Consider the following 54482-nt stretch of genomic DNA (forward strand, 5'->3'; position numbering starts at 1 on the left):
GCACGGTCCGGAAGGCTTCGCCGCCATGCGCCGCGCCGGACGGCTGGCGGCGGAAGCGCTCGACCTGGTGCACGAGATGGTGCGCCCCGGCGTGACCACGGAAGCCATCGACGATCTCGTCTTCGAGTTCGCGATGGATCACGGCGCGCTGCCGGCGACGCTGATGTATCGCGGCTACCGCAAGTCCACCTGCACCTCGATCAACCACGTCGTCTGCCACGGCATCCCGAACGACAAGCCGCTGCGCGAGGGCGACATCGTCAATGTCGACGTCACGCTGATCTATGACGGCTGGTACGGCGATTCGAGCCGCATGTTCCCGGTCGGCGCCATTCCGCGCCGGGCCGAGCGGCTGCTCGACGTTACCTATGAATCGATGATGCGCGGCATCGGCGTGATCAGGCCGGGCGCGCATGTCGGCGACATCGGGGCGGCGATCCAGGAATATGTCGAACCGTTCCACATGAGCGTGGTGCGCGACTTCTGCGGCCATGGGGTCGGCCAGCTATTCCACGACGAGCCGAACGTCGTGCATGTCGGCACGCGCGGCCAGGGGCCGGAGCTGCTGCCGGGCATGATCTTCACCGTCGAGCCGATGATCAATCTCGGCCGGCCGCATGTGAAGGTGCTCTCCGACGGCTGGACGGCGGTGACGCGCGACCGCTCGCTCTCCGCCCAGTTCGAGCATTCGGTCGGCGTGACCGAGACCGGCGTCGAGATCTTCACGCTGTCGCCGAAGGGCTACCACAAGCCGGTCTTCGCCTCTTCATGAGCCGCGACCCGGCGCCAGCGGGGGAGGGCGCGGCGCCCGCCGCCGCGGCGCCGGAGGATGCTCCCTCCGGCCTTGCTGAGGCCGCGCCGCATTTCGTCGGGCACCGCGAACGGCTGCGCGAGCGCTTCCGCAAGGCGGGCGGCGACGCGCTGCCCGACTACGAACTGCTGGAGCTGGTGCTGTTCCGCGCGGTGTCGCGGGCCGACGTGAAGCCGCTCGCCAAGCAGCTCGTCCAGCATTTCGGCTCCTTCGCCGAGGTCGTCGCGGCGCCGCCGGCGCGGCTGCGCGAGGTGAAGGGGGTGGGCGAGGCGATCGTCACCGAGCTGAAGCTGATCGGCGCGGCGGTCGAGCGGGTGACGCGCGGCAAGGTGAGCGCGCGCCCCGTGCTCTCCTCCTGGAAGGTGGTGATCGAGCATTGCCGCGCCGCCATGGCGTTCGCCGATCACGAGCAGTTCCGCGTGCTGTTCCTCGACAAGCGCAACCAACTCATTGCCGACGAGGTGCAGCAGCGCGGCACGGTCGACCACACGCCGGTCTATCCGCGCGAGGTGGTGAAGCGGGCGCTGGAGCTCTCGGCGAGCGCGGTTGTGCTCGTCCACAACCACCCGAGCGGCGACCCGACGCCGTCCAATGCCGACATCCAGATGACCAAGACCATCATAGATGTGGCCAAGCCGCTCGGCATCGAGGTGCATGACCACATCATCGTCGGCAAGCAGGGCCATGCCAGCCTCAAGGGCCTGCGGCTGATCTGAGCGGGCGGAACACGCCATTTGCGGGATGAAGCAAGGCCGCTTCGGAGCGCGGGAGCGTTCTGGCGTGAAATAGCGCGCACATAGGCGGGGTCGCTTCGCGCCCGCAATTGTCAGATTGCGCCGGGAGCCGGAGGTAGCTGAAAGCCCGAAAGCAGGCGGTCGACGCAATCAGATGCTTCTCGCTTCGACGACGGTGGTTTGCCCGAGGAAACGCTGAACGACTCTAAGTTCTTATTTTATCGCGTTTTCTTCCTGCGAACCGGTTTCCACTTCGCTCGAAAACGCTCTATTTGTCCGCCAGCATCATGTCAGCCGCCTTTTCGCCGATCATGACCGTCGCCGCATGGGTGTTGCCGCGCACCACGCGCGGCATGATCGAGGCGTCGGCGACGCGCAGCCCGGTAACCCCGTTTACCCTGAGCCGAGGGTCGACGACGGCAGTGCCGTCCGCTCCCATCCGGCAGGTTCCGGCGGCATGGATGTCCGAGCCGGCCTTTTCGCGGATGAAGTCGATCAGTTCGGCGTCGCTGCGGACCTCGCATCCGGGCTGCAACTCGCCCGCAATATAGGGCTGGATCGCCGGCTGTTCGGTGATGCGCCGCACGAGGCGGATGCCGAACAGCATGGCGCCGATGTCGTAGTCGGTCTGGAAGAAATTGAACCGGATGGAGGGCGGCGCCGCCGGATCGGCCGAACGCAGGCGGACCGTGCCGCGCGCATCCGGATTGACGTGTTCCGGGCTGAAGCTGAAGCCGGAGAAGGGATGCGGACGCGCGCCCTCGATGCTGCGCTCCGCCACCGTCCAGGCCGCCATCGCCATCTGCACGTCGGGGCGGTCGAGCGCCGGATCGCTGCGGGCGAAGCCGCCGACATAGATGCCGGTCTCGGCAAGGTAGCCCGAGCGCAGGACCAGATACTGAAGGCCCGCCGCCATCTTGCGGGCAAAGCTGTTGGCGAGATCATTGACCGTGATCGGCCGCGTGCAGCGGAACATGAGCTGGATGCAGGTGTGATCCTGCAGATTGGCCCCGACCTCCCGCCGGTCGGCGACGCAGTCGATCCCGTGCGCCGCAAGCTGGTCGGCCGGGCCGATCCCTGAGAGCATGAGCAGTTGTGGCGAGGCGATGGTGCCGGCGCAGACCACCGTCTCGCGCGCCAGCGCCTCATAGACCTTGCCGCGCTGGAGGTAGCGGACGCCCCGCACCTCCCGGCCCGAGACGATGAGGCGCTCGGCGAGCGCATCCGTCACGATGCGCAGATTGGGCCGCCGCCGCGCCGGGGCGAGATAGCCCCGCGCCGCGCTCCAGCGCCGGCCCTTGTGGATGTTCATCTGATAGTAGCCGAAGCCGTCCTGCTCCCCGCCATTGAAGTCGGGATTGTCGGCCAGCCCCGCCTGCCGCGCGGCCGCGCACAGCGCGTTCGGCAGCTCGCGGGCGAAGGACTGGTCGGAGACCTTCAGGGGGCCGCCCACGCCATGATAGGCATCGGCGCCGCGCGACTGGTCCTCGGCCTTCCTGAAGTAGGGCAGGATTTCGCTGTACGACCATCCGGTGCAGCCGGCCTTGGCCCAGTCGTCGAAATCGCGCCGGTTGCCGCGCACATACATCATGCCGTTGATCGACGAGGAGCCGCCGAGCGTCCTGCCGCGTGGCTGATAGCTGGTGCGCCCGTTGAGCCCCGGCTCCGGCTCGCTCTCATACATCCAGTTGTAGCGGCGGTCGGCGTAGAGCTTCGAATAGCCCATCGGCAGGTGGATCCACGGATTGCGGTCCGCCGGCCCCGCCTCGAGGAGCAGCACGCGGTGCCGGCCGTTCTCGCTCAGCCGGGCGGCGAGCACGCAACCCGCCGAGCCGGCGCCCACCACGATGAAGTCGTAGGAACCGCCGTCGAGCGGCCGGGCTCCGTCACTGCTGTCCATTGTCGTCCTCGAGACGCAAGGGTCGCGATCGGGCGGCTCACGCGCTCCGTCGCCGCCGTTCGCCGCGCAGAAGCGCGACGACGGCTCCGACAGCGACGGCGATGAGCATGGTGGAGATCGCCGCCACGGTCGGGTCGATGTGGTCGCGCAGGGCGCTGAACATCACTTTCGGCAAGGTGGCGTTGGACCCGCTGGTGATGAACATCGCCACCACCACCTCGTCGAGCGAGGTGACGAAGGCGAGCAGTCCGGCCGCGAACAACGCCCCCTTGATGTTGGGGATGATGACGGTGCGCCAGATCGTCCAGCGCGAAGCCCCCAGGCTCTGCGCGGCGCGTTCGAGGTTGCGGTCGAAATCGGCGAAGGCGGCGGTCATGATCACATAGACCACCGGCATGGCGAGCGCGGCGTGGCCGAGGACGACCCCGGCATAGGTGCCGATCAGATCGAGCTTCGCCAGCAGGAAGAACAGGCCGATGGCGACCAGGATCGAAGGGATGATGGCCGGCATCAGCAGCACCGCGCCCACCGCGACCTGCGCGCGCGGCGGCAGATCGCGCGTGCCATAGGCGGCAAGCGTGCCGAGCGGCAGCGCGAGCGCGACGGTGAGCGCGCCGATCAGCAGCGAGGCCCGCGCCGCCTGCAGCCATGTCACGGATTCCCAGAAGCTCGCATACCAGCGCAACGAGAACTCGCGCGGCGGGAACTCCAGGAAGTCCGACGCCGAGAACGACATCGGCACGACGATGAGCGAAGGCGCGACGAGGAACGCCATCATCGCCAGCGCGAAGGCCCAGCCGAAGGCGGCGAGCAGCCGGTTCTGTCCGAATCCGTCCAGCATCGAGGTCTCCTCAGCGTCGCAGCAGCAGCTTGCGAAGCGTGAGGCTCACGCCCAGCATCGCGAAGGTCGCGATCAGCAGCACCACGCCGATGGCGGCGGCCGCGCCGAAGTTGGAATAGGTCGACAGGCTGCGCGCGATGCGCATCGAGATCACCTGCACATTGCCGCCCCCCAGGATCGCCGGCGTCACGTAGAAGCCGAGGCTCATCACGAACACCAGCGTCGCGCCGGCGAGGATTCCCGGCAGCGCCAGCGGCAGGAACACGGTGCGGTAGGCATGGGCGCGCGAGGCGCCCATGCTCGCGGCGGCACGCATCAAGCCACGGTCGATGCCGCTCATGGCGCCGATCACCGGCAGCAGGAAGACGGGCAGCATGATGTGCGTCATGCCGAGCACGGTGGCGAAGGCGTTGAAGGCGAGCGGCAGCGGCTCGTCGATGAGACCGGCCTGCAGGAGCCAGCTATTGATCAGCCCGTTGCGCTGCAGGATCACCAGCCACGCATAGGCCCTGACCAGGAGCGAGGTCCAGAGCGGGAACAGGATGAAGGCGACGAACAGCGCCCGGGTGCGCTCCGGCAGGGAGACGATGAAGGTCGCGAGCGGCACGCCGAGCACGAGGCAGCACAGCACCGTCTGCAGGCTGACCGAGAAGGTGGTGACGAAGATGCGCCGATAGCTCACCTGTTCGGCGATGCGCTGGTAGTTCTCGCCGCTGATCTGGCCGGTATCGTTGAACAGCGACAGCCAGACCAGCCACAGGCACGGCAGCAGCACGAAGGCGAACACGATGGCGAGGCCGGGCGCCACGGGAAGGGCCGTCTCGAGCCAGCGGCGCAGGCGAAGCTTCGGCTCGCCTCCGGGGGCGGGAGCCGCGGTCATCGCGCCGGCCATGTCGGAACCTTGCGCGATCATGCATCCGCCCTGACGTGATGAATGTCGGCGGCGCGCACGAAGAGGTCGATCTCGTCGCCCGACGCCAGGCTCGCCATGCGGGCCGCGGACGCCCGCTGCGCGCGCGCGCAGAAGCGCTCGCCCTCGGCCGTGTCGAGCTGCACCAGCCAGCTATCGCCCTGGAAGACGATGGCGTGGACCCGCGCACGCAGCGACAGGCACGCCTCGCCCGGTGCCGGGTCCAGCCGCAGATCCTCGCTGCGCAGCATGACGAGGTCGCGGCCCGGGCTTTCGGCGAGCGCGCCGCCCGTCAGCAGCCGTCCGGCCGCGGCGCGGGCGAACAGCACCGCCTCGCCGAGGAAGCGGGCGACGAACTCGCTGGACGGCTCGCGATAGATGCGCTCGGGCGTGTCCACCTGCACGATCTCCCCGCGGCTCATCACCGCGATGCGGTCCGCCATGGTCAGGGCTTCGCGCTGGTCGTGGGTGACATAGAGCGTGGTGATGTTCAGCTTGTCGTGCAGTTCGCGAATCTCGATCTGCATCTCCTCGCGCAGCGACTTGTCGAGCGCGGAGAGCGGCTCGTCCATGAGCAGCACGGCCGGCTCGTAGACGATGGCCCGCGCGAGCGCGACGCGCTGGCGCTGGCCGCCGGAGAGCGCATCGATCCGCCGATCCTCGAAGCCGGCCAGCTTCACGGTGGCCAGCGCCTCCGCAGCACGGGCGCGCGCCTCCCGGCGCGGCACGCCGCGCAGGTTGAGCGGATACATTACGTTGTCGATGACGCTCATGTGCGGGAACAGCGCGTAGTTCTGGAACACGACGCCGAAGCCGCGGGCGTTGGCCGGGACGGGTGCGATGTCCCGTCCCTGAAGGATGATCGCCCCCTCGTCGATCTGGACGAAGCCGGCAAGCGCCATGAGCAGCGTGCTCTTGCCCGAGCCCGACGAGCCGAGGATGGCGACGAACTCGCCCGGCTCCACGCTGAGGCTGACCCGCCGCAGCGCGGTCTGATCGCCATATCGCTTGGTGATGTTGCGGATTTCGATCGCCTGCGCGGATGCGCGGGCGATCTCACCGGTGGACTTCGGCGCCATAAGCCGCCCCCTACGCATCGCCGGCCTCGCCCCCTGCCTCATTCGGTCATCATGTCTTCGTAGAGCGCCTTGATGCGATCATTGTTCTTCGCCCACCAGCCGATGTCCTGGATGATCAGCCTGTCGCGATAATCCGGATGGGTGGGCAGCAGCCGGGCGGTCTCCGGCGGGATGATGCCGACCTCGAAGGCCTCGGGGATGACCGGCCCGTAGGTGATGAATTTGGTAAGTTCGGCCTGCGACTTCGCGTTGGACATCGCGCCGATCATCTTCATCGCCAGTTCCTTGTTCGGCGCGCCTTTCGGCACGGCGAAGCAGTCAGTGGCGAGGATGCCTTGGTTGAAGGTGTAGTCGGTCTTGCCGCCCGCCTTCTTCGCGCTCTGGAACCGCCCGTTCCAGCCGGTCGACATGTCGACTTCGCCGTCCTGCATCAGTTGGGCATGCTGGGCGCCGGACGACCACCACACCGCGATGTTCGGCTTGAGGGTGCGGATTCTGTCGAGCGCGCGCTTGATGCCCTCGTCGGTGGACATGACCTTGTAGAGGTCGGCCGGCGCGACGCCGTCGCCGAGCAGGGCGACCTCGATCTGCGTCTCGGCGTTGCCGCGCATGGCGCGCTTGCCGGGGAAGGCCTTGGTGTCGAAGAAATCCTTCCAGCCCGCCGGCGCCTTGGCCGGATAGGTCTTGGTGTTCCACGCGAGCACGGTGGCGTAGCCATAGATGCCCACACAGAAGGGCGAGGTCGTGCCGGGCATGAATTTCGACTTGTCGACGACCGAATAGTCGATGGGCTCGAGGATGCCCTCGCGGCCGCCCAGTTCGGCCTCATAGGCGGACAGGAAGACGATGTCGGAGGTCACCCGGCCCGCGCCCGCCTGCAGGCGCACCGCGGGCAGGCCCTCATCGGTGGTTTCCTCGCGCACCGTGATGCCGAGCGTCGCGGCGGCGGGACCCCAGAGGGCGGCGCGACCGCCATCCTTCACCGAGCCGCCGGGCGTCAGCACCGTGACCGTGCCGCCGGCGAAGGCGGGCGTGGCGAGCGCGAGCGCACATACGCCCGCCGCAAGGAGAGGCTTCACCCATGTCCGCATTGCAGTTCCCTTTGTTGGCCTGGAGGTTCATTTTTTGATTTATATACAACGTTTGTTGTTTTGAACCTACGAATGGCCGGAACGGACTGTCAAGCCCGCGGCATGAAATTGGCGAGGTTCCTTTCCCGAGAACGCCTCCGAGGACAGTTTGACACAGCGACGCCACCGCGGCTATCGAAGTGCTGCATCAGCATGTTGATCATAGGTCAACGAAGAGGACGCAGTGAATGCCCAAATCGACCAAGACGATCGAGACGGGCGAGGCGCCGGCCGGCCACATCCAGAGCCTGGAGAAGGGGTTGCGGATCCTCGACGAGATCATCTCCGCGCCCGCGCCGGTGAAGCTCGCCGAGATCATCAAGCGATTCGACATGGACAAGGCGTCGGCGTTCCGCTTCCTGCAGACCCTCGAATACCGGGGCTTTCTCCGCAAGAACGCGGAAACCAAGGAGTATGAGGTCGGCGGCCGCCTCTATTACTGGGCCTCGCAGCTCAGGCAGAAGACCCGCATCATCGACGCCTATCACGGTCAGCTTGAGCGCCTGGCGAACCTGACGCAGCAGACGGCGCATCTCGGCCTGCTGGTGAACGACCGGGTACTGCTGGCCGATTTCGCCCATTCCAACTCGATCGTCTCGATCCAGCACTCGATCGGCGGCGTGGAGCCCATCCATGCCTCGGCCGCGGCGAAGGCCATCGTCGCCTTTCTGCCGAAGGATCGGCGCGAGCGCATGGTCGAGGCCAACGAATTCATCAAGTTCACCGACCGCACCATCACCACCAGGGCCGAACTGATGATGGACCTGGAGATGTGCCGCGAGCGCGGCTATGCGGTCGATGCCGGCGAATCCTATGGCGGCCTGCATTGCGTGGCGCGCCCCGTATTCGACGCGCAGGGCGAGCCGGTGGCCTCCGTCGGCATCTCCACCGTCACTGCGCTGGTGGGCTCGGATTCCGACCATTTCCGCCGCATCACCTCCGCGCTCGAACTCATCGCCGGCGAAATCTCCCGCGACCTCGCGGACTGAGCGGTAAGGGCTGCAGTCCGCTTGACAGCGCGCGTCCTCGACAAATAGAACAACAAATGTTGTCTATGACTCAACATCTGGAACAAGGGCCCGCTTGAACCGGAGTGGGGTCGGCACCGGAGAGGCGTCATGAAACGTTGCTTGATTATTTCCGGTGGCTACGAGCCCCACCGGCCGCATGAGGCCGCCCACCGCGTCGCCGACCTGCTGGTGGACGAGTTCGAGGTCACCCACTCCTCGCGCCTCGAAAGCTATGCCGAGGAGGATCTTCACGCCTACGACCTGATCGTGCCGAACTGGACGCTCGGCGAGATGAGCGTGGAGACCAGCAAGCGGCTGTGGGACGCCATCGCCTCGGGCGTCGGCCTCGGTGGCTTTCATGGCGGCATGCTCGACGGCTTCCGCGGCAATGAGCGCTTCCGCTTCATGGCCGGCGGTTCCTATGTCGCCGAGCCCGGCGGCGTGCGCGACTATCGCGTCGAAATCCTCGATCGCGACGATCCGATCACCGCGGGCATCCCGGATTTCGACTATCGCTCCGAGCAGTATTACCTGCACGTCGACCCGGCCGCTGAGGTGCTGGCGGTGACCTGCTTCTCCGCGACGCCCTATCCCTGGCTCGAGGGCGTCGCGATGCCGGTGGTCTGGAAAAAGCCGTTCGGCTCCGGCCGCGTCTTCGTCAGCGCGCTCGGCCATGTGCCGGACGAGTTCGACTGCACGGAAATGCGCACCGTGCTGGCGCGCGGGCTGCGCTGGGCGGCCCGCTGAGCAGGCCTTCCCGGCAGCGGTCTGCGCTGCCCCATCTGCCTATCCCCGACATCCGACGTCATCGCCGCCCCGGAGCGTGCCGTGCATCCTTGCGTCTATATTCTGGCCGTCACCACCTTCGCCATGGCGACCACGGAGTTCGGCATCGTCGGCATCATCCCGCGCATCGCCCTCGAATTCTCGCTGTCGCTGCCCGAGGCGGGGCGGGTGGTCAGCGTCTATGCGCTGGCGATGATCGGGGGCGCGGTCGGCATCAACCTCATCGGCCAGCGCCTACGGGTGCGCACGATTCTCGTCTACGGCATCCTGCTCTTCGCGGTGGCCAATCTGCTGTCCGCCCTCGCTCCGAGCTATCCGCTGCTCATCGCCGGGCGGGTACTCTCCGGCCTTGCGCAGGGCGCGGTCTATGGCCTCGGCACGGCGGCCGCGGCCGTGATGGTGGAGCGCGCGCGCGCCACGCAGGCGGTCTCGATCGTCTTCATCGGCCCCACGGCCGCCATGGTGCTCGGCGTGCCCCTCGCGGCGCTGGTGGGCGATGGCGAGAACTGGCGACTGGTCTTCGCCGCCATCGGCGGCGTGGCGGCGCTCGCCTTCCTCGCGCTGCACAGGATCATGCCGGATGCCGGCGACCTCGAGGTCGCCCCGGCCCGGCATCTCGTCGCGCTGCTCGGCAACCGCCGCCTTATTGCCGTCTATGCGGTCACCATTCTCGGCTTCGGCGGTTCGTCGATGGCCTTCACCTATTTTCCCGCGCTGCTGCGCCAGGACGGCGTCGGCACCGGCTCCTTCATGACGGTGTTCGGGTTCGGCACGGTCGCCGGCAACCTGATCGCCGGCCGCCTCAGCGACCGGATCGGGTTCGCAATCCCCACGCTGGCCGCGCTGGCCGGAGTGGCCGGCTGCCTGCTGGCCCTCACGCGCGTCATCGACCTCCCGGTGCTGCTGACCATCACCCTCTTCCTGTGGGGTCTCTGCGCCTTCAGCCTGCCCGCGCTGCTGCAGACGGAAGCCGTGATGGCGGCAAAGGCCAGCGGATTGTCGGCGGCTGCGTCGAGCCTCAACACCGCCGCGTTCAATGTCGGGATCGGCGCCGCCGCGTTCCTCTCCGGCGTGCTGATCGAAACGTCGGGCATCGACATCGTTCCGATCGCAGGCGCGTTACTCGCAGGATTGGCCTTCGTTCTCGCGGCAACACTCTGAGTGGCGGGACGCGCACCAGCCAAACTGTCCAAATATCGGACGAGCATGGCGCGCAGCCACCGGCCGTGAGCCAGGCGCCGACGGCGATCGCCGATGTCACTCGTTCGAGATGCTGCCACGGCGCCGCATGCGTTTGGGTGTCCCGGCGCACGTCGCCATTGTTTGCTGGATCATCCAGCCGATGGCTCGGCGCGCAGCTTCCTTGCTGCGTAACGCGCATCGCGCCGCACCTTGGCGCTGGCCTCATCCGCGGCGGCCTCCCGGGCGACGGCTTCCTGCCGAGCCTTCTCCTTCGCCGCTTCCGCGTTCTGCCGCTCGGTTTGCCGGGCTGTTCGCGCCTCGTCGATGGTCCGGCGTTCCGCAGCTCTCGCAATAACCACAGGATCATCGGTACCGGGGCGAGCCGCAAGCTTCGCGATCATGCGCGCCTTGGCAGCGACAGCGTTTTTCTGCCGGTCTTGGAAGCTATCGATGTTCTTCATCACTGCCCTGTATCGTGCGAACCTGCGTGTACCTTCGTCTCGTCGTCGATCATCGATTCGACGGCGCCGATGGCGATCTCAAGATTGGCGATTTTCTGAAGCGCCTTGTCGGACGGGCCGGTATTGACTTCAGCCGCTGCGGCAAGCAGCTCACGCTGTAGGAGCAGCAACCGGCTGTGGAGGGTCTCAAGCTTGGATATCATGGGATCCGTTTACTTCAGCAGTGAGGGGCAACAGGCGGGTGCTATCGCTTGGGACGCGTGCGTGGCGGCTTCGGCGCGCTCGTCTCGACGGCGTGCTCGACGGCCTCCTTCGCCAGCCGGGCCTCCCGCAGACGTGCGGTCTTGGCCTCGCGAAGCGCTGCTTCCTGCTTGATCAAGGATTTGGCGATCCGAGAGACGGCTTCAGCCTTGCTCTCGGTCTGGGACAGCTTCGGCTTGAAAGCCGTGTCACGCACGGGCGCCATCATGCTCAACTCCCTTCGCAAATGAAAAAGGCCGGGTCTCCCCGGCCTTCCCACGATTGCCTCAACGACCCATGCCAGTACATCCGTGGTCAAAGATCGGAGGCAACGATCACACAGCCTGGAGGCTGCCGGCCGAGTTCTTGCCGCTTCGACGGTCCGTCTCGACCTCGTAGGAGATTTTCTGCCCCTCGTTGAGGCCGAAGAGGCCGGCCCGCTCCACCGCGGAAATATGGACGAACACATCCGGCCCGCCATTGTCGGGCTGAATGAAGCCGAAGCCCTTCTGCCCGTTGAACCACTTCACAGTACCTGCCGCCATGACGATATCCTTTCAGCCGACATAGAAATTCGATCGCTCACAGCCTCATGAGCGTCACATGAATATCGATTTGAGAGGAAGTTCGCTAACGCGCAATTCTGCGCAAGACAAAGTTCAACGTAACAGATCGATACCTTACCATATAGGGATCTGGTGAATATTACAACCCACGCCTGATTTATTTTTGTTCGGCCGGTCGAGGTGCGACCTTCGCGCCAGCTCGATCGATAATCAGCTTCTTCTTCGGCGCGGCGATGAGACCATCTCTCACGGCCTGCTCTCTCGCCGGCTTTCTGGCGCGTCGGATGAGCATGCGCTCTCACCTTTCGCTGAAGGGGGCAGAAAACGCGCGCGTCCGAACTGGCGCGATGTCGGCCGACGAGCAGCGTAGCGTTGGTGGAGTTGCCCCCAACGCTACGCTGCTCGACCCGAGACAGATCAGGTCGATAAGGCCGTCGCGCAGCCTTCGACGCCCCGACGGTCAGGCGTGGTCTGGCCGGGCATGATCGCCCAGCCGCCGGCCTCGACAAACTGGCGCTTCTTGTAATTGTCGGGGATCGCCTTGAACTCGGCGAGTTTGGCAGGCGCATCCGGCGCGGCGTTGAACCGCTCGACGCAGATGGCGGACGCCAGTTCCCCGCGCGCGACATCGCCTGCGGTTGTGGCCGCTGTGCGTGATGTGCCGCCGGTCACCCAGCCGCCCCAGTTGAATCCGATGATCATCGTGGCCGCGGCCGTGGCGACGCAGGCCCATACGAGGATCATCTTGGAGGGCCGATAGTCGTCAACTCGCTGGCTGAGCGATGTCTTGGTGCTGCCCTGCATGGCCATTGGAAGTCTCCTGCCGATTGAAGGTGTAATTCCGCCGTCCGGCCATGCTTGGCCGAACGATTCAGGCACGGTGCTCAGTAGCCCATGCCGCCAGTGCCGGCCGGCGAGGCGGGTTCCTTGACGGGAATGTCGGCGATCAGCGCTTCGGCGGTGATCAGCAGCGCCGCGATCGAGCCGGCATCCTGCAGGGCGGTGCGCACCACCTTGGCGGGATCGACGATGCCGGCCTTGATCATGTCGACATAGGTTTCCGTCTGCGCGTCGAAGCCCTGATTGTGGTCCTTGCCGTCGGTGAGCCTGCCCACCACGAGCGAACCTTCCACCCCCGCGTTCTCGGCGATCTGCCGGATCGGGGCCTCCAGCGCGCGCAGCACGATCTTGATGCCGGCGCTCATGTCGGCATTGCCGCCCGGCAGCGCGCGCAGGGCGGACCTGGCGCGCAGCAGCGCGACGCCGCCGCCGGGAACGATGCCTTCCTCGACGGCGGCGCGGGTGGCGTTCAGCGCATCGTCGATGCGATCCTTCTTTTCCTTGACCTCGGTCTCTGTGGCGCCGCCGACGCGGATCACCGCGACGCCACCGGCGAGCTTGGCGAGGCGCTCCTGCAGCTTCTCCCTGTCGTAGTCCGAGGTGGTCTCCTCGATCTGCGCCTTGATCTGCGCGACGCGGGTCCCGATGGCCTCCTTGTTGCCGGCGCCGTCGATGATCGTCGTCGTTTCCTTCTCGATCAGAACGCGCTTCGCCCGGCCCAGCATGTCGATGGTGACGTTCTCGAGCTTGATGCCGAGATCTTCGGCGATCACCTGGCCGGCCGTGAGAATCGCGACGTCCTCCAGCATGGCCTTGCGGCGGTCGCCGAAGCCCGGAGCCTTCACCGCCACAACCTTAAGGCCGCCGCGCAGCTTGTTGACCACGAGCGTGGCCAGAGCCTCGCCCTCGACGTCCTCGGAGATGATCAGCAGCGGCCGGCCGGTCTGCACCACGGCTTCGAGGATCGGCAGCAGGCCCTGCAGATTGCCGAGCTTCTTCTCGTGGATGAGGATATAGGGGTCCTCCAGCTCCGCGCGCATCTTTTCGGTGTTGGTGATGAAGTACGGGGAAAGATAACCGCGGTCGAACTGCATGCCCTCGACGACGTCGAGCTCGGTTTCGGCGGTCTTGGCTTCCTCGACAGTGATGACGCCCTCGTTGCCGACCTTGTCCATCGCCCTGGCGATCATCTCGCCGACGGTGACGTCGCCATTGGCGGCAATCGTGCCGACCTGGGCTATCTCGGCCGAGGACTCCACCTTCCGGGCACGGGCCTGGATTTCCTTGACCACGGCGGCCACGCCGAGGTCGATGCCGCGCTTGAGGTCCATCGGGTTCATCCCGGCGGCGACCAGCTTGGCGCCTTCGCGCAGGATGGAGGCGGCGAGCACGGTGGCGGTGGTGGTGCCGTCGCCGGCGAGGTCATTGGTCTTCGAGGCCACTTCGCGCACCATCTGCGCGCCCATGTTCTCGAACTTGTCCTCGAGCTCGATCTCCTTGGCGACGGTGACGCCGTCCTTGGTGATGCGCGGGGCGCCGAAGCTTTTCTCTATGATGACATTGCGACCCTTCGGGCCCAGCGTCACCTTGACGGCATTGTTGAGCAGCTCGACGCCGCGCAGCATGCGGTCGCGGGCGTCGGTGGAGAATCTGATTTCCTTGGCAGACATGATGTTTGTCCAGTTTGCTCTTGCAATCGGGGATTGGAAATCGGCCGGTCAGGCGACCTGCTTCTTGTCGGCCGCGGCGGCCGTCTCGACGATGCTCAGGATGTCGGCCTCCTTCATGATCGGGAGGTCCTCGCCGTCAATCTTCACCTCGGTCCCGGACCATTTGCCGAACAGGATGAGATCGCCGGTCCGGACGTCGAGCGGAACCAGCTTGCCGGCCCCGTCGCGCAAGCCGGGGCCGAGGGCGACGACTTCGCCCTGCTGCGGCTTTTCCTTGGCGGTGTCGGGAATGATGATCCCGCCCTTGGATACGGGATTGCCCTCCGAGCGCCGGATGACGACGCGGTTGTGGAGTGGCCGGAATTTCATCGGGTTCTTTCTGCGGCTGGCGTATAGGGCGACCGCAAGATCAGCATAGCGTCTTTGGCACTCAGCCGATAGGAGTGCCAGAATTATAATTCAAGCCCATCGAAAATACTGAAGTATCCTCTCCGATATTCCATCTGAAAAACGGGCCCGTCTCGGAGAAAAATGGATGCTGACCCGATGTGATCGGCCGAGATTTTATTCTTACGTCTCAGCCGATAATTGAGAAAAATATTGACGTTATAGTGATGCGTCCTTGTCTGGAATGAAATTAAGGTGTACTCATAAATCTGTTGATTTGGCCGAGTTGGCTTTCGCGGTGTCAGAGACGTCGACCCGCCATCACTACCAAGTTTTCAATAACGGATGCGTGGCGCCGAACCGGCGTGTACGACGCCCTGTGCGAATCCGGAACACCTTCTGCCGACCACGGATGTACTGGCGGCACGGGATCGTCCCGGTCCGGATAGGAGCGGTCTTCCACATCGGCTTGCGCTGCGCGTGCGCCATTGGCTGACTGGCTGTCGACCACCATCCGACATCCGACGCAGTAGGTCGCCGCTCAATCCGGCGAGCCGCCCATCTCAGAAGGACACAAGCCGCTATGACCGCTACAAGCACCCCGCAGCGCAGTGCTCGCCCGATCCAACGCGATGCCGCGAGCCATCTCTTCGGGATCGGGCAGACCGTCCGGCTCCGAGGCGGGTACGGCATCACCTCCCGGTTCGGCGACATCTACCGCATCACCGGCATGCTGCCGCCGAGCGGGGATTCGCTGCAGTACCGCATCCGCAACGACCGCGAACTGCACGAACGGATGGCGACGGAAGACAGCCTGGAGCCGGTCCTCGCGGCAACGCCGGACGACGAGGCGCTCCGCGAGCGAACGTTCGGCATGGCTGAGCGGAAAGCGCGCCGCCGCTAGATCCAGGGGCCGAGAGTGACAGATACCTGGCGGCGAAGACGTCAGGGGAGAGTATTGATGAAGATCGTGATCGAATTCTATCGCATCCGACCGCAGGACGACGCGCATGCGGTCGTTGGTCGCGAGACGGAGGAAGCTGTCGATCTCGATGCGGCGATCGAACGGGCCTTGGCACTGGCACAGACCCTCGACATGCCGCAGCGACCGGATGCCCTGACGATCACCGATACGCAGGGGAGAAGGCTCCACTCTTGCACGCTCGACAAGGTCTCGGGCAACCGGGGGAGGTCATCGCCATGAATGGCAGCAGAGCCGAACCAAGGCGGATGGTCACCGCAACCGTGATGTGGCCGTCATGACGCTGGCTTTTCCGAATCCGAGCCGCAGCTTCGACAGGACGCGCAACGCCGTCCGGTTCACCGGCTATGACGGCATGTTCGAGGTTCCGTTCTTCGTCGAGATCGGCGCGCTGGTGAAGTCGGCCACCGAATTGCGCATGTCGGACACGCTGGAAGCGACGTCGCTTTCCGCCTTCGACGCCTTGCGTGCGTCCATCCACGCGGCCGCGTCCAAGGCCTATTCGGGCGGCCGTCGCGCCAACTATATCCTGACCGCCGCCGATCTCCGCTAGGGATGGGGCGGGCCGGTTGACGGCATATAAAACAGAGCCTGCGGTCACTGTATTATCGAGGCGTCGGTTCGGTTGTTTTCTGCAGTTGTAACTTAAAAGATCATTTGGCTTGAATTATCGGCTTGCGAAGCGCATATTGATTTCGTCGATGAACGGTTAGATTGGCTGCGGTTCGCACGTAAGAATATATGTGTCGCGCAGTTGTTTACTCCTGAAAACGCGATTTCGACGGCCCGCATCTGTGCGGGCAAGCTATAATTACAATCACGAAAGGGTTTCCCATGACCACGGGAACCGTAAATTGGTTCAATGCCCAGAAGGGCTATGGATTCATCGCGCTGGATGATGGTGGCAGCGATGCCTTCGTTCACATCAGCGCCGTTGAGCGTGCCGGCATGAGCGATCTGCGCGAAGGTCAGAAGGTGGGCTTTGAGCTCGTCGCTGACCAGCGGAGCGGCAGGCTGTCCGCCGACAAGCTCCAGTCGCTGAGCTGATTGCCCGGCATCGGCGGCACCGTGATCTGGAAGTCGCCGATGTCGCCACCGCCCGAACGGTCGACCACGGATGTACTGGCGAACCGGATGAGCGGTGTAGACCGATCTGAGGCGCCCGGCGCCTTTGAGCCCCGCGCCTCTCTTGAGGTCGCGGGGCTTTTTCGTTTTGCTGGCAACGCATTCAACGCAACCTGGGAGATGAGCATGGCCAAGGGTCAGATGCGTGGCAATCGGGAAGCCAAGAAACCGAAGAAGATAAAGGAGCCGGTGGCAGCTCCTTCCCTTGTCAAGGGCACACCGGTGTCGATCGGGCCGCCGAAGAAGAAGGGCTGAGGTCCCGCCATGAGCATCCGCACCCACGAGACCACGGTCACCTTCACGCACCCGTTCAAGCTGAGCGTGTTCGACCGTGAGCAGCCTGCCGGCACCTACCGGCTGGTGATCGACGAAGAAGCGATCCCGGACATCTCCTTCCTCGCCTATCGTCGCTCGGCAACGATGCTGCACACGCCCGCCGTCTCCGTGCTCGGCAACTCCGTGTTCCGCAGCTCCGGCCAGGTCTTCACGGTCAGTGCCGACGAACTGGCGAAGGCGCTGGAAGCCGACCTTCGAACTTGACCTCGTGCCGGACAGGGAGGCATCGCCATGGACCATCTCGGTGGATCGCGGGGGGCGGGCCTTCTCCTGTGCGGGAACGCGCCGGTCGCGCCGGCGCAGTATGATTTCGACGGCTAGCCACTCCGTGTCCGGGAGGGCGGAACCCCGGTGCCCGCCGCTCGATCCAGCCTTCTTGGGCGATGCGGTTTAGAATACGGCGGAGCCGCGTGCGCGGGATGCCGTATTGTCGCATCGCTTCGTTCTCGCTGATCGTGTCCGCGAGGCGTCCGTTCAGCCGGTCTTCCGCGATGCTTAAGTAAATGCGCTCGTCCTCGGCAGGCTCGCTCGCCAGCTGATCCGCCTCGCCTGGCAGAGTCCCGACAAAATAGCCCCGATTGGGTACGCGCTGCAGGAAACCTTCTTCCGCAAGCTGCGCCAGCGCCGCCCGGATCGGTGCCCGGGAGGTGCCGAGCGGCAGGCGCGTCCGCTTGATAGTGCAAATAATTCGCAGTTGCATCCCGTACCGAATTTTGCGTAAGTTGCTCCTGCAACTCATTCGCAAAAGGAGGCAGGCATGCGGGAATGGTCGAGGCGTGCGGTGCTGGCTGGGCTGATGATGGCCGGCTTCTTGGGCATGGTGGGCGTTTCGGGCGCCTCGGCGCAGGACGGCGCGAAGCCGAAGTTCAAGGCCGTGACGACCTTCACCGTCATCGCCGACATGGCGCGCAACGTGGCGGGCGACGCCGCGGTGGTGGAATCGATCACCAAGCCCGGCGCCGAGATCCACAATTACGCGCCCACCCCCGGCGACATACAGCGCGCGCAGGGCGCGCAGCTCATCCTGTGGAACGGGCTCAATCTCGAGCTCTGGTTCGAGAAGTTCTTCCAGAACCTGAAGGACGTCCCCGGCGTCGTGGTCTCCGCCGGCGTCGAGCCGATGGGCATCGCCGAAGGTCCCTACAGCGGCAAGCCCAACCCGCATGCCTGGATGTCGCCGCAGAACGCGCTGATCTATGTCGACAACATCCGCGACGCCTTCGCGAAATACGATCCGGCCAATGCCGCGACCTATGCCGCCAATGCGGCGGCCTACAAGGCAAAGATCGAGGCGGCGGTGGCGCCGATCAGGGCCAAGCTCGACACGATCCCGGCGGAAAAGCGCTGGCTCGTGTCGAGTGAGGGCGCTTTCTCCTATCTCGCGCGCGATTTCGGCCTGAAGGAGCTCTATCTCTGGCCGATCAACGCCGATCAGCAGGGCACGCCGCAACAGGTGCGCAAGGTGATCGACTCCGTGCGTAAGAACGACATTCCCGCCGTGTTTAGCGAAAGCACGGTATCCGACAAGCCGGCTCGGCAGGTGGCGCGCGAAACCGAGGCGCATTATGGCGGCGTGCTCTATGTCGACTCGCTCAGTGAGGCCGACGGCCCGGTGCCGACCTATATCGACCTGCTCGCCGTGACCACGGGCACGCTGGAAAAGGGCCTTGCCGAGGGATTGTCGCAATGAGCAGGCCCTCCACCGCGCACGAGGCCGGCGCGGGCCTCGCGGTCAGCAGCGTGACCGTCACCTATCGCAACGGACACACCGCGCTGCGCGATGCCAGCTTCGATATACCGACCGGCACCATCACGGCGCTGGTTGGGGTGAACGGCTCGGGCAAGTCGACGCTGTTCAAGGCGATCATGGGTTTCGTGCACCTTGCGCGCGGTCGGATCTCCATCCTCGGCCGCAGCGTCGATGAGGCGCTCAAGCGCAACCTCGTCGCCTATGTGCCGCAGGCCGAGGAAGTTGACTGGAACTTCCCGGTGCTGGTCGAGGACGTGGTGATGATGGGGCGCTACGGCCATATGGGCATGATGCGCATTCCCCGCGCCGCCGACCGGCGCGCCGTGACCGACGCGCTCGCCCGCGTCGGCATGGGCGAGTTCCGCAAGCGGCAGATCGGCGAGCTCTCCGGCGGGCAGAAGAAGCGCGTCTTCCTCGCCCGCGCGCTGGCGCAGGAGGCGAAGGTCATCCTGCTCGACGAGCCCTTCACCGGCGTCGACGTGAAGACCGAAGAGGCGATCATCGTTCTGCTGCGGTCACTCCGCGAGGAGGGCCGGGTGATGCTGGTCTCGACCCATAATCTCGGCAGCGTGCCGGAATTCTGCGACCGCACGGTGCTGATCAAGGGCACGGTGCTGGCCTATGGCCCGACCGCCGAAACCTTCACCGAGGCCAATCTGGAAAATACCTTCGGCGGCGTGCTGCGCCATTTCGTGCTCGGCGGCGCCGGGCTGCATGCCGATGACGACCGGCGCCAGATCTCGGTGCTGACCGACGACGAACGTCCGCTCGTTCTCTATGGCGAGAAGGGCGCGATGCAGCAGCAGACCGTCGAGGAGCGACCGGCAGAGGAGAACGCCTCATGATCGCGCTGCTCATGGAGCCCTTCGGCTACGAATATATGCGCAGCGCCATGTGGGTCTCCGCCCTTGTCGGCGCGGTCTGCGCCTTCCTGTCCTGCTATCTCATGCTGAAGGGCTGGTCGCTGATCGGCGACGCGCTGTCACACGCCATCGTTCCAGGCGTCGCCGGCGCCTATATGCTCGGCCTGCCCTTCGCCATCGGCGCCTTCTTCTCCGGCGGGCTCGCCGCCGCCGCCATGCTGTTCCTCAACCAGCGCACAAAGCTGAAAGAGGACGCCATCATCGGCCTGATCTTCTCCTCCTTCTTCGGACTCGGCCTGTTCATGGTCTCGCTGTCGCCGACCTCGGTGAACATCCAGACCATCGTGCTCGGCAACATCCTCGCCATCACGCCGGAGGACACGCTGCAGCTTGCCATTATCGGCGTCGTGTCGCTGGCGATCCTCCTCGTCAAATGGAGGGACCTCATGGCGGTGTTCTTCGACGAGGCGCATGCGCGCTCGATCGGGCTGCGGCCGACCGCGCTGAAGCTCATGTTCTTTACCCTGCTCTCCGCCTCGACAGTCGCGGCGCTGCAGACCGTCGGCGCCTTCCTGGTCATCTGCCTGGTGGTGACGCCTGGCGCCACCGCCTATCTGCTTGCCGACCGCTTCCCGCGCCTGCTCGTCATCGCCGTCGCCATCGGCGCGGTGACGAGCTTCGTCGGCGCCTATGCCAGCTATTTCCTCGACGGCGCCACCGGCGGCATCATCGTGGTGCTGCAGACGCTGATCTTCCTCATGGCCTTCGTCTTCGCGCCCAAGCACGGCATGCTGGCGGCGCGGCGCCGGGCGGCGCAGGCGCTTCGAGCGGGAGCCTGATCATGCTCGACACGCTGCTCTCCCCCTTCCAGTTCGCGTTCATGGTCAACGCTCTCGTCATCTCAGGGCTGGTCGCGGTGCCGATGGCGCTGCTCTCCTGCTTCCTGGTGCTGAAGGGCTGGTCGCTGATGGGCGACGCCATCTCCCACGCGGTGTTTCCCGGTGTGGTGCTGGCCTACATCGTCGGCCTGCCCTTTGCGCTCGGCGCCTTCGCCGCCGGCATGTTCTGCGCCGTGGCGACGGGATTCCTGAAGGACAACAGCCGCATCAAGCAGGACACGGTGATGGGCATCGTTTTCTCCGGCATGTTCGGCGCCGGGCTGGTGCTCTACGTCAAGATCCAGTCCGAGGTGCATCTCGACCACATATTGTTCGGCGACATGCTCGGCGTCGCTTGGCGCGACATCGCCGAGACGGCGCTGATCGCCGCCGTGGTCTCCGGCATCATCGCGGTGAAGTGGAAGGACTTCCTGCTGCACGCCTTCGATCCGGCACAGGCCAGGGCGGTCGGCTTGCGTGTCGGGCTGTTGCATTACGGCCTGCTGTGCCTCATCTCGCTGACCATCGTCGGGGCTCTGAAGGCAGTGGGGCTGATCCTCGCCATCGCCATGTTGATCGCGCCGGGCGCCAGCGCCTTCCTGCTGGCGCGCACCTTCGGCGCCATGCTGGTGCTGTCGGTCGCGATCGCCATCGGCGCCTCGCTGCTCGGCGTCTACCTGTCCTTCTTCCTCGACAGCGCGCCGGCCCCGACCATCGTGCTGCTGATGAGCCTCGTCTTCGTCGCCGCCTTCATCCGCTCCTCGCGGGCGGCCAGAAGGATCGAGACCGGCGGTTCCGCCTGACGGGGCGCCGGGCTTGATCGGTGCGCTCGACGCCGTCGGCGGCCTTGAACACGGCGCCGTCCGCACGTCCCCGCGCATCCAGCGCGCGCCCTAGAGCACGGTGCCGCCGCCGCCGTTGTACATCATCGGCTTTATGTCGGAGCGGCTGTCATCGATGAGATAATCGCCGGGGCCGCGACGGATGTTCGGGCTAGCGCTCCACGCACCGAAGGACGTCAACTCCCAGTCGTCGTGCTCGCCGCGATAGGAGGAGGGGTCCGGACGCGGTCCCTGTACAGCACGTCCACGCCGGCCTCCGCCAGTCGTCGGGCGACCACGCCTCCCGACAGCCCGGCGCCGACGATTAGCACCTCGGCCGCCCTCCGGCATGACGGGGGGAAGAACCGACCCGAACCACCCGACACATTTCCGGCCAGGCTCTGAGGTCGGTCGAGGCAGCCCGTAAAAGTTTAATCAATTTTTACCAACCTCCCTGCTACCTCCCTACCCGTTATCTATCGGGATGAAGTGCCATGGCCGGTCCTGCGCAGAAGCTTCGTATCGCCCTGCTGTTCGGCGGGCGCTCGGCCGAGCACGACGTCTCGGTGATGTCGGCGACCAATGTCGCGCGGGCGCTCGATCCCGCGCGCTACGACACGGTTCCGGTCTTCGTCACCCGCGCTGGGCGCTGGCTGCTGAGCAGCCTGGTGGACGGCGTGCTGGCGACGCCCGCGCAGGGCACGGAGCTGTGCCTGGTGCCGGGCGGGCGCGGGCGCCTGCTGGCGATCCCCGCCTCGGGCACGCCGCACGAGCTGGCGCCGATCGACGCGCTGTTCCCGGTGCTGCACGGGCCGCATGGCGAGGACGGTTCGGTGCAGGGCCTCGCCGAGGTCGCCGACGTCCCCCTCATCGGCTGCGGCATCCTCGGTTCGGCCAATGCGCTCGACAAGGACATCGCCAAGCGCCTGCTCAACGCCGCCGGCATCCCCGCCGCGCGGTCGGTTACGATCCGCCCCGACGCGGTGCCGAGCTTCGAGGAGCTGGAGCGTGCGCTCGGGCTGCCGGTCTTCATCAAGCCGGCGCGGCAGGGCTCCTCGGTCGGCGTGAGCAAGGTGGCGAACGCCGACCAGTACGAGGCGGCGCTGGCAGAAGGCTTCCGGCACGACGGCAAGCTGCTCGCCGAGGAGTTCATCCGCGGCCGCGAGATCGAGTGCGCCGTGCTGGAGGACCCGCAAGGCGGACTGTTCGTCTCGCGCCCCGGCGAGATCGCGCCGGCAGAAAGCCACGGCTTCTATACCTACGACGCCAAATATGTCGACGCTGACGGCGCGGCGATCATGGTGCCGGCGCAACTGCCGCCGGAGTTGGAGGAGCAACTGCGCGAGGCGGCGGCGCGCGCCTTCCGGGCGGTCGGTTGCGACGGCATGGCGCGTGTCGATTTCTTCGTGACGGCGGACCGGGGCTTCCTCGTCAACGAGCTGAACACGATCCCCGGCTTCACCAATATCAGCATGTATCCCAAGGCGATGGCGGCGAGCGACGTCAGCTATCCCGAGCTGATCGACCGGCTGGTCGCACATGGGCTGGCCCGCGCCGGGCGCGCCGGCTAGAGCCCTTTCTGTTCGGATGGAAACATCCGAACGACAAGAAAGTGCTCTCGATTCAATAGGCTGGAGCATTTCCTCTTCGATCAGATGGCTCCATCTGATCGGGAAATGCTCTAAGGATCACGGCGCCGGCCGGCTCAACAGCAGCGGACGGTTGCCTTCCGGCACGCGGGCCCAGCCGCCTTCCTCCTGCTTGGCGAAGCGCAGGCGGTCGCCCTTCGCGTTGAGCATCACGAGGTCGCCGCGCTCGATACGCCAGCGGTCCGGCGCGAAGCGGACGATGCCGGTGTCGCAGCCGGCGGCGAGGGTGAGCGCGAAGTCGCCGTCGCCGATCTGGCCTTCCCCGAGGGTGACGCGGCAGACCGGCGCGCCCTCGGCGCGGGCGATGTCCCAGGCGCCGAAGAGGTCGGCGGGTTGCGCCTGCTCGGCCGGGTCGGCGAGGCGCGGATTGACCAGGAAATAGACGCCGTCATTCTCGCGCAGCGCCTCCCAGGTGCCGCCGACGCCCTCGCTGAACTCGGCGACGAGGCGGCCCTGCCGGTCCTGCAGGCGGATGGTGTCGCCCGCTCCCGGCGTCCAGCCGGCGATGTCGGCGCTGAACAGGATGAGCTCGGAGCAGCTCGTCCTGTCGAACTCCACGGCAAAGCCCGCGGCGCCGGCGGCGTCCGCCTTCAGGGTGATCGGGCAGACGCGGTCGCCATCGGCATTGGTGAGCTGATAGGGCGCGGCAAGGGCGGTGACGAGCGCGACATCGGCCTTTTCCTGCGCATGCGCCATCGGGGACAGGAGAGCCCCGAGCAGGCACAGGACGGCGGCAACGCGGCGCTTAGACCTCTCGCCCGATTTCGGCATGCCCATCCGCCGTCCTTTCCACCAAGCCGGCACGCTACCACCCGTGCCGTGCCGGGTCACGCCGGGCGCGCGGGCACCGGCGTCTCGGGCACCGGGGTGAGCGGCGGGCGGCCGTCGAACCAGGCGAGCAGGTTGTCGACCACGAGCTGGCCCATGGCGCGGCGCGTTAGATGCGTCGCCGAGGCGACATGCGGCAGCAGCACCACGTTGTCGAGCGCGATGAGCGCCTCGGGCACGTGCGGCTCGTTCTCGAACACGTCGAGCCCGGCGGCGCCGAGCGTGCCGGCAGTGAGCGCGCGGATCAGCGCCGGCTCGTCGACCACGGAGCCGCGCGCCACATTGATGAGCATGCCCTGCGGGCCGAGCGCCGCCATCACCTCCTCGTTGATCATGTGCCGGGTCTCAGCCCCGCCGGGGACGATGACGATGAGTACGTCCGTCTCCCGCGCCATTTCGAGGAGGTCGGCATAGTAGCGGTAGGGCACGTCCGGTGCGGCGCGGCGGCTGTGATAGACGACCGGCCGGCCAAAGCCGACGAGACGACGGGCGATCGCCTTGCCGATGCGGCCCATGCCGACGATGCCGATGGTGCGGTCGCGCAGCGTGGCGGTGAGCGGATAGGCACCCTGCGGCCACTTGCCGGCGCGCAGATAGCGCTCGGCCTGCGGCAACTGGCGGATGGTGGCCAGGGTGAGCGCGACCGCGAGATCGGCGACGTCGTCGTCGAGCACGCCCGGCGTGTTGGTGACCACAACGCCGCGCCCGGCGGCGGCGGTGGTGTCCACGGCGTCATAGCCGACGCCGAAATTGGCGACGATCTCGACCGCCGGCAGCTTCTCCAGCAGGGCGCCGGTGACGCGGCGCGCGCCGCCGCCCGTCGAGCCGACGCCGGTCGCCACCGCCTTGATGCGCGGGCCGGCCTCAGCCAGCACCTGCTCGGCGTCCGCCGCATCCAGCCGATGGACGACGAAGCGGTTGGCGAGCTGTGCCTCGATCATCGGCATCATCGGCCCGGTCTGGAGGAGTTCGGGGCGCTCGGCCTGCCCGGTCATGTCGGTCTCCTGCGTTGAGCGGGCCGGTATCCTCGCCGAACCCGCCGCGGTTTCAAGGGGCGCTGTCGGTGATATTGGCCTCGATCGCCTGTTCCGCCTTGCCGGCGCGCTCGCGCGAGATGAGATAGAGGCCGGAGGCGATGACGATGGCGGCGCCCGCCAGCGTCCAGCCATCGGGGACCTGGCCGAACACCAGCCAGCCGAGCAGCGCCATCCAGATGATCTGCGAATAGAGGAAGGGCGCCAGCACCGAGGCGGGGGCGCGCTGATGGGCGAGCACCAGCAGCAGGTGCCCCGCCGCGCCATAGATGCCGGCGAGCGTCATGTTGAGGATGACGGCGGGTGCCGAGGGCGTGCTCCACACCCAGGGCAGGGCGAGCGAGGTCAGCACCGTGCCGATGAGCGAGGAGTACAGCATCATCGTGCCGGTGGAATCGGTCGGCGCCAGAATGCGGGTGGTTATGTTGTAGCCGGCGTAGCAGACCGAGCCGGCGAGCGCCGAAAGCGCCGCCGGGTGGATGCCTTCCGTGGTCGGGCGCACCACGAGCAGCACGCCGACGAAGCCGGTGAGGATCGCGATCCAGCGGCGCGGGCCGATCCATTCGCCGAGCAGGGGCCCGGCCAGCAGCGCGACGAAGAACGGCATCGAGAAGAAGATCGACATCGTCTGGTCGAGCCGCAGATATTGCAGGGCGAAGAAATTGCCGAGCGTCGTGCCGATCAGCAGCAGCCCGCGCAGGATATGGATGCCCGGCCGCGCGGTGCGCCAGACGCCCGGCGCGAACCAGGGATTGAGCACAGCCCAGCACAGCAGGAAATGGCCGATATAGCGCGCCCAGACGATCTCGACCGGGCTGATCGCCTGGCCGAGCCATTTCGCCGTCGCGTCGAGGATGGCGAAGAAGACGAGCGATCCCGAGGTGAGCCCGATGCCGGCAAGCCGCGCTCTGGTGTCGCCGGCTGCGGCGATGTGGGGTGCGGCACGCAGGGCCACGAGACAACTCGCAAGGGAGGAGAGGCGGGGAGGGACGCGCGAAGCGCGTCACTCCTTCCCACGGGTCCGCGCCGCAGGCAAGTGGTATGACATGCTTATAAGGCGCGGCGGTGGAATGCTGCCGCGATGACCGCGCCCTTCCGAGGCGCGACCGCAAGGGCGCGGCTGGTCGAGGCCGATCGCGCGGGTTCTCGAATCAGGCGCGCTTCATCGACCGCGTGCCGCCGGCGGCGAGAGCGCTCTATGCCGTCTCGTCGGCCGTCTCGGTCTCGTCGTCGATGTCCGCCGCGTCATTGGCGTCGGTGGCGGCGCCGAGCTGCGAGGCGAGGTTCTTCTCGACGCGGCGCAGCAGCTTGCGCAGCCGCTTGCGATCCTTGCCGTCGAGGCCGAAGCTCATCGTGTCCTCGATGCGGTCCCAGATGCCGTCGATCGCTCCCGCGCGGGTGCGGCCCTCGTCGGTGAGGTAGACCCGCACCAGCCGCCCGTCGCCGTCCGATGCGCGGCGGGTGAGCAGGCCCTGCGCGGACAGGCGCCCGACCGTCTTGGATGCCGTCGGCGGCCGGACCCGCAGGGCGGAGGCGAGCTCCGTCATGGTCCTGCCGTCGGTATCGGCGAGCAGCTTCAGCACCGTCTCCTGACCCGGAAACAGGCCGAGGTCCGTGAGATGTCGTGCCGCCAGCGCGCGCTGGAGCCGCGCGGCGTGATGCAGCCTGTGCCCGATGCTCTTGTCGAAGCCGTCTTTCATGGCCGACCCCCACGTCCGACCTGTTGTCCCGGCGCGATGCACGCGACGCGCGCGGCGTGAACATGACCGGAAATTGTTTCGCCGTCAAAAATTACTATCGCGCTCGGCTAATCGCCTCGTTCAGCCGGCGAAACGACTTGTTTCAACGCATACGGCCGATCTCGCTCTCGTGCCAGCGCCGCAAGGCCAGCCAGGAGACGAGGCTCAGCGCGAGATAGATGAGAATGCCGGCGAGCGAGACCAGCAGCAGCGCCGCGAACATGCGGGGGATGTTCAGCCGGTAGCCGGATTCGACGATGCGGAAGGCAAGGCCCGAGCCCTGTCCCGCCGAGCCGGCGGCGATCTCCGCGACGATGGCGCCGATCAGCGCGAGGCCGCCGGCGATGCGCAGGCCGCCGAGGAAATAGGGTAGCGCCGCTGGCAGCCGGAGCAGGCGCAGCGTCTGCCAGGAACTGGCGCCCGACAGGGCGAACAGGTCGCGCAGATTGGGGTCGACCGAGTTCAGGCCGAGAGTCGTGTTGGCGAGGATGGGGAAGAAGGCGACGATGAAGGCGCAGACCAGCACCGCCGTGTCGGGCTGCAGGTAGATCAGCATCAGCGGGGCTATGGCGATGATCGGCGTCACCTGCAGGATGACGGCGATCGGGAAGAGCGACAATTCGACGATGCGCGCGCTGGCGAAGACGAGCGCCAGCCCGACCCCGCCGATCACCGCGCAGGCGAGCGCCAGCAGCGTTACCCGCAGCGTCACCAGCAGCGAGCCGAACAGCACCGCCCGGTCGGCGATCAGCGTCTCCAGCACGAGGCCGGGGCCGGGCAGGATGTAGGGCGGCAGCGCGTTCAGCCGCACCACGAGGTCCCAGCCGAGCACGACGAGCGCCAGGACGCCGAGCGGCAGCAGCCAGCGCAGCCGCGACGCGGGCATCAGGCGGCTCCCGGGCCGGCCAGCGCCGCCTCCGGCGCCTCGCGCATGGCGCTCGCGAGGGCCTGCGAAGCGCGGCGGGCCAGCGCGGCATATTCCGGCGAGGTGCGGAAGGCCTCGTCGCGCGGCTGGCCGGGATCGATGGCGAGCTCGGCCGCGATGCTGCCGGGGCGGGGGTGGAACACCAGCACGCGGCCCGACAGGAACACCGATTCGAACACCGAATGGGTGACGAACACGATGGTGCAGCCGAGCCGCCGCCACAGCGCGAGCAGATCGTCGTTCAGCTTGAAGCGGGTGATCTCGTCGAGCGCGGCGAAGGGCTCGTCCATCAGCAGGAGCCGCGGCCGGGTGACGAGGGCGCGGGCGATCGAGACGCGCATCTTCATGCCGCCGGAGAGCTCGCGCGGATAAGCGTCGCGGAAGGCGGCGAGGCCGACCAGCTCCAGCGCCTCCATGATCGCCGGCTCGGCCGCGCGGCGCGACTGCCCGGCGAGGCGCAGCGGCAGATGCACATTGGCGAAAACATTCGCCCAGGGCATCAGCGTCGGCTCCTGGAAGACGAAGCCGATGGAATGGCGCGCATCCGTGCCCGGCGCCCATGCGAGGCGGCCGGCGGTCGGCTCGGCGAGGCCGGCGATCAGGCGCAGCGCGGTGGACTTGCCGCAGCCCGAGGGGCCGAGCAGCGAGACGAACTCGCCGGCGCGAATTTCCATGTCAAGCCCGGCGAGCGCGGTGACGCCGTTCGGGAAGGTCTTGCCGACGCCCTCGAAGCGCAGCAGCGGCGCGGGCGACATCAGCGGACGGCTCCGGCGGGGGAGCAGGTCATTTGGGGCGGAGCTCCCTGCCGACGCCCTTGTTCACGAATTTCAGCGTGTAGGACTTCCTGTAGTCGATGCCGCCGTCGACCACCTTGGCGCGCACCATCTTGTCGAAGAAGCTCTTCATCTTCTCGTCCGTCATCGCGCCGACGCCGAGAGAGAATGTGTCGCCGGAATCGACGATGCCATATTCCCGCATCTTGGCGATGGAGAAGGCGATCATCTCGTCCGTCATCTCCGGATTGTCCTTCTTGATCAGCGCATTGGCCTTGCCGTTGTCGCCATAGATGTAGTTGTACCAGCCGATGATCGAGGCATCGACGAAGCGCTGCACGAGGTCCGGGTTCTTCTCGGCGAGGTCGATGCGGGTCTCGATGGTGGTCGAATAGGTATCGAAACCCTGGTCGGCGAGCAGGAACAGCGTCGGCTTGAAGCCGCCCTGCTTCTCCACCGCGAAAGGCTCGGAAGTGATGTAGCCCTGCATCGCGCTGTTCTTGTCGGCGAGGAAGGGCGCGGCATTGAAGGTGTAGGGCTTCACCTGCCTCTCGCTGAAGCCGTAGTCGGCGACCAGCCACTGGTAGTAGCTGGCGAGTCCTTCCTTGGAGACGAACAGCGTCCGGGTCTTCAGCTCCTCGAACTTCGTCACGTCCGGATGGGCGATCAGCACCTGCGGGTCCTTCTGGAACATGGCGGCGACGATCACCGTCGGTATGCCCTCCTTCACCGAGGAGAAGGCCTGCAGCATGTTCGCGCCCATGTAGAAATCGATCTTGCCGACGGGGAGCAGCAGCCGGTTATTGGCCTGCGGGCCGCCCGGCAGGATGGTGACACTGAGGCCGTATTTTTCGTAGGTGCCGTCGGCCACTGCCTGGTAGAAGCCGCCATGCTCGGCCTGCGCCACCCAGTTGGTGCCGAAGATCACCTTGTCCGCCGCCTGCGCCGCGGTGACGGCGCCGGACGGTGCGGCAAGCAACAGGGCGAGCAGCAGCGCGATCGCGCGGAAGGGTTCGAAACCGAGGCGCATCAAGGGTCTCCGGCGGATAGGGCGAAGCAGTTGGCGCCATATTAGGCGAGCCTTTTGCCGATGCACATAGTGCCGCAGCGACATGGTTTCCGCGCGGTGGGCAGCCGCCGCAGGCGCATCCGCATTTTCCGGCCATCTAACGGGGAAGCTGTCCGCCGCTGTCTCAAGATTTCTCAATCGAGCAACACGGGTGAAACGGGCCGGATTGAGAATGCCGGCCTACTTCCTTGTGATCGCTCGGTAATTTCTGCTGGTACGGCGCTTGCCGGATATCCCCCGGGGGGAGTGCTGCCCGCCACGCGATTGCGGGCAGGTGCGTGTTCCCGGCCGGTCTGAATGCGGCGATCTGCAGTGGGGAGCAGGAGATGGACGTCGGTATCTTCGCAGTGCCTTTCCGTCTGCCGGAGACGGGGCTGAAGGAAGGCCTCGACTGGGATGTGCAGGTCACCAAATGGGCCGAGGAATACGGCTTCGCCGAAGCGTGGTTCGCCGAGCACTACACGCTCGGCTGGGAAAGCACCTGCGCCCCCGAACTGGTGGTGGCCGCCGCCGCGCAGCACACCAGCAGGATCAAGCTGGCGATCGGCGCGAACCTGATCCCCTATCACAACCCCGTCGCGCTGGCGCACAGCCTGATGCAGCTCGACCACATGACCGGCGGTCGGCTGATCGCCGGCTTCGGCTCGGGCGGCTACGCGACCGACGCGCAGCTCTTCGCGGCGCCCGACCTCGAGGAGCGGCGGCGCATCACGGCGGAGGGCATCAAGGTCATCCTCGACATCTGGACGCGCGAGCGGCCCTACACCTATGAGGGTCAGTACTTCAAGGTCGACTATCCGGCCTTCGATCCGTTCTGGGGCGGGCCGATCTGGCGGCCCCTGCAGAAGCCGCACCCCAAGGTCGCCATCGCCGGCATCACGGCCGGCTCGGCGAGCCTCAAGGAGGCGGGCCGCCATGGCTTCATCCCGATGAGCTTCGACCTCGACGTCGAATATCTGCTCAGCCACTGGCGGGCCTATGAGGAGGGTGCGCGCGAGGCGGGTCTGACGCCCGACCGCAAGGAATGGCGCCTGTTCAAGAGCGTCTTCGTCGGGCGCACCGACGAGGAGGCGATCGAGATCGCCTGCAGCAAGCCGGTGACGCGGGTGTTCGACGAGTTCGTGCTGCGCGTCTATGAGCGCTTCGGGCTGCTCGGTTCCTTCGCGCCGGGCGTGCCGGAACACCTCATCACCGCCGAATATCTGGCGAAGAACGTCTGGCTGGTCGGCTCGGTCGACACCGTGGTGCAGAAGATCGAGACCTTCTACAGGCAGGTCGGCGGCTTCGGCGTCCTCGTCACGCCGGCCTTCGACTTCATGGACAATGTGGAGGGCTACCGGAACTGCCTGAGGCTGCTCGGCCAGAAGGTGCAGCCCCAGCTCGCCCGGTTCGCCAAGTAGCGGGCCATGGGAGCGGGGAAGCCGGTGGTGCAGCTTTCCGGCATCTCCGGCTCCCCGGGTCATTCCACCCGGAGAGAAAGAGTTCTAGAACGGCGCGTCACTCACGGATCGCCGGCATGCCTCCCAAGCGCCACTGGACCGAACTCGCCTGGACCGACTTCGCCGCGGGCGACACGGAGAACTGGATCGCGGTTCTGCCGGTGGCGGCGGTCGAGCAGCACGGACCGCATCTGCCGGTCGGCGTCGACGCTATGATCGCTCAAGGCTATCTCGCCGAGGTGCTGCGCCTCGTTCCCGACGACCTGCCGGCGGTGTTCCTGCCGCTGCAGGCGATCGGCCGCTCGGACGAGCATGTCGCCTTCCCTGGCACGCTGACGCTCACACCGGAGACGGCGATCCGCGTGCTGACGGAGATCGGGGAAAGCGTCGCGCGGGCGGGCGTGCGCAAGCTGGTGATCGTCAATTCGCATGGCGGCAACTCGCCGATCCTCGACATCGTGGCGCGCAAGCTCAGGGCCGATGCCGGCATGCTGGTGGTGAGCGTCGCCTGGCAGCGCTTCGGCTATCCCGAAGGGCTGTTCTCGGCGGTGGAGCGCCAGCACGGCATTCATGCCGGTGCGATCGAGACTTCGCTGATGCTCGCCTTCCGTCCCGATACCGTGCGGGCGGACAGGATCGCCGATTTCCCGCCGGCGAGCCTGAGCATGGAGCAGGAATTCCGCTATCTGCGCGCGGACCGGCCAGCCGGCTTCGGCTGGATGGCGCAGGACCTCAGCGCCAGCGGCGCCATGGGCGATGCCCGCGAGGCGAGCGCCGACAAGGGCGCGGCCTGCGCCACCTACGGCGCGCGGGCCTTCGTCGAGCTGTTGGCGGAGGTGCAGGCTTTCGACCTCGCGCGGCTCGCGCCGGGGCCGCTTTCTGGAGACGATTGAGTGAACAGCACGACCGACTTCAGGCTCTCGCTGGAGGAGGCGCGCCGTTATGCCACGCGCGTGCTGGAATGGTTCGGCACCGCGCCGGGCAATGCCGCGGTCACCGCCGCCGCGCTGGTCGCGGCGGAAGCGGACGGCATCGGCACGCATGGCCTGGCGCGGCTGCCGCCCTATGGCACCATGGTGGCGGCGGGCAAGATCGACGGCCACGCCGAGCCGCGGCTGCGGCGGGTGGCGCCGGCGGTGCTGGCGGTGGACGCCGGCAACGGCTTTGCCTATCCGGCAATCGAGGCGGCTTTGCCGGAACTCGAAGCCATGGCCCACGAGGCGGGCATCGCCATGGCCGGCATCCGCCGCTCCAGCCATTTCGGCGTCGCCGGCCAGCCGGTCGAGCGTCTGGCCGAGCGGGGGCTGGTCGCCCTGGCCTTTTCCAACGCCACCGCTTCGATCGCGCCGTGGGGCGGGCGGCGTCCGCTGTTCGGCACCAACCCGCTCGCCTTCGCGACGCCGGTGAAGGGCCGGCCGCCGGCGCTGGTCGATCTGTCGGTCTCGAAGGTGGCGCGCGGCAATGTAATGGTCGCGCTGCAGAAGGGCCAGCCGATCCCGGAAGGATGGGCGCTCGACAAGGACGGCGAGCCCACCACGGATCCGAAGGCGGCGCTCGGGGGCACTATGCTGCCGATGGGCGACGCCAAGGGCACCGCGCTCGCCTTCATGGTGGAGGTGATGGCGGCGGCGCTCACCGCCTCGACCTTCTCCTTCGACACGTCGGGCTTCTTCGACGGCGATGGCCCGCCGGCGGCGATCGGCCATACGATCCTCGCCATCGATCCGGGCCGGATCGCCGGGGCGGCCTATCTCGACCATCTGGAGCGGCTCATCTCGGCGCTCGAGGCCGAGCCCGGCGCGCGGCTGCCCGGCACCCGCCGTCTCGCCAACCGCGCCCGCGCCGGGCGGGAGGGCATCGTCATCCCGGCGGGCCTGCAGGCGGCGCTCGTCGGCATGGGCGTCAAGGCGGCGTAATGGTTGAAAATCGGAACCGCTTTCGCATTTTGCTGGTAATTTGATGCGTACGCCCGATCGTGGGCGCGGGAGGATCAGCAATGGGCGGAATGAGATTTGGCGTCGCGGCGCTCGCCGCGGCGGGCGTGCTTCATTGTGCGGCGGCCTTCGCCGAGCCGGTGAGCTGGAACGGCACCTGGAGCGGAACCAGCAATAGCGGCAATGCCACCACGGTGGTGATCTCCGGCGGCAAGGTCACCAAATGGCTGAACAACGGCTTTCCTAAGAACGTGGTGTCCTCAACGGTTAGCGCCAATCAGGTGACGATCACCGATGACGGCACCTGGAAGGCGACCATGACATCAAAGGATGGCAAGACCGCCACGATGTCCGCGAGCGGCAAGGGCGCCTCGGGCGGCTTCGCCAAGAACAGCTCGACGCTGACTAAGCGCTGAAGCGTCATCGCCGACCATCCGCCGCCACCGGATACAGAAATGGCCGGGGCTGAGCCCGGCCATGATGATGCGTCGTGTGATGCGGCGGCGTGGCGCCGGCCGGCTCACTTCTTGGCGCCGGCGGCGATCGCCTTGCGGATGATGTCCTTGGCGAGCTCCGGCGGTGCCCAGTCGGCGACCGAGACCTTCTTGCCGCGCTCGAGATCCTTGTAGTGGGTGAAGAAGTGCGCGACCTGCTCGATGACGAGCGGAGGCAGCTCGGAATAGCTGCGCACGCCGGCATAGAAGGGGTGCACCCGGTCGGCCGGCACGGCGAGGATCTTCTCGTCCTCGCCCTTCTCGTCGGCCATCATCAGCACGCCGATGGGGCGGCAGGGCACCACGCAGCCCGGCACCAGCGAGACCGGCGCCAGCACGATGACGTCCAGCGGGTCGCCGTCGTCGGCGAGCGTCTGCGGGATGAAGCCGTAATTGCCCGGATAGTACATGGCCGTGTGCAGGAAGCGGTCGACCATGAGCGCGCCGGAGTCCTTGTCGAGCTCATATTTGACCGGCTGGCCGCCGAGCGGGATCTCGATGAAGGCGTGAATCTCTTCCGGCGGGTTGTCCCCGGCGGTGACGCGCGAAATGTCCATGCTCAGGCTCCCGATCCGACGCTGGCCGGGATCACCCGGCGAAGTCGGGCTCCCGTATAGGTCGCGGAAGCCTCGCCGTCCACATGTTGCGATGCGACATTCGGCCAATGCGGTTGACGAATTCGTAGTGCATGGCGTCGATTTGATACATTGTATCGGCCGCGAGGATAGGCTAGATGATATGTTGTATCATGTAAGCCCATGGCCGAGCCTGCAGCGTATCGATGCCTCATCCCGTCCATCCCGCCGCCGATCATACTCCCATTCCCACGCCCCCGCGCGGCGGGCGCGACCATGCCCATAGTCATGATCACGGGCATCGCGGCCACCACCATCACGATGGCCATCACCACCACACCGGGCACCGGCATCCGCCGGCGCGCCCCTCGGCATCGCTGCTGAGGCTCTCGGCGTGGCAGCGGCTGGCGATCGTCCTGCCGGTCGGGGCGCTGCTCTGGGCGGCCGCGCTGGCGGTGATCGCGGGAGGCGCGCCATGAGCCTCGATCATTCCCACCCTTCGGCCAATGTGCTGGCCTTCCGCGACCTCACCCTCGGCTATGACCGCCATCCGGCGGTGCATCACCTCGACGGCGACGTGCCGGCCGGCGAGCTGCTGGCCGTGTGCGGGCCGAACGGGGCGGGCAAGTCGACCCTGCTGAAGGGCATAGTGGGGGCGCTCAAGCCGCTCGCCGGCTCGATCGCGCTCAGCGACGCCGCCGGCCGTCCGCTGCCGGCGCGCGAGATCGCCTATCTGCCGCAGGCGGCCGAGCTCGACCGTACCTTCCCGATCGAGGTCTACGATCTGGTCGCCATGGGGCTGTGGCGCCGCGCCGGGCTGTTCGGCGGCATCGGCCGCGCGGACCGCGCGCGCATCGAGGAGGCGATCGCCGCCGTCGGGCTGTCCGGCTTCGAGGATAGGCCGATCGGCACGCTGTCCGGCGGGCAGATGCAGCGCGCGCTGTTCGCCCGGCTGCTGCTGCAGGACGCGCAGATCATCCTGCTCGACGAGCCCTTCACCGCGCTCGATGCCGGCACGGTGGCCGATCTGGTCGCGCTGGTGGAGCGCTGGAACGGCGAGGGGCGCACCGTGATGGCGGTGCTGCACGACATGGAACTGGTGCGCCGGCATTTCCCGCGCACGCTGCTGCTGGCGCGCTCGGTGGTCGACTGGGGCCGCACCCCCGAGGTGCTGACCGAGGCCAATCTCGCCCGCGCCCGGCACATGTGCGAGGCGTGGGACGAGGCCGCCGACATCTGCCTGCCGGAGCGTGCGGCATGAACCCCTATGATCTCCTCATCGGCCCCTTCGCCGAGTTCGACTTCATGCGCCGGGCGCTGGTCGGCGTGCTGGCGCTCGCCGCCGGCGCCGGGCCGGTCGGCGTGCTTTTGATGCTGCGGCGGATGAGCCTCACCGGCGATGCGATGGCCCACGCGATATTGCCCGGCGCGGCGGTCGGCTTCCTTGCGGCGGGCCTCAATCTCTTCGCCATGACGATCGGCGGCCTCGTCGCCGGCTTCGCGGTGGCGCTCGGCGCCGGCGCGGTGGCGCGGGCGACGCAGATGAAGGAGGATGCGGCGCTCGCCGCCTTCTACCTCGTCTCGCTGGCGCTCGGCGTGCTGCTAGTCTCGCTGCGGGGCTCGAATGTCGACCTGTTGCACGTGCTGTTCGGCACGGTGCTGGCGCTCGACGACGCGACGCTGCTGCTGATCGTCGGCATCGCCTCGCTCACCCTTGTCGTGCTGGCGCTGGTCTGGCGCCCGCTGGTGCTGGAATGCGTCGATCCCGGCTTCCTGCGCTCGGTGAGCCGGGCGGGGGCGCCCTCGCATCTCGTCTTCCTCGCGCTGGTGGTGCTGAACCTCGTCGGCGGCTTCCACGCGCTCGGCACGCTGCTCGCGGTCGGGCTGATGATGCTGCCGGCGGCGACGGCGCGCTTCTGGGTGCGCGACCTCACCGCGATGATCATCGCCGCCAGCCTGATCGCCGCCGCCTCCGGCGTCGTCGGGCTGCTGGTCTCTTATCACTCCGGCGCGCCCTCGGGGCCCGCCATCATCCTCGTCGCCGGCCTCGCCTATGCGTTGTCGGTGCTCGTCGGCCCGGTCGGGGGGCTGCTGCCCCGCTTCATGCCGCGCCGCCATCTCGAAGCCTGAACGGAGACATGCCCATGCTTTCCCGTAGATCGTGGCTCGCCGCCGCTGTCGCCGCCGCCCTGCTGCCCACTCTCGCGCAGGCGCAGGAGAGCAAGCCGCTGCCGGTGGTGGCGTCCTTCTCGATCCTCGGCGACCTCGTGAAGAATGTCGGCGGCGACCGGGTCGCGGTCAGCACGCTGGTCGGGCCGAACGGCGACGCCCATGTGTTCCAGCCCGCTCCGGCCGACGCCAAGAAGGTGGCGGCGGCGCGCGTGGTCTTCGTCAACGGCCTCGGCTTCGAGGGCTGGATGGACCGCCTGGTCAAGGCGTCCGGCACCAAGGCGAGCCTCGTCGTCGCCTCGACCGGCGTCTCGCCCCGCGAGATGGAGGATGAGGAAGAGGGCCATGCGCACGGCGCCAAGGACGGCCATGCGCATGAGATCACCGACCCGCATGCCTGGCAGTCCGTCGCCAATGCGAAGCTCTATGTGGGCAATATCCGCGACGGGCTGATCGCCGCCGATCCGGACGGCAAGGCGGCCTATGAGGCCAATGCGAGCGCCTATCTCGCCAAGCTCGATGCGCTGGACGCGGAGGTCAAGGCCGCGATCGCGGCGATCCCGCCGGAGCGGCGCCGGATCATCACCTCGCACGATGCCTTCGGCTATTTCGGTGCCGCCTACGGCATGGAGTTCATCGCGCCGCAGGGCGTTTCCACCGAGGCGGAGGCCTCGGCCAAGGACGTCGCGAGGATCATCCGCCAGATCAAGGCCGAGAAGATCCCGGCGGTGTTCATGGAGAACATCTCCGATCCGCGCCTCGTGAAGCGCATCGCCACCGAGACCGGCGCGAAGATCGGCGGGGCGGTTTATTCCGACGCGCTCTCCGATGACAAAGGCCCGGCGAGCACCTACATCGAGATGATACAGAATAACATCCGCGCCTTCTCGGCGGCCCTGTCGAGCTGAGGAGGAGAACTCCCTCTCCCCGAGGGGGAGAGGGTTGGGGTGAGGGGGCTCTACGCTCCGCAATGGCGTAGCCCCTCACCGACCCGCTTCGCGGGCCACCTCTCCCCGACGGGGAGAGGGAAAGAGAGATTGGAGCGAACTTCGATGCCTGACGCTCAAGCGCAGACCAAGATTCCCGTCACCGTGCTCACCGGCTATCTCGGCGCCGGCAAGACGACGCTGCTCAACCGCATCCTCTCGGAGCCGCACGGCAAGAAATTCGCCGTCGTCGTCAACGAGTTCGGCGAAATCGGCATCGACAACGACCTCGTCGTCGGCGCCGACGAGGAAGTGTTCGAGATGAACAACGGCTGCATCTGCTGCACCGTACGCGGCGACCTGATCCGCATCATCGACGGGCTGCTGCGCCGCAAGGGCGACTTCGACGGCATCATCGTCGAGACCACCGGCCTCGCCGATCCGGCCCCCGTGGCGCAGACCTTCTTCGTCGACGAGACGGTCGGCGCCAAGACCGCGCTCGACGCGGTGGTGACGGTGGCCGACGCCAAATGGCTGAAGGACCGGCTGAAGGACGCCCCCGAGGCCAAAAATCAGATCGCCTTTGCCGACGTCATCCTGCTCAACAAGACCGACCTCGTCTCCGACACGGAGCTGAAGGACGTCGAGATGCGCATCCGCGCGATCAACCCCTTCGCGCGCATCCACCGCACGCAGAAGTCGGACATCGCGATCGACAAGGTGCTGGGGCAGGGCGCCTTCGACCTCGACCGCATCACCGCCATCGACCCGGATTTCCTCGAGGGCGGCCACAAGCATTTTCACGACGAGGACATGCAGTCCTTCTCCTTCGCGAGCGACAAGCCGCTGGACCCGGACAAGTTCTTCCCGTGGATTCAGGAGCTGACCCAGCGCGAGGGGCCGAACATATTGCGCTCCAAGGGCATCCTCGCCTTCAAGGACGACCCGGACCGCTTCGTGTTCCAGGGCGTGCACATGATCCTCGACGGCGACCATCAGCGCCCCTGGCGGGCGGACGAGGCAAAGACGAGCCGCATCGTCTTCATCGGCCGCAAGCTCGACCGCGCGGCACTGGAGAAGGGGTTTCTTTCCTGCGTGGCGTGAGGGAGTTGCAGCCGAAGCCTTTCATGCTGGATCCCGGATCTGCGCTGCACTGCGTGCAGCTTGTCCGGGAAACAGTGGAGCCTCGTGTCCCGGACCAGCGGAGCCGAAGGCGAAGCGCAGATCCGGGACCCAGCGCAGGACTCTTCGGCATGTCTTTGGGCATGAAAGGACGGCGTGACGGGCCGATGATTTTCCGCTAACCCCGGCGCCTGACACCTCATCCGCAGACGAGTGCCATGGCCGCGCCTTCCTCTTCTTCCTCGCTGACGTCCAAGCTGCGCCACCTCGATCTCGGGGGCGAGGTGATCGGCGTGCATTTCCTCGGCAGGTCGGCCGCCTTCGCGCTCGGCACCGGCGGCATCGTGCTTGCCGAAGGCGACAACGAGCAGCGGATCGAGGCGCATAAGGGCGCCATCCTCTCGGTCGCTGGCGATGCGCGCCGGCTGCTGACCGGGGGCGATGACGGCCGGGTGGTGGCGACCTCCGGCGACGGCGCGAGCGAGACGCTGTTCGAGCAGCGTGGGCGCTGGATCGATCAGGTCGCCTCGGGGGCGGACGGCGCCTTCGCCTTCTCCATTGGCAAGACGGCGCATTTCCGCCCCGCCAAGGGTGAGGCGAAGTCGCTCGAATTCCCGTCCACCGTCGGCGGCCTCGCTTTCGCGCCGAAGGGCACGCGGCTCGCCGTGGCGCATTATGGGGGCGCCAGCCTGTGGTTCCCCAATGCGGTGGCGAAGCCGGACGTGCTGGTCTGGAAGGGCTCGCATCGCGGCATCCTCTGGAGCCCGGACGGCCGTTTCGTGATCACCACCATGCAGGAGGCGGCGCTGCACGGCTGGCGGCTCCCGGAAGGCGCCAATATGCGCATGAGCGGCTATCCCTCGCGCGTGCGCTCCATGAGCTTCACCGCCGGCGGGAAATATCTCGCCACCTCCGGGGCGAGCGAGGTCATCCTCTGGCCGTTCACCTCGAAGGAGGGGCCGATGGGCAAGCAGCCGACCATGCTGGCGCCGCGCGACACCCGCGTCTCCTGCGTCGCCGCCCATCCCAAGGAGGACGTCGTCGCCTGCGGCTATGATGACGGGCTGGTGCTGATGGTGCGCATCGCCGACGGCGCGGAGATCCTGCTGCGCGCGCCCGAGGGCAGCCCGGTGAGCGCGCTGGGCTGGCGGGCGGATGGCGGGGCGCTCGCCATCGGCACCGAGGCCGGCAAGGCCGGCCTGATGGTGTTCTGACCCCGCATCGGGACGGTTAAGCATGACGGCGGCGTGACGGGCTTCGCCCTGTTGCGGCGCAAAAATCTCGACTAGGCTCCGGGCTCCCGCCGGCTCCCTGCCAGCTCTCCCGAGGTCGCCATGAAGATCGAGGACGTGCGCCGTACCGCCTATTCCATGCCGCTCACCAGCCCCTCCTATCCCAAGGGGCCGTACCGCTTCTTCAACCGCGAATATTTCATCATCACCTATCGCACCGACCCGGCGGCGCTGGAAAAGGTCGTGCCCGAGCCGCTGAAGGTGGTCGATCCGATCGTCAAATACGAGTTCATCCGCATGCCGGACTCCACCGGCTTCGGCGACTACACCGAGACCGGGCAGGTGATCCCTGTGGAGTTCGAGGGCCGGAAGGGCGGCTATGTCCACTCCATGTATCTCGACGACGAGGCGCCGATCGCCGGCGGGCGCGAGATCTGGGGATTCCCGAAGAAGCTCGCCAAGCCGAGCTTTCAGGTGGAGAGCGACACGCTGGTCGCCAAGCTCAACTATGGCAGCGTGCTCTGCGCCTGCGGCACCATGGGCTACAAATACGAGGCGCTCGAGCACGACGCCGTGCTGAAGTCGCTGGGGACGCCGAACTGGATGATCAAGATCATCCCGCATGTCGACAATTCCCCGCGCGTGTGCGAGCTGGTCGAATATTACCTCGAGGACGTGGTACTGAAGGAGGCCTGGACCGGCCCGGCGGCGCTCGGTCTGTTCCCGCACGCCATCGCCGACGTCGCCAAGCTGCCGGTGCTGGAGGTGATCTCCGCCGTGCACCTCAAGGCCGACCTGACGCTCGGCCTCGGCAAGGTGGTGTATGATTACCTAAAGGATTGAGGGCCCCCTTCTTCTCCCTCCCCCGCTTGCGGGGGAGAGGCTGGCGCTTGTTCCGCTAGAAAATCCCCGCTCTATCTGCGCTCGTCGGCGATCACCCTTCCGTCGTTGGGCAGCCGGCGGCCGGCTACCAACTCGACCTGCCCGGCGATGCGGGCGACGTCGAGCAGCGTGGCGGCGAGGCTCTTCTGCAGGTCCGGCGTCGTGTCCCGCGTCTCGGCCGAGAGCACCGCGGTCTCCTTCCCGCCCTTTCCGCTCAGGGTGAGCCGCAGCCGGCCGAGGCCAGGGTGGCGCCGGCGGAGCTGGGCGATCTGCGCGGGCGTCACCGTCTTCTCGCCGACCCGCGCCGCCTGATCCGCCGTGCACAGCCAGCCGGCGAGGCGGGTATTGGTGCGCCCGCTCGCATCGGTGCCGGGGAGCTGCGCGGAGATCATCCCCGTGCCGAGCCGCACGAAGGGGCTGTGCGGATCGAAGGTGGTGATGACCAGTTCGCCCGCATCGCCCGGCTCGACGGGGTCGCCGGTGCCCGGGTGGACGATCTCGGCGATGAATCCCTCGTTCAGCACGAAGCCGTCATGCGCGCTCGTCTCATAGGCGATGACGCCGAGCTCGGCCGTCGTCATGGTGGTGAAGGTTTCGATGCCCTTCCCAGCCAGCTCGGCCCGCGTCTGCGCATCGATGGGGCCGTCGCCGATCAGGGCGATGCGCAGCGAGGAAACGTCGCGGCCGATCTGCGCGGCGCGGTGCAGCAGCTTGCTTATGCGCTCGGCGGTGCCGGCGAGCGCGACCGGCGCGAGATGCTCGATGATGGCGATGCGCTCGTCGAGCTCGGCGTCGTTCGTGGACGGACCCGCCGGCACGACCGGGCAGCCGAGCGCGCGGCAGCCGGAATCGATCACGAAGCCGGCCGGCGCCAGGTGATAGGACTGGCAGTTGACGACGATGTCACCCTTGCGAAGGCCGGCGGCGAACAGCGCCCGCGCCGCCAGCCATGCGTCATGGGCGGCGGCTTCGGGCGCGTAGAAGCCGCCGGGCGATGCGAAGACGCGCTTGAAGGCGGTGACCGGCTCCGGCACCAGCCCACCGAAGGGCGGCCGGCCCGCCTGCATGCCGGCGAGATCGGCGCGGCGCAGCACGGGCAGGCGGGCAAGCGCCTCGCGCGACGTCACGCTGCGGGCATCCGTGCCGCTGAGCAGCCAGGCCCAGCCCTTCGCCACCTTGGCGCTGCGGATGAGATGCGGCAGGCGCGCCATCAGCTCTTCCTCGCGCTCGGTGGCCGGGCGCGTCTCGCGGTCGTCGAAATGCGCGGCGGTGGGACCGGGCGGCATGCCCGGCGCGGCGGCGAGACCGGTGACAGGCGGCAGGGACGCGGCAAGCGACATCATGCGATCGACCTCCGTTGCTGGCGGCGATCCGGCGCCTGTGGCGCATGGAGGCAGGACGATGCCGAGAGGGTGCAGCGCGGGCCTGTGGACGAGGGGCGCAGCGCCCGATCTGCCTCCTGCTCCTGCGGTCCTTCAGGCACTGGCCCGGCCGCGATGCTGGCATTTCCTCCGGGCGCCGTTCGCCGGCGCCTCGTATGGTGTCATAGTGGCGTCATCTGCCAGCGCGTCAAGCTCAGGACAGAAACAGCTTCTCGCTCGCCATGTAGCCGGTGAGCAGGGCGAGGCCGAAGACGACGAGCGCGAGGGCGGCCGCGAACTCGACGCCGCGCAGCAGGATCATGCCGGCCCCGGCCGGCCGGTTGGCGGCGAGCCGCACCGCGATATGCTTGCCGAACACCGCGATGGCGGCGATGCCGGTGACGGTGAGAGCCGTGCCGAGACCCATCAGCAGGGTGGCCGCGGCACCCATCCAGAAGATGCCCTGGGTCAGCGCGAAGACCAGCACCAGAACCGCCCCGGTGCAGGGCCGCAGGCCCACCGAGAACACCGCGCCGAGCCATTCGCGCCAGCCGCCGCCGGCGGGAATCGTTGACGGATCGGGCATATGGGCGTGGTCGGCGCCGCAGTCGCAGTCGGGTCCGTGGAGGTGCGCGGGCGGCGCGCCGCGCAGCGCGGCGAAGAACCCGCGGCCCTTGGACAGCGCGAGCCGGAGGCCGAGCAGCACGATCAGCCCGTAGGCGGCGATCTCGATGATGTTGACGGCGCGCGAGGTGGTCTGCGCCGTGGCGCCGAGGATCACAGCGAAGATGCCGGCCACCGCGATGGCGGTGAGCGCCTGGAGGAGCGCGCTGGCGAAGGCGAGGCCGGCGCCGCGCTTCAACGTCGCTTCATTGGCAAGGAGATAGGAGGAGATCACGGCCTTGCCGTGGCCCGGCCCGGCGGCGTGGAACACGCCATAGGCGAAGGAGATGGCGCCGAGCGTCGCAAAGGCCGAGCCGTCGGCCCTCGCCTCCCGCACCGCCGCGGTGAGCAGGCGGTAGAACTCCGCCTGCTTGGCGAGGATGTATCCCGTGAGCCCTCCGACCGGCTCCGGACCGGCGGCCGGCGGTGCCCCGACGCCGAACGGATTGGCCTCGGCGACGCCGTGGCAGGTCAGGATGACGAGCAGCGCGGTGAGGCCGGTCAGCGCGATCAGGCCGGCCGTTCCGGCGCGCGGCCGGGCCGGCGCGGACGGCGCACCGCTCACGGACATTTCACCGTGACGCGGTTGGCGAATTGCGAGCCATAGGCGCTGGCCGAGGTCAGCGCGTTGAAGAAGGATTCGGACAGCGTCGCCGAGGTGGCGCCCGCCGCCGGGTCCGGGCGATGCAGGTCGAGCGTGCAGCCCTGCGCGTCACCGGCGAGCTTCACCGGATCGTTGTCGGCGAGGTCGAAGGCGACGAAATAGGTCGGGTCGTAGACGTCCAGCGCCAGCGTGCCGCTGCGCGCCAGGGGCTTGGCCAGCGGCAGGGTGAAGTGCAGCGTCAGCGAGGTGCCGTCATAGCTGAGCGAATAGTCCTTCGGCGGGTTGAAGGGCAGCTTGTCCTTCCCGCGCGTCGCGAAGGTGAAGTAGTCGAACTCCTTCAGCGAATCGATGTTCACCTGCGCCAGCTCCTTCAGCGTCGCCTCGGTCGGCTTGCCGTCCGGCGTGGTGGCGAGGCCCTGCAGCGCATAGGCGGAGAAGCCCTCGTCGAAGGTCCAGGCGTGCTTCACCCCGGTGAGCGTGCCGTCCGCCGCGTAATCGAGCTCGGAGCGCACGCTGACCCACACATGCGGGTGGGCGAGGGCGGGGCCCGCGAATGCCAGCAGCGCCAGCGCGGCGGCGGAGAGGCGGGCCAGGGAGGGGCTGATCCGGCGGCGGTTCTGCAAAGCGGCTGTCCCGTTTCGAAGCTCGCCCGAGTGGTGTGCGCCGAGTTCGGCGGAATGGTGGCGGGCGGCCCTGAACAGGCGTCATGCCGGTGTGGTGAAGTGGGCGGCGAAAAAATCCGGACGGCGATGTCGGCCCTGCCGCGCCCCGCACGTCCTTGATGCATGGATCGATAACCACCCCAGGAGGAAGGCCAATGCCCGGTACCGTACGTCTGCACCGCGTTCTCGCGACCACGCCGGAGAAGCTCTACCGCGCCTTCATCGAGGCGGACGCGCTGGCGAAATGGCTGCCGCCGAACGGCTTCCTGTGCACCGTGCACCATCTGGAACCCAAGGTCGGCGGCACGTTCCGCATGTCGTTCCGCAACTTCACCACCGGCCACAGCCACGCCTTCGGCGGCACCTATGTCGAGCTCGTGCCCGGCGAGCGCCTGCGCTACACCGACACGTTCGACGACCCCAACCTGCCCGGCGAGATCGTGGTCAGCGTCACGCTGAAGAAGGTCTCGGTCGGCACCGAGCTCTCCATCGTGCAGGAGGGCATACCGGACGTCATTCCGGTCGAGGCCTGCTATCTCGGCTGGCAGGATTCGCTGCGGAACCTCGCGCAGGTCGTCGAGCCCGAGATCAACCAGTAGCGATTAGCGGCACGCAGGCGCGGCCGAACTTGGCCCGACGCCCCCAATCCGATCGGCTTCAATAGGGAGGAACAGCCATGACGACGTCCAGGAACACCAGGCCGAAGAACGCGGTCTGCATCTGGTACGACAAGGACGCCGAAGAAGCGGCCCGCTTCTATGCCGGGGTGTTTCCGGACAGCGCGGTGGGCACCGTCCACCTGGCGCCCGAGGACTACCCGTCCGGCAAGGCGGGCGACGTGCTCGTGATCGAGTTCACCGTCGCCGGCATCCCCTGCCTCGGGCTGAATGGCGGGCCGATGTTCAAGCACAATGAGGCGTTCTCGTTCCAGATCTCCACGGAGGACCAGGAGGAGACCGACCGCTACTGGAACGCCATCGTCGGCAATGGCGGGCAGGAAAGCGAATGCGGCTGGTGCAAGGACCGCTGGGGCATCTCCTGGCAGATCACGCCGCGCGTGCTGATGGAGGCCATGGCCGCCGGCGGCGAGGAAGCCAGGCGCGCCTTCGCGGCGATGATGACGATGGGCAAGATCGACGTGGCGGCGATCGAGGCGGCGCGAAGGGGGTGAACCAATACGACTGGGGCATCATCGGCCACACCGCTAGATACACGGCATTAGTAGAGGGCTAGTAAGCGCTGCAGAGGTTGCCCCGCTTGCCGTGGCAACTACAGTGGCCAGGGGTTGTCGTATTTGCTCCGTCCTGCCCTCTCTCGGGGAGCAGGCGGTGGGGATCAATCAGCCGGCAATACTCCCTCGCGTTCCAGAACCTGTCGGACCTCTTCGAACGCGGCCGAAATGCGTCCTGCAGGGAACCGAATCTGACCCAGGCCCTGGATGTTGGAAAACTCCTCGCATCCTTCCTCAATCATCACGATGCCTTTCGTGAAACCGAGCCGGCCTTGAAACAATCCGACCTCATGGATGACGTTCATCCGGGCCTGAAGCTTCCCGTCCTTCTGCTCATCTTCCGCTGTCATAATGACGAACGCGACGGCGGCGGCATCCATCATCTCCGACAGCCTCGCGATGTTCGTCACTCCCGCCACAGGGACGCGGTTGAATTCGTCAAACGGTAGTCCGAGGCGATCCTTTACGAAGTCCTTTAGCTCGCGCCAGGCTGGTGAACGGCCATGGCCAATGAAGACGTTTGTGCCAATCCTGCTATCAGCAACGCGGCGAGAGATCTTTCTAGCCAGATGAGAACCTCCTTTGCGCGCAGCCTCTGCCAGTTCGCGACAGGCGGTGAACGTGCTGTTCAGTGAGCCTGCTTCTGCCATAATCGCGATGTGAGGCGGAACCTGCACGCCTCCTCCGATTGCCTCGTAGTCCGAAGACAGAAGCTGCCCGCTGGGCTTCCAAAGGGCGAGCATTTCGATACGCGTGTGCGAATTCACGGACTCCACGTCAGCGGCCAGTTTCTCTAGGAATTTGTCCTCGCCTTTTGCCAACTCCCCCGCAAGTATTGAACTCACATCGGACTTCGCGCTCCTAAAGAAGGCGGCGGTTTTTTGCTCCTGCGCGTGTAACGCAGCCATGTCGGGATTGCCGGCCGATCTCCGGATATAGTCTTTGACATACTCTGGATCGTACTCCACCCATTTTCCACGCGTTTCGGAGTAGTAGCGGCCACGCAGGCCGTCGTTCAGGCTGAATCGCTCGCCTGCCGGGGGAGGCTGCAGATCGGCATAGTAAACCTTAGAATGATAGCCTAGCCATGATCCAGAGAAGGAACGCCCGACACTGTTTGCGGCATTCATCAGCGCGGTAAGTATATCTTTCGGCTTCCCCTTCTCCGCCCAATCTGCCGCCGCATCTAACTTCGCAGCCAACTCTAGCAACTCCTCATCGGCCTGCATGTCGTCTCCTCCACGTCTCAGATGAATATGGAGGGTGGCGAGAGTAGGTCTACGAAGGGAGTTACTTATCAACAGCCCTAGTTCGGTGCCCGAGCGCCTCGGATGGGGGTAGGGAGGGCTCAAACGAAGAAAGGCGCCTCGCGGCGCCTTTCCGTAATCTTCGACCTTCAGGAAAAGCGGCATTCCGCTTCCCGATCAGCCCCCTCACGCGGCCTTCTGCTTGGGGGCCAGCAGCTTGCGGTTGACGAGCACTTCGGCGATCTGCACCGCGTTCAGCGCCGCGCCCTTGCGCAGATTGTCCGACACGCACCAGAAGGAGAGGCCGTTCTCCACCGTCGCGTCCTCGCGGATGCGCGAGACGTAGGTGGCGTCCTCGCCGGCCGCCTCATAGGGCGTGATGTAGCCGCCGGGCTCGCGCTTGTCGACGACCAGCACGCCCGGCGCGTTGCGCAGCGCCGAGGTCGCCTCCTCCACCGTGATCGGCTTCTCGAACTCGACGTTCACCGCCTCGGAATGGGCGATGAAGACGGGCACGCGAACCGCGGTGCAGGTGAGCTTGATCTTCGGATCGAGGATCTTCTTGGTCTCGGCCATCACCTTCCATTCTTCCTTGGTGTAGCCGTCTTCCATGAAGACATCGATCTGCGGGATCACGTTGAAGGCGATGCGCTTGGGGAACTTCTTCGCCTCGACTGGATCGGACACGAACACCGCGCGGGTCTGCGCGAACAGTTCGTCCATGGCGTCCTTGCCGGCGCCGGAGACCGACTGGTAGGTCGCCACGACGACACGCTTGATGGTCGCCAGCTCGTGCAGCGGCTTCAGCGCGACGACGAGCTGGGCGGTCGAGCAGTTCGGGTTGGCGATGATGTTCTTCTTGGTGAAGCCCTTGATCGCGTCCGCGTTCACTTCCGGCACGATCAGCGGAACGTCGCTATCGTAGCGGAAGGCCGAGGAATTATCGATCACCACGCAGCCCTGCGCGCCGATCTTCGGCGACCACTGCTTGGACACCTCGCCGCCCGCCGACATCAGGCAGATGTCGGTGTCGGAGAAGTCGTAATGCTCGAGGGCTTTGACTTTGAGCGTCTTGTCGCCGAAGGAGACCTCCGTGCCGACCGAGCGGCGGGAGGCGAGCGCGACCACCTCGTCCGCGGGGAAGCCCCGCTCGGCGAGGATGTCGAGCATTTCACGGCCCACATTGCCTGTGGCGCCGACGACGGCGACCTTGTAGCCCATCTCAAATCTCCTGGTGGCCCTGCCATTCACAGGCTCGGGCAAGCGCGGGCTTTTACGCGATAAGGGGTTAAGAGGCAACGGGTGGGGGTGCTTTCAAGGCCCGAGCGGGCCCGGCTCTGCTCATTTGTGCTGTTTCGGTCGGCATGACGAGACCGCCACTCCGCGTCATCCCGGCCGCAGCGAAGCGGAGTGCCGGGATCGCTTTCCGATTTCATGTTCTCATTCGGGACCCAATGCTTCGAACAGGTCCAGCCATTCGGGATTTCCGGCTTCGACTTCGTCCGGGATGACGACAACCAAATTTCATTACGTCATCCGGCCGGCGGCGAAGCCGGAGAGCCAGGATCGTCATCCGCACTCGCGTGCCTGCCTACTCCGCCGCGCCCTGCCGCGCGATCCCGAACCGGCGCTCGACGTAGTCCTCGACGATCTTCTTGAAATCCTCGCGCAGGCTGGGGCCGCGCAGGGTCATCGCCTTCTTGCCGTCGATATAGACCGGCGCGGTGGGGAACTCTCCGGTGCCGGGCAGCGAGATGCCGATGTCGGCGTGCTTGCTCTCGCCGGGGCCGTTCACAATGCAGCCCATCACCGCGACGTTCAGCGTCTCGACGCCGGGATAATGGCGCTTCCATTCCGGCATGCGGGTGCGGATGTAGTCCTGCACCTCGAAGGCCAGCTCCTGGAAGGTGGTGGAGGTGGTGCGCCCGCAGCCGGGGCAGGCGGCCACCAGCGGCACGAAGGTGCGCAGCCCCATGGTCTGCAGCATCTCCTGCGCCACCGTCACCTCGCGGGTGCGGTCGCCGCCGGGTTCGGGGGTGAGCGAGACGCGGATGGTGTCGCCGATGCCTTGTTGCAACAGAATGCCCATGGCGGCGGTCGAGGCGACGATGCCCTTCGAGCCCATGCCCGCCTCGGTGAGGCCGAGATGCAGGGCATAGTCGGCGCGCCGCGCCAGCTCGGAATAGACGGTGATCAGGTCCTGCACCGCCGAAACCTTGGCGGAGAGGATGATTTTTTCACGCGGAAGCCCGATTTCCTCGGCCAGGGCGGCGGAGATCAGCGCCGAGCGGATCAGCGCCTCGCGGGTCACCGCGCGGGCGTCGGCCGGACGGGCCAGCGCCGCGTTCTCGTCCATCAGCCGGGTCAGCAGCTCGTCGTCGAGCGAGCCCCAATTGGCACCGATGCGCACCGGCTTGCCGTGTTTTATCGCGATCTCGACGATGGTGGTGAAGTGCCGGTCGCGCTTCTGGCCGAAGCCGACATTGCCGGGATTGATGCGGTACTTGTCGAGCGCCTGCGCGCAGGCCGGATGCTCGGCGAGCAGGATATGGCCGTTATAGTGGAAGTCGCCGACGATGGGGGTATCGAGCCCCATGGCCAGCAGCTTCTCCTTGATGTGCGGCAGGGCGGCGGCGGACTCGGCACGGTCCACCGTGACGCGCACGATCTCCGAGCCGCCACGGGCGAGCGCGGCGACCTGGCGGACGGTCGCATCGACATCCGCCGTGTCGGTGTTGGTCATGGACTGCACGACCACCGGCGCGCCGCCGCCGACGAGGACGCCGCCGACCCTCACCGGCACGGTGAGGCGGCGCGGGGCAGGGCCGGCGGCCTCCAGCTCCGGGGCGACGACGGGCGAAGCGGCGGTGTCGGGCGCGGCGTTCATGCGCGGATGGTCCGATGGCGCGGAAGGGCGATGCTGGCGCCCGGCGTAGACGCGGTGCCGGGCGCCGTCAACGGGCAGCCTCGGCGTGCCCGCCCGTCTCGGCCGCGGCGGCGCAACGGGCGCAGGCGCCGGCGATCTCGATGACGCGGGTGCGCGGGGTGAAGCCGGCGGCGCGCGTCGCCCAGGCGAGGTCGCGGCCGACCGCGTGCGAGGCGACCTCGGCGGTAGCGCCGCATGTCTCGCAGATCAGGAAGACCACGACGTCGTCCGCCGCATGCTCGCGACCGCAGGCGATATAGGCGTTCCGGCTCTCCAGCCGGTGTGCGAAGCCTTCCGAGACGAGGAAGTCCAGCGCGCGATAGACCGACATCGGTGCCGGTTTGGGCGCCGGCTTGTCGGCGCCCTCGGCCGCGTTGCCGAGCCGCTCCACCAGCTCATAGGCGCCGAGCGGCAGATGGCTGTCGACCAGCTCCTCCAGCACGCGCCGGCGCAGCGGGGTCAGGCGGGCACCGCGCCCGTCGCAGCACGCCTCGGCCCGCGCTAGCGCTTCGGCGACGCAGGCGCTGTGATCGTGGTCATGTCCATAGGCGCCGGAGCGCGCGGGGCGGTTCATCTCCATAGGGAGAATATAGCCTCTGGCCGGTCCGGACGCCATGTTCGCGCGCTTTTTCGCAACTGCGAGCTGGGTTCGTGACGGATCGGCGGTCGCCGCGCGATAGCACCTTGTGGCCCCGAAATCGGCCGGGCAGGATGTTACCGCGGGATCATTCAAGGGGGGATATCATGCGGTTCCTGAAGCTCGTTATGGTGGCGGCGCTCGCCTTGCCTTTGGCGGCGTGTTTCGAAGGTCCGGCGGGCCCCGCCGGTCCGAAAGGCGATACCGGCGCCCAAGGGCCGGCGGGACCGGCAGGCCCTGCGGGGCCGGCGGGCGCGACCGGTCCTGCCGGCGTGGCCGGAGCAGCCGGTCCGGCCGGTCCGGCAGGCGAACCCGGTGCCGCAGGCGCGGCTGGTCCGGCAGGCCCGGCGGGATCCTCGCAGATCGCGGTGCGCAGCGTCGAATGCACGTCGACCGGCTGTATCAATAGCTGCGAGGAGGGCGAGGCGCTGATCGGGGGCTATTGCCTCAACCGCGAACGCGGCCTCCAGCACATCGCCTCCTTCGTGGCGGGCGAGGGCAAGAGCCTCGTCGAGTGCGAGCATCAGGTGAAGCAGGTGGTGGCGGTCTGCCTCAAGCAGCCTTGATCGCCGCCTGTTGCGCTGCAAGATTTTGCGGCGCAAGGTCCTCACTCGAGGCGTGACCTTGTCGTTGCAGCCGCCGGCTAGCTTCAGGCGGCGGCCGTCGGCCGCTTGTCTTCATTACACAGGAATCCGGACATGTCGTTGAAGGGAAAGACCTCCGTTGTCACCGGTTCGACCAGTGGCATCGGGCTCGCCATCGCTCGCGCTCTGGCGGCGGAAGGCACGAATGTGGTGATCAACGGCTTCGGCGATCCGGCGGCGATCGAGAAGGAGCGCGCGGGCATCGAGAGCGAGTTCGGCGTGAAGGCGGTCTATTCCGCCGCCGACCTGACCAAGGGCTCGGAATGCGCCGCGCTGGTGAAGTTCGCCGAGGACACGTTCGGCTCGGTCGACGTGCTGGTGAACAATGCCGGCGTGCAGCACGTCTCGCCGATCGAGGAGTTCCCGGACGACAAGTGGGACCTCATCATCGCGCTGAACCTCTCGGCCGCCTTCCACGCCATCAAGGCCGCGGTGCCGGGCATGAAGGCGCGCAAATGGGGCCGCATCATCAACACCGCCTCGGCGCACGCGCTGGTCGCCTCGCCCTTCAAGTCGGCCTATGTCTCGGCCAAGCACGGCATCGCCGGCCTCACCAAGACGGTGGCGCTGGAGACGGCGACCTTCGGCATCACCTGCAACGCCATCTGCCCCGGCTATGTGTGGACGCCGCTCGTCGAGAAGCAGATCCCCGACACCGCCAAGGCGCGCGGCATGACCGAGGAGCAGGTGAAGCGCGACGTGCTGCTCGCCGCCCAGCCGACCAAGGAATTCGTGACCGTCGAGGAAGTGGCGGCGCTCGCCGTGTTCCTCGCCTCGGACGCCGCGCGGTCGATCACCGGCTCGCTGCAGCAGATCGACGGCGGCTGGGTCGCCGAGTGAGCCGAGGCGGGTGAGCTGAAGGAGGACGGCCATGGCCGAGAGCGAGAAGCCGAAGCGCGCCGGCAGGCCCGCCACCAGGGCGGCGGCGACGTCCGCGCCGGCCGAGGTGGCGCCTGTCGCGTCCACCGCCGCCAAGGCGGCACCCGTCCCGGTGACACCGGCGGCAAAGGCGAAGGCAGCCACGCCGGCCGAGGCCGCCCCTTCCATGCCGGCTCCGGTACGGGCGGCGAATGCTCCGACCAAGGCCCCGGCCGCTGCGAAGAAGCCGTCCGCGCCCAAGGCGGTCCCCGTGCTGGCCACACCAAAGACGACGGCGGCCGGGTCGGCCGCCGTCATGGCGAAAGCGAGCGCGCCGGAGGCTCCGGCCGCGACGCCGCCCGCCAAGACGTCGCCCGCCAAGGCACCGGCGAAGAAGGCTCCCGTCCGCAAGCCGGCCGCGGCGGCATCGGCCGCTCCCAAAGTCGTTGCTGCCAAGGCCGCCGACACCAAGGTTGCCGAGGCCAAGCCGGCGGTGGAGACGGTGGCGAGCGCGCTTGCGGTGCACGGGCCGGCCGGCGCCGAGGCGGTGAAGCAGGACGCCGCGCCGAAAGCGGCGAAGCCGGCGCGCGGCAACCGCAAGCTGATCAATCTCGGGCTTCAGGGCGGCGGCGCGCATGGCGCCTTCACCTGGGGCGTGCTCGACCGGCTGCTGGAGGACGGGCGCATCGAAATCGAGGGCATTTCCGGCACCAGCGCCGGGGCGATGAACGCGGCGGTGCTGGCCTCCGGCCTCGCGCGCGGCGGCAATGAGGGCGGGCGCGAGGCGCTCAACAATTACTGGCGCGCGGTCTCCAAGGACGGGCGCACCAGCCCGCTCCAGCGCACGCTGCTCGACCGGCTGATGGGCAACTGGTCGCTCAACGCCAACCCGGCCTATGTCGCGCTCGACGTGATGAGCCGGTTCTTTTCGCCCTACGATCTCAACCCGCTCAACATCAACCCGCTGATGGACCTCATCGCCGAGCACGTCGATTTCGACGCGGTGCAGTCCTGCTCGCACGTGCACGTCTTCGTGTCCGCGACCAACGTGCACACCGGCAAGGTGCGGGTATTCTCGAAGAAGGAGCTGACGCCGGACGCCATCATGGCCTCCGCCTGCCTGCCTTTCATGTTCCAGGCGGTGGAGATCGACGGCGTGCCCTATTGGGACGGCGGCTATATGGGCAATCCCGCGCTGTTCCCCTTCTACGACGCGGTGCGGACCGACGACATCGTGCTGGTGCAGATCAACCCGATCATCCGCCGCGACACGCCGAAGACCGCCCGCGACATCAACAACCGGATGAACGAGATCACCTTCAACGCCTCGCTGCTGGCGCAGTTGCGCGCCGCCGAGTTCGTCGGCCGCCTGCTCAAGCAGGGCAAGCTCGAACTGAAGGGCGACGGCGTCGATGGCTACCGCAACCTGCGCATCCATCGCATCGACGGCGCCGAGAAGCTGATCGCGCTCGACGCCTCGACCAAGATGAACGCCGAGTGGGAGTTCCTCGTGCATCTGCGCGAGATCGGGCGCGAGGCCGCCGACCGCTTCCTGGAGCATCATTTCGACGATATCGGCGTGCGCTCGACACTGGACGTGAAGGACGAGCTGACGAAGAACTGAGGTTCAGCCGAGCCGGCCTGTCACGAAGCGCACGCGCTCCTCGATGCCGGCGAGCGGCAGTGGCACCAGCTCGTAGCCGAGCCCGGCATAGACCTCGGCCAGCGCGGCATGGGTCGCCTGCGCCTGCACGAAGCTCTGCACCCGCTCGGCGTCATGGGCATAGATCGCTTCCCAGGGCGGCGCGATGAAGACGCGCCGGTGGTAGCGATACCGCCTCGCCGCGCGTTCCATATGCGCGGGAGCCGCGATGCCGCAGAGCTTCAGATAGCCGAGCACGTCGGGAACGCCGCGGTCGAACAGCACCGGGCCGGCGCCGGCCGCCGCCTCGCGCCACGAGCGCAGCTCCCAGCCGAGCATCTGCTCGGCGAAGGCAAGCGGGTCGCGCGAGGGCAGGGCGGGGCCGTCGATCTCCTGCTGGTCCCGGATGATGGCCCGTCCGCCCTCCGGCATGGTGCGGAAGCCGGCCGCCGCCAGCGCGGCGAGCAGCGTCGTCTTTCCCGAGCCGGGGCCGCCGGTGAAGACGACGAAGCGGTCCGTGTCGGGGATCGTCATCATGGTGTCTCCCTGCTGGTCCGGCGCCCCCTCGACGGAGCGGCGGATTTGTGGTGAGCAACGGGCATGAACGCGCCCGATCCAAACGCGCCCGTATCGCCCGCGCCTGCGCTCGATATCGCCGCCCGGCTGCTGCACCGGGACGGCATGCTCCTCGTCATCGACAAGCCGGCCGGTCTGCCGGTGCACAAGGGTCCGAAGGGCGGCGAGACGCTGGCCGACCATCTCGACGCGCTGCGCTTTGGTCTGCCGCGCGCGCCGGAGCTGGCGCACCGGCTCGACAAGGACACCTCGGGCTGCCTCGTGCTCGGCCGCCACCGCGCGGCGCTCGCCGAGCTCGGCCGGGTGTTCCGCGAGGGCAAGGTCGGCAAGACCTACATCGCCGTGGTGCGGGGCGTGCCGACGGAGACGCAGGGACGCATCGCGCTGAGGCTCGCCAAGCGCTCGCCACATCGGGGCTGGTGGATGGCGGTCGACCCCAAGGGGCAGGAGGCGATCACCGAATGGTTGCTGCTGGCGGCGGGCGAGGGGCTCGCGGTGCTGGCACTGTCGCCGCTGACCGGGCGCACGCATCAGCTTCGCGTGCATCTCGACGCGATCGGCCACCCCATCCTCGGCGATTCCATCTATGGCGGCGCCTCGCGCCTGCCGGGCGGGCCGCGGCTGCATCTGCATGCGCGCCGGCTCGTGCTGCCGCGGGCGAAGGGCAGGGAGCCGCTCGACATCCGCGCGCCGCTGCCCCCGCATATGCTGGCGACACTCGACGCCGCCGGCCTCGACGCGCAGGCCGTCACGCAGGCCGCCGACGCGGCGGTATTCTCGAAGCTTGCCGGCGTGCCGGAAGATTAGCCCGCCAGCGGGTCCCGGCGTTAGCGCGCCAGCGCGCGGGCGAGGCGTGCGCCGACCTGGGCGCAGCCGATCAGCCCGGGCGTCGGGTGGACGATGACGCTGACCGGGGTGGCGACGAGGCGCCCCTCATGGGGCGGGTGCTCCTCGAACGCCTCGCGGAACGGGGAGTCGTTGAAGAAGGCGGCGAGCGCCGCCGAGACGCCGCCGGCTAGGAACACGCCGCCGCGCGCGTCGATGGTGAGCGCGAGGTCGCCGGCGATGCGGCCAAACAGGCGCAGGAACACCCGGCAGGTCTCCAGCGCACCGTCCTCGCCGCGCCGCGCCGCTGCGATCACGTCCTCCGGCGCCAGCGTCTCGCCGGCGAACAGCGCGTGGATGCGCGCGAGCCCCGAGCCGGAAAGCGCATGCTCGACCACCACCGGGCCGAGCTCGCGCGCCAGATGGGCGACGAGGCGCGCCTCCTCGGCATTGGTGGCGCCGAGCCGGGCGCGCCCGCCCTCGCCGGTGAGGGCGCGCAGCGTGCCGCCGGTCC

The 54482-nt window shown here is 67.3% G+C and carries 62 protein-coding genes (2 of these 62 running past the window's edge); 33 read left to right on the forward strand and 29 right to left on the reverse strand.

Annotation, left to right across the window (positions count from 1 at the left end):
• Positions 1 to 772, forward strand: the 3' portion of a protein-coding gene (gene map / locus U742_RS0112215; protein ID WP_029353383.1) for a type I methionyl aminopeptidase. Its footprint begins 56 nt before the window's first position; 772 of the gene's 828 nt are visible here — the last part of the coding sequence; the start codon falls outside the window, past its left edge; its stop codon occupies positions 770 to 772.
• Positions 769 to 1527 carry a RadC family protein gene (radC, locus tag U742_RS0112220; protein ID WP_029353385.1) on the forward strand — a complete coding sequence of 253 codons (759 nt, stop codon included), beginning with the start codon at positions 769 to 771 and terminating at the stop codon, positions 1525 to 1527. The genes map and radC overlap by 4 nt, the downstream gene beginning before the upstream one ends.
• 286 nt (positions 1528 to 1813) lie before the next feature.
• Here the strand turns inward: radC and U742_RS0112225 are convergent, their stop codons facing one another.
• From U742_RS0112225 to U742_RS0112245, 5 genes are read right to left on the reverse strand one after another with little or no spacing between them, the layout of a single operon-like run.
• A complete protein-coding gene (locus tag U742_RS0112225) occupies positions 1814 to 3445 on the reverse strand; it encodes a GMC family oxidoreductase (protein ID WP_029353386.1) in 1632 nt (543 codons plus the stop codon).
• A gap of 37 nt (positions 3446 to 3482) precedes the next feature.
• Positions 3483 to 4286: an ABC transporter permease gene (locus tag U742_RS0112230; protein WP_029353388.1), complete on the reverse strand. Its 804-nt coding sequence runs from the start codon at positions 4284 to 4286 to the stop codon at positions 3483 to 3485.
• 10 nt (positions 4287 to 4296) lie between these two features.
• Positions 4297 to 5199 (reverse strand): ABC transporter permease, encoded by a 903-nt coding sequence (locus tag U742_RS0112235; RefSeq protein ID WP_051661115.1) that lies wholly within the window; start codon positions 5197 to 5199, stop codon positions 4297 to 4299.
• Positions 5196 to 6275: an ABC transporter ATP-binding protein gene (locus U742_RS0112240; protein WP_051661117.1), complete on the reverse strand. Its 1080-nt coding sequence runs from the start codon at positions 6273 to 6275 to the stop codon at positions 5196 to 5198. The genes U742_RS0112235 and U742_RS0112240 overlap by 4 nt, the downstream gene beginning before the upstream one ends.
• Positions 6276 to 6313: 38 nt before the next feature.
• On the reverse strand, positions 6314 to 7354 hold the full coding sequence (locus U742_RS0112245) for an ABC transporter substrate-binding protein (RefSeq protein WP_038361459.1): 1041 nt from the start codon (positions 7352 to 7354) through the stop codon (positions 6314 to 6316).
• A gap of 239 nt (positions 7355 to 7593) precedes the next feature.
• Here U742_RS0112245 and U742_RS0112250 point away from each other — a divergent pair, with 239 nt between their 5' ends.
• From U742_RS0112250 to U742_RS0112260, 3 genes are all read left to right on the forward strand, one after another.
• Positions 7594 to 8394: an IclR family transcriptional regulator gene (locus tag U742_RS0112250; protein WP_029353395.1), complete on the forward strand. Its 801-nt coding sequence runs from the start codon at positions 7594 to 7596 to the stop codon at positions 8392 to 8394.
• 129 nt (positions 8395 to 8523) lie between these two features.
• Positions 8524 to 9162: a ThuA domain-containing protein gene (locus U742_RS0112255; RefSeq protein ID WP_029353397.1), complete on the forward strand. Its 639-nt coding sequence runs from the start codon at positions 8524 to 8526 to the stop codon at positions 9160 to 9162.
• 81 nt (positions 9163 to 9243) lie between these two features.
• The gene (locus tag U742_RS0112260) at positions 9244 to 10362 is read left to right on the forward strand and encodes an MFS transporter (protein ID WP_029353398.1); all 1119 of its coding nucleotides are present in this window, start codon (positions 9244 to 9246) and stop codon (positions 10360 to 10362) included.
• Positions 10363 to 10532: 170 nt separating this feature from the next.
• Here the strand turns inward: U742_RS0112260 and U742_RS0112265 are convergent, their stop codons facing one another.
• From U742_RS0112265 to U742_RS0112295, 7 genes are all read right to left on the reverse strand, one after another.
• Positions 10533 to 10844 carry a DUF6481 family protein gene (locus tag U742_RS0112265; protein ID WP_029353400.1) on the reverse strand — a complete coding sequence of 104 codons (312 nt, stop codon included), beginning with the start codon at positions 10842 to 10844 and terminating at the stop codon, positions 10533 to 10535.
• Positions 10844 to 11047, reverse strand: coding sequence for a hypothetical protein (locus U742_RS0112270; RefSeq protein WP_029353401.1), 204 nt, complete (start codon positions 11045 to 11047; stop codon positions 10844 to 10846). Before U742_RS0112270 ends, U742_RS0112265 begins: the two co-directional genes overlap by 1 nt.
• Positions 11048 to 11088: 41 nt before the next feature.
• On the reverse strand, positions 11089 to 11313 hold the full coding sequence (locus U742_RS0112275; RefSeq protein ID WP_029353403.1) for a hypothetical protein: 225 nt from the start codon (positions 11311 to 11313) through the stop codon (positions 11089 to 11091).
• A gap of 106 nt (positions 11314 to 11419) precedes the next feature.
• Positions 11420 to 11629, reverse strand: coding sequence for a cold-shock protein (locus tag U742_RS0112280; RefSeq protein ID WP_029353405.1), 210 nt, complete (start codon positions 11627 to 11629; stop codon positions 11420 to 11422).
• Positions 11630 to 12067: 438 nt separating this feature from the next.
• Complete coding sequence (locus U742_RS0112285; RefSeq protein ID WP_029353407.1) at positions 12068 to 12460, reverse strand: hypothetical protein; 393 nt, start codon at positions 12458 to 12460, stop codon at positions 12068 to 12070.
• A 74-nt stretch (positions 12461 to 12534) separates the two neighbouring features.
• On the reverse strand, positions 12535 to 14160 hold the full coding sequence (groL, locus tag U742_RS0112290) for a chaperonin GroEL (protein WP_029353409.1): 1626 nt from the start codon (positions 14158 to 14160) through the stop codon (positions 12535 to 12537).
• 48 nt (positions 14161 to 14208) lie between these two features.
• Positions 14209 to 14529, reverse strand: coding sequence for a co-chaperone GroES (locus U742_RS0112295; protein WP_029353410.1), 321 nt, complete (start codon positions 14527 to 14529; stop codon positions 14209 to 14211).
• Between the two features lie 601 nt (positions 14530 to 15130).
• Here U742_RS0112295 and U742_RS0112300 point away from each other — a divergent pair.
• From U742_RS0112300 to U742_RS0112355, 11 genes are all read left to right on the forward strand, one after another.
• Positions 15131 to 15451 (forward strand): hypothetical protein, encoded by a 321-nt coding sequence (locus U742_RS0112300; protein ID WP_029353412.1) that lies wholly within the window; start codon positions 15131 to 15133, stop codon positions 15449 to 15451.
• Between the two features lie 57 nt (positions 15452 to 15508).
• On the forward strand, positions 15509 to 15751 hold the full coding sequence (locus U742_RS0112305) for a hypothetical protein (protein ID WP_029353414.1): 243 nt from the start codon (positions 15509 to 15511) through the stop codon (positions 15749 to 15751).
• 55 nt (positions 15752 to 15806) lie between these two features.
• Entirely contained in the window at positions 15807 to 16082 is a 276-nt protein-coding gene (locus U742_RS0112310; protein ID WP_029353416.1) for a DUF1488 family protein, read from the forward strand.
• 281 nt (positions 16083 to 16363) lie between these two features.
• Positions 16364 to 16576, forward strand: a complete 213-nt coding sequence (locus U742_RS0112315; RefSeq protein ID WP_029353418.1) for a cold-shock protein — start codon at positions 16364 to 16366, stop codon at positions 16574 to 16576.
• 39 nt (positions 16577 to 16615) lie between these two features.
• Positions 16616 to 16909: a hypothetical protein gene (locus U742_RS23210; RefSeq protein ID WP_197028253.1), complete on the forward strand. Its 294-nt coding sequence runs from the start codon at positions 16616 to 16618 to the stop codon at positions 16907 to 16909.
• Positions 16910 to 16918: 9 nt separating this feature from the next.
• Positions 16919 to 17194, forward strand: a complete 276-nt coding sequence (locus U742_RS0112325) for a hypothetical protein (RefSeq protein ID WP_029353420.1) — start codon at positions 16919 to 16921, stop codon at positions 17192 to 17194.
• A 553-nt stretch (positions 17195 to 17747) separates the two neighbouring features.
• Positions 17748 to 18680, forward strand: coding sequence for a metal ABC transporter substrate-binding protein (locus tag U742_RS0112330; RefSeq protein WP_029353421.1), 933 nt, complete (start codon positions 17748 to 17750; stop codon positions 18678 to 18680).
• Positions 18677 to 19585, forward strand: coding sequence for a manganese/iron ABC transporter ATP-binding protein (locus U742_RS0112335; protein ID WP_029353423.1), 909 nt, complete (start codon positions 18677 to 18679; stop codon positions 19583 to 19585). The genes U742_RS0112330 and U742_RS0112335 overlap by 4 nt, the downstream gene beginning before the upstream one ends.
• Positions 19582 to 20442: a metal ABC transporter permease gene (locus U742_RS0112340; RefSeq protein ID WP_029353425.1), complete on the forward strand. Its 861-nt coding sequence runs from the start codon at positions 19582 to 19584 to the stop codon at positions 20440 to 20442. The genes U742_RS0112335 and U742_RS0112340 overlap by 4 nt, the downstream gene beginning before the upstream one ends.
• Positions 20439 to 21284 carry a metal ABC transporter permease gene (locus U742_RS0112345; protein ID WP_029353706.1) on the forward strand — a complete coding sequence of 282 codons (846 nt, stop codon included), beginning with the start codon at positions 20439 to 20441 and terminating at the stop codon, positions 21282 to 21284. The genes U742_RS0112340 and U742_RS0112345 overlap by 4 nt, the downstream gene beginning before the upstream one ends.
• A 512-nt stretch (positions 21285 to 21796) precedes the next feature.
• Entirely contained in the window at positions 21797 to 22873 is a 1077-nt protein-coding gene (locus U742_RS0112355; protein ID WP_029353427.1) for a D-alanine--D-alanine ligase family protein, read from the forward strand.
• A gap of 117 nt (positions 22874 to 22990) precedes the next feature.
• Here the strand turns inward: U742_RS0112355 and U742_RS0112360 are convergent, their stop codons facing one another.
• The 7 genes from U742_RS0112360 to U742_RS0112390 all read right to left on the reverse strand — a co-directional run bounded on the left by U742_RS0112360 (position 22991) and on the right by U742_RS0112390 (position 29280).
• Entirely contained in the window at positions 22991 to 23728 is a 738-nt protein-coding gene (locus U742_RS0112360) for a protease inhibitor Inh/omp19 family protein (RefSeq protein WP_248310345.1), read from the reverse strand.
• Between the two features lie 50 nt (positions 23729 to 23778).
• Positions 23779 to 24774 carry a 2-hydroxyacid dehydrogenase gene (locus U742_RS0112365; RefSeq protein WP_029353431.1) on the reverse strand — a complete coding sequence of 332 codons (996 nt, stop codon included), beginning with the start codon at positions 24772 to 24774 and terminating at the stop codon, positions 23779 to 23781.
• A 52-nt stretch (positions 24775 to 24826) separates the two neighbouring features.
• Complete coding sequence (locus U742_RS0112370; protein ID WP_051661119.1) at positions 24827 to 25768, reverse strand: DMT family transporter; 942 nt, start codon at positions 25766 to 25768, stop codon at positions 24827 to 24829.
• A gap of 241 nt (positions 25769 to 26009) precedes the next feature.
• Positions 26010 to 26513, reverse strand: coding sequence for a MarR family winged helix-turn-helix transcriptional regulator (locus tag U742_RS0112375; protein WP_029353435.1), 504 nt, complete (start codon positions 26511 to 26513; stop codon positions 26010 to 26012).
• A gap of 142 nt (positions 26514 to 26655) precedes the next feature.
• Positions 26656 to 27438, reverse strand: a complete 783-nt coding sequence (locus tag U742_RS0112380) for an ABC transporter permease (RefSeq protein ID WP_029353437.1) — start codon at positions 27436 to 27438, stop codon at positions 26656 to 26658.
• Positions 27438 to 28232, reverse strand: coding sequence for an ABC transporter ATP-binding protein (locus U742_RS0112385; protein ID WP_051661120.1), 795 nt, complete (start codon positions 28230 to 28232; stop codon positions 27438 to 27440). The genes U742_RS0112380 and U742_RS0112385 overlap by 1 nt, the downstream gene beginning before the upstream one ends.
• 28 nt (positions 28233 to 28260) lie before the next feature.
• Positions 28261 to 29280 (reverse strand): ABC transporter substrate-binding protein, encoded by a 1020-nt coding sequence (locus U742_RS0112390; RefSeq protein WP_029353440.1) that lies wholly within the window; start codon positions 29278 to 29280, stop codon positions 28261 to 28263.
• A gap of 365 nt (positions 29281 to 29645) precedes the next feature.
• Between U742_RS0112390 and U742_RS0112395 the strand changes: the two genes are divergently transcribed.
• The 4 genes from U742_RS0112395 to U742_RS0112410 all read left to right on the forward strand — a co-directional run bounded on the left by U742_RS0112395 (position 29646) and on the right by U742_RS0112410 (position 33108).
• Entirely contained in the window at positions 29646 to 30719 is a 1074-nt protein-coding gene (locus U742_RS0112395; protein ID WP_029353442.1) for an LLM class flavin-dependent oxidoreductase, read from the forward strand.
• Positions 30720 to 30835: 116 nt separating this feature from the next.
• On the forward strand, positions 30836 to 31651 hold the full coding sequence (locus U742_RS0112400; protein WP_029353443.1) for a creatininase family protein: 816 nt from the start codon (positions 30836 to 30838) through the stop codon (positions 31649 to 31651).
• Positions 31652 to 32674, forward strand: coding sequence for an Ldh family oxidoreductase (locus U742_RS0112405; RefSeq protein WP_029353445.1), 1023 nt, complete (start codon positions 31652 to 31654; stop codon positions 32672 to 32674). It begins immediately after the preceding gene.
• An 89-nt stretch (positions 32675 to 32763) separates the two neighbouring features.
• Complete coding sequence (locus U742_RS0112410; RefSeq protein WP_156034212.1) at positions 32764 to 33108, forward strand: hypothetical protein; 345 nt, start codon at positions 32764 to 32766, stop codon at positions 33106 to 33108.
• Positions 33109 to 33212: 104 nt separating this feature from the next.
• On the opposite strand, the gene ppa is transcribed toward U742_RS0112410, so the two are convergent.
• Positions 33213 to 33743, reverse strand: coding sequence for an inorganic diphosphatase (ppa, locus tag U742_RS0112415; protein ID WP_029353449.1), 531 nt, complete (start codon positions 33741 to 33743; stop codon positions 33213 to 33215).
• Between the two features lie 224 nt (positions 33744 to 33967).
• On the opposite strand from ppa, the gene U742_RS22920 reads away from it, so the two are divergent.
• The 7 genes from U742_RS22920 to U742_RS0112450 all read left to right on the forward strand — a co-directional run bounded on the left by U742_RS22920 (position 33968) and on the right by U742_RS0112450 (position 40053).
• Positions 33968 to 34240, forward strand: a complete 273-nt coding sequence (locus U742_RS22920) for a hypothetical protein (protein ID WP_081852973.1) — start codon at positions 33968 to 33970, stop codon at positions 34238 to 34240.
• Positions 34237 to 35022 (forward strand): zinc ABC transporter ATP-binding protein AztA, encoded by a 786-nt coding sequence (gene aztA / locus U742_RS0112425; protein WP_038361379.1) that lies wholly within the window; start codon positions 34237 to 34239, stop codon positions 35020 to 35022. The genes U742_RS22920 and aztA overlap by 4 nt, the downstream gene beginning before the upstream one ends.
• Entirely contained in the window at positions 35019 to 35891 is an 873-nt protein-coding gene (locus U742_RS0112430; protein WP_029353453.1) for a metal ABC transporter permease, read from the forward strand. Before aztA ends, U742_RS0112430 begins: the two co-directional genes overlap by 4 nt.
• A gap of 14 nt (positions 35892 to 35905) precedes the next feature.
• Complete coding sequence (locus U742_RS0112435; RefSeq protein WP_029353455.1) at positions 35906 to 36838, forward strand: metal ABC transporter substrate-binding protein; 933 nt, start codon at positions 35906 to 35908, stop codon at positions 36836 to 36838.
• Between the two features lie 144 nt (positions 36839 to 36982).
• Positions 36983 to 37960: a CobW family GTP-binding protein gene (locus tag U742_RS0112440; protein ID WP_029353456.1), complete on the forward strand. Its 978-nt coding sequence runs from the start codon at positions 36983 to 36985 to the stop codon at positions 37958 to 37960.
• Between the two features lie 236 nt (positions 37961 to 38196).
• Entirely contained in the window at positions 38197 to 39192 is a 996-nt protein-coding gene (locus U742_RS0112445) for a WD40 repeat domain-containing protein (protein ID WP_029353458.1), read from the forward strand.
• 120 nt (positions 39193 to 39312) lie between these two features.
• Entirely contained in the window at positions 39313 to 40053 is a 741-nt protein-coding gene (locus U742_RS0112450; RefSeq protein ID WP_029353460.1) for an acetoacetate decarboxylase, read from the forward strand.
• A gap of 71 nt (positions 40054 to 40124) precedes the next feature.
• Here U742_RS0112450 and U742_RS0112455 read toward each other — a convergent pair whose 3' ends face one another.
• From U742_RS0112455 to U742_RS0112465, 3 genes are all read right to left on the reverse strand, one after another.
• Complete coding sequence (locus tag U742_RS0112455) at positions 40125 to 41435, reverse strand: phenylacetate--CoA ligase family protein (RefSeq protein ID WP_051661121.1); 1311 nt, start codon at positions 41433 to 41435, stop codon at positions 40125 to 40127.
• A gap of 232 nt (positions 41436 to 41667) precedes the next feature.
• Complete coding sequence (locus U742_RS0112460) at positions 41668 to 42687, reverse strand: nickel/cobalt transporter (RefSeq protein ID WP_038361382.1); 1020 nt, start codon at positions 42685 to 42687, stop codon at positions 41668 to 41670.
• On the reverse strand, positions 42678 to 43343 hold the full coding sequence (locus tag U742_RS0112465) for a DUF1007 family protein (RefSeq protein WP_248310346.1): 666 nt from the start codon (positions 43341 to 43343) through the stop codon (positions 42678 to 42680). The genes U742_RS0112460 and U742_RS0112465 overlap by 10 nt, the downstream gene beginning before the upstream one ends.
• A gap of 194 nt (positions 43344 to 43537) precedes the next feature.
• Between U742_RS0112465 and U742_RS0112470 the strand changes: the two genes are divergently transcribed.
• Entirely contained in the window at positions 43538 to 43981 is a 444-nt protein-coding gene (locus U742_RS0112470) for an SRPBCC family protein (RefSeq protein ID WP_029353467.1), read from the forward strand.
• A gap of 77 nt (positions 43982 to 44058) precedes the next feature.
• Positions 44059 to 44553: a VOC family protein gene (locus tag U742_RS0112475; protein ID WP_029353469.1), complete on the forward strand. Its 495-nt coding sequence runs from the start codon at positions 44059 to 44061 to the stop codon at positions 44551 to 44553.
• A 164-nt stretch (positions 44554 to 44717) separates the two neighbouring features.
• Here the strand turns inward: U742_RS0112475 and U742_RS0112480 are convergent, their stop codons facing one another.
• The 4 genes from U742_RS0112480 to U742_RS0112495 form a co-directional block, all read right to left on the reverse strand.
• Entirely contained in the window at positions 44718 to 45842 is a 1125-nt protein-coding gene (locus U742_RS0112480) for a TIR domain-containing protein (RefSeq protein ID WP_029353471.1), read from the reverse strand.
• 204 nt (positions 45843 to 46046) lie between these two features.
• Positions 46047 to 47081 carry an aspartate-semialdehyde dehydrogenase gene (locus U742_RS0112485; RefSeq protein WP_029353473.1) on the reverse strand — a complete coding sequence of 345 codons (1035 nt, stop codon included), beginning with the start codon at positions 47079 to 47081 and terminating at the stop codon, positions 46047 to 46049.
• A 370-nt stretch (positions 47082 to 47451) separates the two neighbouring features.
• Positions 47452 to 48747 carry a flavodoxin-dependent (E)-4-hydroxy-3-methylbut-2-enyl-diphosphate synthase gene (gene ispG, locus U742_RS0112490; RefSeq protein WP_029353475.1) on the reverse strand — a complete coding sequence of 432 codons (1296 nt, stop codon included), beginning with the start codon at positions 48745 to 48747 and terminating at the stop codon, positions 47452 to 47454.
• A 67-nt stretch (positions 48748 to 48814) separates the two neighbouring features.
• Positions 48815 to 49366, reverse strand: coding sequence for a Fur family transcriptional regulator (locus U742_RS0112495; RefSeq protein ID WP_029353477.1), 552 nt, complete (start codon positions 49364 to 49366; stop codon positions 48815 to 48817).
• Positions 49367 to 49791: 425 nt separating this feature from the next.
• Here U742_RS0112495 and U742_RS23570 point away from each other — a divergent pair, with 425 nt between their 5' ends.
• From U742_RS23570 to U742_RS0112510, 3 genes are all read left to right on the forward strand, one after another.
• Positions 49792 to 49989, forward strand: a complete 198-nt coding sequence (locus U742_RS23570; RefSeq protein WP_248310347.1) for a hypothetical protein — start codon at positions 49792 to 49794, stop codon at positions 49987 to 49989.
• A gap of 132 nt (positions 49990 to 50121) precedes the next feature.
• Complete coding sequence (locus U742_RS0112505; RefSeq protein ID WP_029353481.1) at positions 50122 to 50907, forward strand: 3-hydroxybutyrate dehydrogenase; 786 nt, start codon at positions 50122 to 50124, stop codon at positions 50905 to 50907.
• A gap of 31 nt (positions 50908 to 50938) precedes the next feature.
• Positions 50939 to 52549, forward strand: a complete 1611-nt coding sequence (locus tag U742_RS0112510) for a patatin-like phospholipase family protein (protein WP_248310348.1) — start codon at positions 50939 to 50941, stop codon at positions 52547 to 52549.
• Between the two features lie 3 nt (positions 52550 to 52552).
• On the opposite strand, the gene U742_RS0112515 is transcribed toward U742_RS0112510, so the two are convergent.
• On the reverse strand, positions 52553 to 53101 hold the full coding sequence (locus U742_RS0112515; RefSeq protein WP_197028248.1) for an AAA family ATPase: 549 nt from the start codon (positions 53099 to 53101) through the stop codon (positions 52553 to 52555).
• Between the two features lie 66 nt (positions 53102 to 53167).
• On the opposite strand from U742_RS0112515, the gene U742_RS0112520 reads away from it, so the two are divergent.
• Positions 53168 to 53950, forward strand: coding sequence for an RluA family pseudouridine synthase (locus U742_RS0112520; RefSeq protein WP_029353487.1), 783 nt, complete (start codon positions 53168 to 53170; stop codon positions 53948 to 53950).
• A gap of 20 nt (positions 53951 to 53970) precedes the next feature.
• Here U742_RS0112520 and U742_RS0112525 read toward each other — a convergent pair whose 3' ends face one another.
• On the reverse strand, positions 53971 to 54482 hold the 3' portion of the coding sequence (locus tag U742_RS0112525; RefSeq protein WP_029353489.1) for a glucokinase. 472 nt of this gene lie beyond the right edge of the window; the window shows 512 of its 984 coding nt (coding positions 473-984); its start codon lies beyond the right edge, outside the window — the gene reads right to left on this strand; its stop codon occupies positions 53971 to 53973.

Source organism: Allobosea sp. 117 (genome assembly GCF_000702305.1).
In the GTDB taxonomy this organism is placed as follows: Bacteria; Pseudomonadota; Alphaproteobacteria; order Rhizobiales; family Xanthobacteraceae; genus Ancylobacter.

Bases quoted from the DNA above. Each gene is read 5' to 3' on its own strand.
- U742_RS0112395 (WP_029353442.1), top strand. From the start codon at position 29,646: ATGGACGTCGGTATCTTCGCAGTGCCTTTCCGTCTGCCGGAGACGGGG.
- aztA (WP_038361379.1), top strand. From the start codon at position 34,237: ATGAGCCTCGATCATTCCCACCCTTCGGCCAATGTGCTGGCCTTCCGC.
- U742_RS0112400 (WP_029353443.1), top strand. From the start codon at position 30,836: ATGCCTCCCAAGCGCCACTGGACCGAACTCGCCTGGACCGACTTCGCC.
- U742_RS0112430 (WP_029353453.1), top strand. From the start codon at position 35,019: ATGAACCCCTATGATCTCCTCATCGGCCCCTTCGCCGAGTTCGACTTC.
- U742_RS0112485 (WP_029353473.1), bottom strand. From the start codon at position 47,081: ATGGGCTACAAGGTCGCCGTCGTCGGCGCCACAGGCAATGTGGGCCGT.
- U742_RS0112275 (WP_029353403.1), bottom strand. From the start codon at position 11,313: ATGATGGCGCCCGTGCGTGACACGGCTTTCAAGCCGAAGCTGTCCCAG.
- U742_RS0112330 (WP_029353421.1), top strand. From the start codon at position 17,748: ATGCGGGAATGGTCGAGGCGTGCGGTGCTGGCTGGGCTGATGATGGCC.
- U742_RS0112310 (WP_029353416.1), top strand. From the start codon at position 15,807: ATGACGCTGGCTTTTCCGAATCCGAGCCGCAGCTTCGACAGGACGCGC.
- U742_RS0112460 (WP_038361382.1), bottom strand. From the start codon at position 42,687: ATGTCCGTGAGCGGTGCGCCGTCCGCGCCGGCCCGGCCGCGCGCCGGA.
- U742_RS0112475 (WP_029353469.1), top strand. From the start codon at position 44,059: ATGACGACGTCCAGGAACACCAGGCCGAAGAACGCGGTCTGCATCTGG.
- U742_RS0112455 (WP_051661121.1), bottom strand. From the start codon at position 41,435: ATGATGTCGCTTGCCGCGTCCCTGCCGCCTGTCACCGGTCTCGCCGCC.
- U742_RS0112480 (WP_029353471.1), bottom strand. From the start codon at position 45,842: ATGCAGGCCGATGAGGAGTTGCTAGAGTTGGCTGCGAAGTTAGATGCG.
- U742_RS0112390 (WP_029353440.1), bottom strand. From the start codon at position 29,280: ATGCGCCTCGGTTTCGAACCCTTCCGCGCGATCGCGCTGCTGCTCGCC.
- U742_RS0112435 (WP_029353455.1), top strand. From the start codon at position 35,906: ATGCTTTCCCGTAGATCGTGGCTCGCCGCCGCTGTCGCCGCCGCCCTG.
- U742_RS0112230 (WP_029353388.1), bottom strand. From the start codon at position 4,286: ATGCTGGACGGATTCGGACAGAACCGGCTGCTCGCCGCCTTCGGCTGG.
- U742_RS0112365 (WP_029353431.1), bottom strand. From the start codon at position 24,774: ATGACCGGGCAGGCCGAGCGCCCCGAACTCCTCCAGACCGGGCCGATG.
- U742_RS0112315 (WP_029353418.1), top strand. From the start codon at position 16,364: ATGACCACGGGAACCGTAAATTGGTTCAATGCCCAGAAGGGCTATGGA.
- U742_RS0112445 (WP_029353458.1), top strand. From the start codon at position 38,197: ATGGCCGCGCCTTCCTCTTCTTCCTCGCTGACGTCCAAGCTGCGCCAC.
- U742_RS0112360 (WP_248310345.1), bottom strand. From the start codon at position 23,728: ATGGGCATGCCGAAATCGGGCGAGAGGTCTAAGCGCCGCGTTGCCGCC.
- groL (WP_029353409.1), bottom strand. From the start codon at position 14,160: ATGTCTGCCAAGGAAATCAGATTCTCCACCGACGCCCGCGACCGCATG.
- U742_RS0112270 (WP_029353401.1), bottom strand. From the start codon at position 11,047: ATGATATCCAAGCTTGAGACCCTCCACAGCCGGTTGCTGCTCCTACAG.
- U742_RS0112225 (WP_029353386.1), bottom strand. From the start codon at position 3,445: ATGGACAGCAGTGACGGAGCCCGGCCGCTCGACGGCGGTTCCTACGAC.
- U742_RS0112325 (WP_029353420.1), top strand. From the start codon at position 16,919: ATGAGCATCCGCACCCACGAGACCACGGTCACCTTCACGCACCCGTTC.
- U742_RS0112295 (WP_029353410.1), bottom strand. From the start codon at position 14,529: ATGAAATTCCGGCCACTCCACAACCGCGTCGTCATCCGGCGCTCGGAG.
- U742_RS0112250 (WP_029353395.1), top strand. From the start codon at position 7,594: ATGCCCAAATCGACCAAGACGATCGAGACGGGCGAGGCGCCGGCCGGC.
- U742_RS0112385 (WP_051661120.1), bottom strand. From the start codon at position 28,232: ATGTCGCCCGCGCCGCTGCTGCGCTTCGAGGGCGTCGGCAAGACCTTC.
- U742_RS23210 (WP_197028253.1), top strand. From the start codon at position 16,616: ATGTCGCCACCGCCCGAACGGTCGACCACGGATGTACTGGCGAACCGG.
- U742_RS0112240 (WP_051661117.1), bottom strand. From the start codon at position 6,275: ATGGCGCCGAAGTCCACCGGTGAGATCGCCCGCGCATCCGCGCAGGCG.
- U742_RS0112280 (WP_029353405.1), bottom strand. From the start codon at position 11,629: ATGGCGGCAGGTACTGTGAAGTGGTTCAACGGGCAGAAGGGCTTCGGC.
- U742_RS0112235 (WP_051661115.1), bottom strand. From the start codon at position 5,199: ATGATCGCGCAAGGTTCCGACATGGCCGGCGCGATGACCGCGGCTCCC.
- U742_RS0112515 (WP_197028248.1), bottom strand. From the start codon at position 53,101: ATGACGATCCCCGACACGGACCGCTTCGTCGTCTTCACCGGCGGCCCC.
- U742_RS0112355 (WP_029353427.1), top strand. From the start codon at position 21,797: ATGGCCGGTCCTGCGCAGAAGCTTCGTATCGCCCTGCTGTTCGGCGGG.
- ispG (WP_029353475.1), bottom strand. From the start codon at position 48,747: ATGAACGCCGCGCCCGACACCGCCGCTTCGCCCGTCGTCGCCCCGGAG.
- U742_RS0112305 (WP_029353414.1), top strand. From the start codon at position 15,509: ATGAAGATCGTGATCGAATTCTATCGCATCCGACCGCAGGACGACGCG.
- ppa (WP_029353449.1), bottom strand. From the start codon at position 33,743: ATGGACATTTCGCGCGTCACCGCCGGGGACAACCCGCCGGAAGAGATT.
- U742_RS0112265 (WP_029353400.1), bottom strand. From the start codon at position 10,844: ATGAAGAACATCGATAGCTTCCAAGACCGGCAGAAAAACGCTGTCGCT.
- U742_RS0112440 (WP_029353456.1), top strand. From the start codon at position 36,983: ATGCCTGACGCTCAAGCGCAGACCAAGATTCCCGTCACCGTGCTCACC.
- U742_RS0112495 (WP_029353477.1), bottom strand. From the start codon at position 49,366: ATGGAGATGAACCGCCCCGCGCGCTCCGGCGCCTATGGACATGACCAC.
- U742_RS0112340 (WP_029353425.1), top strand. From the start codon at position 19,582: ATGATCGCGCTGCTCATGGAGCCCTTCGGCTACGAATATATGCGCAGC.
- U742_RS0112470 (WP_029353467.1), top strand. From the start codon at position 43,538: ATGCCCGGTACCGTACGTCTGCACCGCGTTCTCGCGACCACGCCGGAG.
- U742_RS0112285 (WP_029353407.1), bottom strand. From the start codon at position 12,460: ATGGCCATGCAGGGCAGCACCAAGACATCGCTCAGCCAGCGAGTTGAC.
- U742_RS0112505 (WP_029353481.1), top strand. From the start codon at position 50,122: ATGTCGTTGAAGGGAAAGACCTCCGTTGTCACCGGTTCGACCAGTGGC.
- U742_RS22920 (WP_081852973.1), top strand. From the start codon at position 33,968: ATGCCTCATCCCGTCCATCCCGCCGCCGATCATACTCCCATTCCCACG.
- U742_RS0112255 (WP_029353397.1), top strand. From the start codon at position 8,524: ATGAAACGTTGCTTGATTATTTCCGGTGGCTACGAGCCCCACCGGCCG.
- U742_RS0112335 (WP_029353423.1), top strand. From the start codon at position 18,677: ATGAGCAGGCCCTCCACCGCGCACGAGGCCGGCGCGGGCCTCGCGGTC.
- U742_RS0112410 (WP_156034212.1), top strand. From the start codon at position 32,764: ATGAGATTTGGCGTCGCGGCGCTCGCCGCGGCGGGCGTGCTTCATTGT.
- radC (WP_029353385.1), top strand. From the start codon at position 769: ATGAGCCGCGACCCGGCGCCAGCGGGGGAGGGCGCGGCGCCCGCCGCC.
- U742_RS0112510 (WP_248310348.1), top strand. From the start codon at position 50,939: ATGGCCGAGAGCGAGAAGCCGAAGCGCGCCGGCAGGCCCGCCACCAGG.
- U742_RS0112450 (WP_029353460.1), top strand. From the start codon at position 39,313: ATGAAGATCGAGGACGTGCGCCGTACCGCCTATTCCATGCCGCTCACC.
- U742_RS0112375 (WP_029353435.1), bottom strand. From the start codon at position 26,513: ATGAAAGACGGCTTCGACAAGAGCATCGGGCACAGGCTGCATCACGCC.
- U742_RS0112300 (WP_029353412.1), top strand. From the start codon at position 15,131: ATGACCGCTACAAGCACCCCGCAGCGCAGTGCTCGCCCGATCCAACGC.
- U742_RS0112520 (WP_029353487.1), top strand. From the start codon at position 53,168: ATGAACGCGCCCGATCCAAACGCGCCCGTATCGCCCGCGCCTGCGCTC.
- U742_RS0112380 (WP_029353437.1), bottom strand. From the start codon at position 27,438: ATGCCCGCGTCGCGGCTGCGCTGGCTGCTGCCGCTCGGCGTCCTGGCG.